Source organism: Amycolatopsis sp. NPDC051071 (assembly GCF_040682875.1).
In the GTDB taxonomy this organism is placed as follows: Bacteria; Actinomycetota; Actinomycetes; order Mycobacteriales; family Pseudonocardiaceae; genus Amycolatopsis.
The window spans coordinates 1-44,243 of the sequence record NZ_JBFBBY010000061.1; the positions used below are offsets into that span (position 1 = coordinate 1).

The following is a 44,243-nucleotide window of genomic DNA, read 5'->3' on the forward strand; positions in this document are numbered from 1 at the left end:
GACGGCCCAGCTTCCCGCTGGACGTACGGCCGAAAGGTCCGAGTACAACCCGGTACGAGGACCTTCCGGCCGCACGCCCAGCGGAAACCTGGATCCGCCGATACCCACGAAGGACTTCCGAAACCCACCACTAGGACGACGGGACGGCTTCCGGTGGCGGGAAGGCGTAGAAGCGCACCGACAGCTCCTGCACGCCCTCCACCGGACGTCGTCGCCGCCAGGAGAACCGCATGATCAGCTCGCGGTACTCGGCCTCCAGTTCCCGGAATTCGGCCTCGGTCAGCCGTGTCGACGTCCGCTGGGCCGTCGACCACGGGCCGAATTCGTTCCGGTTCGCCGCGGCCCAGGCCAGCAGTTCGACCTCTTTTTCGTACTTCGCGTCGAGGAAGGCGGTGACGCGCTCGCGGTCCGCGCCGTCGTAGTCGGACGGCTTCGGCTCGCGCAGGTCCTGCGGGATCGTGACCCATTCCCCCTTCCGGCCTTGGCGGACGAAACCGTTGTCCGCCAAGGTCTTCAGGCATTCCTTGACCTCTCTCACGGTGAGGTCGGTCTTGCTCACGATGGCCGCGTCCGTGCCGGGAAGCTCGCGGGTCACCTGCTGGTACCGCGGGTCGTCCCGCATCTCGATGTGGCGCAAGGTCACCGTCCGAGGCCGGATGGCACCGGCCAGCAGCCGTCGCGCGGCGAGGGCGAGCACCACGGCGATCGGCACCTCGACGAAGGCGGCGAGCGCGATACTGGTCCACCGTTCCGCCGACGTCCAGCCGAGCATGACGTCGAACCACGCGTCACAGCACAACAACGCCGCCGTGGCCGACAGAAGCGGGACGGCCGCCCTGCGCCGTCGCAAGCCGAGCCAGGCGCCTGCCGCGAAACAGAGCAGCAAGGCGATGTCGAAGCCGACCCAGGCCGTGCGCCACTGGCCGGTGTCGTATCGGTCGGGAAGGGTGTGCGCGAGATAGACGGTCCAGGGCACGAGGCAGACCGCCGCCCCGGCGAGCAGGGTCAGCAGTATCCGGCGGATCATGATCACGACGTTAGAACCCCGGCGGCGTCGAGGACATCCGGGCTTTTCCCTTGTCCTGTCTCAGGGTCAGCCGAGAGAACCGTCTTTACCGCTCAGGAGACTTGAGTCTCCACCCACTGGAGCCTTTACCGTCCACACTCATGACGATCAAGGTTCTGAACACCTACCCGGCGATGCGCGAGATCCTGCGCGCACCGCGTGCGGACCGCTCCGTGCTGCTCAAGGCGATGGCCGAGCCCGCCGCCGGGATGTACCGGTACTTCCCCGGTGAGGTCGACCTCGCCGCGATGCACGCGATGAGCTCGGGTTTCCCGCTCGACCGCGACGAAGAGCGCTGCCTCGAAGCGCTGGAGGCCCTGCATGACGCTGACGCGTGGAACCGCGTCCAGCACGCGCTCGACGACGCTCTTGCGGTGCAGATCGCGGCGACGCCCGGGCTCACGGTGCCGGAAATCATTGTCCTCATGGTCCTTGGCGACCCCGGTGACGCGCATTTCATGGGCCCGAACCTGGGGCTCTCGGCGAACGGCAGCGTGTCCGGCTACATCTACCTCAACTTCTGGCCCTACCCGGAGAACCTGGCGCGGCTGGAGGCGACGGCCGTCCACGAGCTGAACCACAACCTCCGGTACAGCCCCGGCGGAGTGATCTGGGACCCGGCAACGGTCACCGTCGGCGAGCAGATCTTGTCCGAAGGGCTGGCCGACGCGTTCGCCCGTCAGCTGTACGGCGACGAGCTCGGTCACACCCGGGTCGGAGTGCCGCATCTGCACGACGACGCGGTGTTCGCGAAGGTCGTCTCCGGCCTGGAGATCACCGGCATGCGGAACTTCGCGTCCTGGGTGCACGGCGACGAGACCGCCGCCCGCTACGGCGGCACACCCGTCGGCCTTCCGACCGGCGCTGGTTACGCCGTAGGCAACCGGCTCGTCGACGCCTACCTGGCCGCGACGGGCCGCACCGCCGCGGAAGCCCTGCTCGCGGATCGGCGCGAGGTCATCGACACCGCGCTCGACCGCCTCTCCTAGGACTCGCGGCGCCTCGACCGGATGGTGAGTGCGACCAGTGCGCCACCGAGGAGCAGCAGGAACAAGCCGGCGGTCAGCAGGCCACGAAGCTCGCTGCCGGTCGAGGCCAGCGGGCCGTTGTCGTTCGGACCGCCGCCGGGTGTGGTCGCACCCGGCTGTCCCGGCGTGGTGCCGGTGGTGACACCGGGCCCCGGTGTCGTACTCGACGTGCGGCTGCTCGATGTCGGCGAAGTACTGCTGCTGGACGACGTACTACTCGAAGGCGCCGTGCTGCTGGACGACGTACTGCTCGAAGGCACGCTGCTCGAAGTGGTACTGCTCGAACTCGTACTGCTGGTGGTCGTACTGCTTGAAGTGGTGCTCGACGAGGTGGTGCTCGACGACGTGGTGCTGCTGGAGGTCGTGCTCGTCGGCTCGCTGCTCGAAGTGGTGGTGCTGCTCGTCGGGCTAGACGAGGTCGTCGTGGTCGAGGTGCTCGTCGGTGAACTGGTCGTCGTGGTCAAGCTGGTTGAGGTGGACGAAGACGAAGTCGAGGTGGACGGCGTCGTCGTGATCGGCGCGCCGCAGTCGGGCAGGTCGCCGTCGAACGGGTAGTTGTGGAACTCCTGCCCGCCGCCACCGGCCTGCTCCGAGGAGTGCACCAGCGTGCCGGTGGTGAAGAAACGGCCGTTCATCCCGGCCGCGGTGATCGTCGCGGTGCTCCCCGGATCGCCGATCAGCACGCTGCCCTGGAACTGGGCGCCGCCGCCGATCTTCACCTTGGTGGCGTCCGGGAAGTTCCACAGGAGGCGCTCCCGCAGCTTGTTCAGCGGATCCTGGTCGTTCAGGTCGCCGGTGAAGGTGTTGATCGTCCGGGCCGCCCCCACCATGTTGACCAGGATCGTCGCCCCCGCCGGGATCCCCGCGAACTCGATGCCCTGCATGCCGCCGTTGGCCGAGGTCAGATCGAAGTCCACGGTGAACACCTGCAGCGCGGATTTCCCGTCCCCGGTGAAGAGGGTGCGGTATCCCTCGTTGCGCGCGGTGCCGGTGGCGGGCCGCGGCACGGCGTTGTCCCGGGCGTAGCACTGGCTCGCCACCCGCAGCTCGTCGCGAAGGCCGAGATAGGGCTTCGCCGCGTCCGCGTCCTTCACGAGTGTTCCGTTGACCGTCCCGGTGGCGGTGCCCGCGTGCCGGACGACTCCGTCCTCGGCGAGCAGCCGCTGGCCACTGGCGATGCTCACGTTCCCGCCGGAGGTGAGGAAATCCGCGCCGTCCGGTGGCGGGACCCGGGAACCGACGCCGGCGACGCCGACGTTGTAGACAGCGGAAACACCCTGGCGTTTGGCCATGTCGAAATCGCCGAGAACGACGACTCGTCCTTCGGCTTCCGCGGCCGCTTCGCGTACTCGGAAATCGCCACCGACATAAACGTTGATGCCATTGTCCCGGCCGGGATAGCCGCCGTTGTTCACCGGCGGGTACTTATCCGGGCAGGCGTCTCCGACGCAGGGGCCCAATCCGCCTGGCAACGGGGCGGCGGCCGCGCCACCGGTGACGACCAGTGCCGCCACGCACACCGCCGCGGCGGCACTGGCGGAAATCGCGGCGAACCGCCTTGCACGCATGGGGCGATTCTTATGCCAATCGACCGGGTGATCATAATCGGAAACCGGAATTACCCCCGACCGGGCGAGGGACGTTGAACCCGTCTGCTTGACTGCTGCCCGTGCCGTCCATTCGTGAAACCTCCGTCGAAGCGGAGTTCCTCGCGGTGGTCGCCCGGTACGCCGGACCGGCGCGAGGGGCCGGTCTGCTGGTGATCAGCGTGTTCGGGGTGCTCGCGACGCCGTCGGACGCGCTCCCCCTCGGCTTCGGGCTGCTCGCGCTGGCGCTGGTCGCCGCGGTGGCCGAGCATCGGACGGGAAGGACGGGCCGGGGCAGGCCGGTGGCGTTCACGCTGACATTGCTGCGTGCGGCGGCGATCTGCGGCACCCAATTCCTGACCGCGTCCGAAGCGGGGGAACTGAACCAGTGGGCACTGAACGTCCTCACCGTCACCGCGATCACCCTGCAATGGGAATGGCCGCCGCGAGTCACCGTGCCAGCCGTCGCCTGCCTGCTGGCGATCGAAGTCGTACCGCTCGGCTTCGACGGCGGCCTCCCGGTGGTGCTCCGGGTGCTCATCGAGGCGGCGCTCGCGCGGGTCGCCTTTCTCCTCCTGCTGCGAACGACACGGCGGGTCGACGACCTCCGCGAGCGGCGGGCCCGGCTGGCGCGCGAGGAATCGCTGGCGCTGGAACGACGTCGTCAGGAGCGGGAGTACCTGGCCGTCCTGCACGACACGGCGGCGGCCACCTTTCTCACCGTGGCGCAGCGCGGGGAAACCGCCGGGCCTGCCGAAGTCGCCGAGTACGCGCGGCGGGATCTGGCGATCCTCACCGGTGAATCCGGCCGAGGCAGTGTGGTCGATCTCGAATCCTCACTGCGCGGGGTGCTCGCGGAGAGCCGGGTGAAGGTCGACGCGCGGTGGGCGCCGCTTCCGCCGATGCCCGCGTCGGCGGCGCTCGCGCTGGTCCGGGCCGTGCGCGAGGCGCTGACGAACGTCGAAAGGCACGCGGGAGTGCGCGAGGCCGAGCTGACGGTCGAGGACGGCGTGCGGGTCACCATCCGGGATGAAGGCCGCGGTTTCGATCCGGCGGCGACCCCGGCGCAGCGGCGGGGTGTCCGTGGCTCGCTGGTCGAGCGCATGGCAGCGGCGGGCGGCCGCGCGAGGGTGACTTCCGCGCCCGGTGCGGGGACCACGGTGGAACTGGTGTGGCCCGATGGGTGAGACGGCGGACCGGGTGCTCGGCGGCTGCCGGATCGCGCTGCTGGTCGTGACCGCGGTGATCCAGGCCGGTCTCAGCCTTCCGGTGGTGACCGGGACAGCGAGCCGGTACGCGTTCGCGGTGCTGGGCGCGGTGCTCGTGGTCGCGGCGTTCTGGGTGCTGCGCGGCAGGCCGGTCCCCTGGCCCGCCGCGGTGACCGGCGGCGCCGTCGTACTGGCGGCGTCGGCGGTGGCGACCTGGTCGGTGCCACCCGGCGAACTGTTCGGCGACCGGCACTGGGTCTTCGGCCTGGCAGGCTGGCATCTGCTGATCCTGCTGCTGGACCGGCCGGGGGCCGCCGTCGTCGCACTCGGCGCGCAACTGGCGCTCACCGTCGTCCGGCTGGTCACCGCCGCGCCGACCGACCGGGCCGAGATCGGCGGGGTGGTGATCGTCGGGCTCAGCGTGATCACCTTCCAGATCGCGACGCTGGCGCTGGTCCGCGTCGTCAACCGCCGGGCAGGCGAGGCCGCGGAGGCGTCGGCCGAACGGGATCGGCTGCTCCATCGCAAAGCACTGGCGGAACAGCAGGAAGCCGACCAGCGGAACCGGTTCGCCGGTCAGCTGGGCGCCACCCTGCCGCTGCTCGCCGGGCTCGCCGACCGCACCCTGGACCCGCGCGACGAGGTGGTCCGGCGGCGGTGCGCGTTCGCGGCCACCCAGCTGCGGCGGCTGTTCGCGGAGAACGACGACGTCCCCGACCCGCTGGTGCACGAGGTCTCGGCGTGCGTCGACCTCGCCGAGCGGCGGGGACTGACGGTGACACTGGCCGTCAGCGGCGAAGCGGTACCCGTGCCGACGGCGGTCCGCCGCGCCCTGACCACCCCGCTGATGACCGCACTGGTGGCCGCCCGGTCACAGGCCAGGGTCAGCGTGCTGCGGACCGGCGACGAGATCCGGGTCGCGGCGATCACCGACGGTGAACCGGAAACCCGGCCGAACGGATCGGGCGCCGTCGACGTCGAATGGCACGCACTGGGAGAACGCTCGTGGATGGAGGCCAAATGGCGTACGGAACCGCGTTGACCGCAGTGGTCGTCGACGATCATCCGGCTGTGCGGGCCGGAGTCGTGCACTGGCTTTCCTCGGGAACCCCGCCGGTCACCGTGGTGGCCGAGGGCGAGGATGTCCGGGCCGCGTGGATCGGCGACGGCGCACAGGCCGACGTCGTCATCCTGGACCTGCATCTGAACAGCACCACCCCGGCGATGGGCGATCTGCGGCGGCTCACCGAGGCGGGCCGCCGCGTCGTCGTCTACTCGATGCGGGCCGACGACGAGACCGTCCTGCAGTGCCTGGAACTCGGCGCGCTGTCCTATCTCACCAAGGCCGAAGGCGCGGAACACCTCCTCGAAGCCGTCCGCGCGGCAGCCGCCGACCGGCCCTACACGCCACCGTCACTGGCGGGCGCGCTCGCCGGGGACCGCTCGGAGCGGCGTCCCGCCCTTTCCGCGCGGGAGACGGAGGTGCTCATCGAGTGGTTCCAGTCGGAGTCGAAGGACTTCGTCGCGCACCGGCTGGGGATCTCGCCGAACACGGTCAACTCGCATCTCGAGCGGATCCGCGTCAAGTACGCGCAGATTGGCAGGGAGGCCCCGACCAAGGCCGCGCTCGTGGCGCGGGCGATCCAGGATGGGCTGATCGGCGTAAGCGATTTGTGATGGCTTGTGGTGCGAACGGCCCACACCGCCGGGTGCCCTCGGCGATTACGGTGCGTGGCGAGAACGCCGGAGCCGATTCGGCGGGGAGTCCGAGGAGATCCATGAAGTCCGACCGCATCGCCCTGTTCGCCACCGGCTGCGCCGCCGTGCTGCTGCTTTCCGCGTGCGGCGGTAAGGAAGAGGCGGGCAGCCCCGTGCCCGCCCCCGCGCCCGCTCCCACCTCCGCTCCCGCGTCTTCGCCCACGACCAGCGGCACCCTCCCCGTCGGAAACCCCGACGCCACCGCCCCCGGCACCGAGCTGAAGGTCGGCGACCGTGCCGTCGTCCCGTTCAAATACGGCAACGACAAGGCAGGCACCATCGCGATCACCGTCAAGACGATCGAGCTCGGCGCCAAGGAGGACCTCGCCGCTTACGGCGACAAGGCCAAGGGCATGACGCCGGTGTACATCCGGATCTCCGTGGAGAACGTCGGCGGCACGGACCTCACCTACAGCTCGGTGCGGCTGCGCGCGGTGGGCCCGGACGGCAAGGGCACCGGCGTGATCATCACCGGCGAAACCCCGAAGTGCCAGTCCGAGTCGGCGAAGAAGGACTTCAAGACCGCCGGCGCGACCTACGAAACCTGCGGACTGCAGGCCGTCAAGGACGGCGACGACGTCGGCGGCGCGACCTACGGCGACGGTGACGGCTACAAGGACAAGCCGGTCATCTGGAAGAAGTAAGGTGGCGTCCGGCCTTACCCCTCGGTCTCAGCGGAACGCGGCGATGGAGCGTGCGGTCCAGTCGGCGAAGGGGCGCGGGGCGCGGCCGAGGACACGCTGGACGTCCGGGCTGACGCGCAGCTCGGCCGGGAGCGGGGCGCCGATGATGTCCAACGTGTCGTCGGCGAGTTCGCCCGGCATGCTCTGGGTCATCGCGGCCTTGGCCTCTTCGCGGGTGAGCTCCTGAAACCGCACCGGCGAGCCCAGCGCGTCGGCGATGACCGCTGTCTGACGGCGGGGCGTGATCACCTCGGGACCGGTCAGTTCGTACACGCCGCCGTTGTGCTGGTCATCCACCAGACAGGCCGCCGCGACTTCGGCGATGTCCGCCGGGTCGATGATCGGCACCCCGACGTCGCCGAAGGGTGCGGCGACGACTCGCTGCGAGCGGACGGATTCGGCCCACCACAGGGCATTGGAGGCGAAACCACCCGGCCGCAGGATGGCCCAGTCCAAACCGGACTCCCGCAGCGTGTCCTCCAGCGCGCGCATCGCGATCCGCGTCGTGCCGAAGGGCCTGGTCACCACGCCCAGTGTGGAAAGCAGGACGACCCGGCGGACCCCGTTGGCCGCGGCTTGCCGGATGACGTCGGCGGGGTTCGCTCCGGCGGCGTGCAGCTCTCCGGACAACAGCAGGAACAACGCTTTCGCCCCGGCCAGCGCGGGTTCGAGGCCGGCCGGGCCGGCCAGATCGGCCGCCACATGGCGGACGCCGTCCGGCATCGCCGCCGCGTGCCGCGACACCGCCGTCACCTGCTCCCCCGCCTCGGCCAGCGCTCGCGTCAGCGGCAGGCCCACATTCCCGGTAGCTCCGGTCACCACGATCATGTTCAGCTCCTTGTCCTCTTGGTCTTCGTGTCCATGACGCTAGGACCCGGGCTAACTTTTGGTAAGGACATACCCTGAGGTAAGCTTATGACATGGCAGGAGGCGCGCAGCTCACACAGGACGGGTCAGAGCGGGGTTATGAGGTGTTTCACACCGACTGCCCCGCACGGGATGTGATCGATCACGTCACCAGCAGATGGGGTGTCTGGGTGCTGATCTCCTTGCGAAACAACGACCTCCGGTTCTTCGAACTGCGCGAGAGCATCCGGGGCATCAGCGAGAAGATGCTCGCGCAGAGCCTGCGTGCGCTGGTGCGGGACGGCCTGGTCTGGCGGAAGGTCGAGCCGACGACACCACCCCAGGTCACCTATGGGCTGACCGAGTTCGGCCGGGAGATCGGCGAGCCGCTGACGGAACTGTTCGACCGGGTCACCCAGCGGCTGGCGCCGCACGGCTCCTGACCAGGACCGCCATTAGAGGACTAATCGCGCGGGTAGGTCCGCCTCGCGAACGTCATAAGGGGTCCCCATAGGACAAATTTCGTCCTATGGGGACCCCTCATGACATCCCGACCACGTCCCGACCACGTCCCGACCACGTCCCGGCCACATCCCGGCCACATCCCGGCGCCGCACCGGTGAAAGTACGGAGCGGACCGCCATTAGAGGACTAATTGCGGCTAGTGGGCGCCCACGGGCCGTGGCGAGCTGATTCGCCGCACCGCGTTCGCGCACGCCAGCGACTCCAGCAGCGGGACAGTGCGTTCCCAGCCGAGGCAGGCGTCCGTGATGCTCAGGTCGGGCCGGGGCCGCTCGGCGCCGACGTCCTGTCTGCCGTCGGACAGGTACGACTCGATCATCACCCCGGCCAGCGCGTCGTTGCCCGCGGAGATCTGGTCCGCCAGATCCGCGACGACGACGGGCTGGCGGTTGTGGTCCTTGCCGCTGTTGCCGTGCGAGGCATCGACGACGAGGCGATGCGGTAGCCCGGCGGCGGTCAGCGCGTCCATGGCGTCGGCGACGGCGTGGGCGTGGTGGTTTGGTTTCGGGCCACCGCGCAGGACGAGGTGGGCGTCCGGATTGCCGGTGCCGCGCAGGATTCGGATGCGCCCGTCCGCCGCGACGCCCGGGAACACATGCGGCAACCCGGCCGCTCGTACCGCGGCGACCGCGGTGTCCAGTCGGCCGGAGACGCAGTTCTTCATCCCGACCGCCATCGGCAGCCACGACGCCAGATGCCGGTGCGGCTGGCTGGCCACGGTCCGGGCGCCGATCGCGCCCCAGCTGATGGTGTCCGCGAAGTACGGTGCGAGGAACGGGTCGACGAATTCGTACGCCAGCGGTAGCCCGGTCGCCGCCGCGTCGGCGAGGAACCGCCTGCCGATCCGCACCCCGGACGCGAGGTCGCCCTTGCCGTCGAGGGTGGGGTCGGGTGCCAGTCCGGTCCAGCCCGAGACCGTCCGCGGTTTCTCCAGATAGGCACGCAGGACCACGACGAGGTCGTCGGCGAATCTGCGTGCGGCACGGGCGAGCAGGTGCGCGTATTCGACGGCGGCGGCGGGATCGTGCACCGAGCACGGTCCCACCACGACAAGCAGGCGGGTGTCACGCCGGGCGAGTACGTTCGCGACGGTTTCGCGGTGCCGGGCGATCTCGTCCGGTACGACGCCGCTCACGGCCACCTCGGCCGGACTGGGCAGGGTGTCCTGGTCAGGCATTCGCATGACCTTTCTCCTTGTCGGGGGCGGCCACCCCGGCCCGGGGCAGCCGCGTCGCACCGGCGACCGCCACGACGGCGAGGCCGAGAACACACCAGAAAGCGTCGGCGAAGGCCCCGGCGACATCTGGGCCGCGAGCGGCCAGCCGGGCCTGCAGCACCACGGCCAGCACCGCGGTGCCGACCGAGCCGCCGAGTGTGTTGAGCAGGGTGAGCGCCCCGGCCGCGCGGGGCAGCCGCGCGGGTTCGACCCGGCGGTAGACGATCGTCATCACCGGCGCGCCGATCAGCGCCGCGCCGAAACCGCGGAACAGCAGGGAAACCGCGATCACCCAGTCCGGGAGTCCCGGGCCGAGCTGGGTGAAGGGAGCGGTCCCGACGGCGACCAGCCCGATACCGCTCAGCACCAGGGCGCGTGGCGAGATCCGGTCGACGAGCCGGTTCACCAGCACCGACCCGGCGGCGGCGCCGATACCCTGTGGCACCAGCAGCAGCCCGGTGTCCCAAGTGGACAGTCCGGCGCCGCGCTGGAGGTACAGCGGGAGCAGGAACATCGTGCCGAACACCGACGCGCCGAGCAGGACCAGTGCCAGTGCGGCGACCCCGAACGGCGGCCGGGTGAACAGTCGCGGATCGAGCAAGGGTGCTTCCGCGCGCAGACCGTGCCGGACGAACGCCGCGAGCATCACCGCGCCCACCGCGACCGCGGTTCCGGCGACCACCGGCGTCCCCCGCTCGAACCAGGTGAGCCCGAAGACCACTGCCGCGAGCCCCGGCGAAAGCAGCAGCGCGCCCCGGAAGTCGAACCGGTCACCGCGGCCGCCGGGCACCCCGGCCGGGACCCAGCGCGGCGCCAGTACCACGGCCACCACCCCGACCGGCAGGTTTACGTAGAACAGCCACGGCCAGTCGGCGACCGCGAGGATCGAACCGCTCGCCAACGGACCGAGCACCGGCGACAGCAGCGGCACCAGGCCGACGACGCTGATCACGCGGCCGATCCGGTCCGGCCCGGCGGCACGCGCCAGCAACGCCTGACCGGTCGGGGGAAGCAGGCCACCCGCGAGCCCTTGCAGCACGCGGAAGGCGATGAGCGCGGGCAACGTCGGCGCCAGTGCGCACAGCAGCGACGCGATCAGGAACACGACGACCGCGGTGATCCACACCCGCCGTCCGCCGAACCGGTCGGCGAGCCAGCCGGACGCCGGCACCGCGGTGACGACGGCCAGCAGATAAGCCGTGGTCACCCACTGGACACCGGTGACCGGCGCGCCGAACTCGTCGGCGAGGGTGTCGACGCCGACCGAGACGATCGTGCTGTCCAGCGTCGCCATGAACGTGCCCAGCACCAGCACGGCCGCCGTGCGCCACAGCGTGGCGTCGACCGGACGCGCGCTCACCGCTCTCCCAGGAACTCGACGGCGTCGCCGTCCAGCCAGGACGGCAGCTCCCGCAGGAACCGGACCAGGTCGTCGGCCAGCGGCCGCGGGTCCCGCGCGTACAGGACGCCTTCCCATCCGTTCTCGCCGGGCACGACGGTGACACTCACCGGATGGTGCGTCCGTTCGCGGAACCGGGTGCCGGTGACGGCCAGGCCGGGTGCCGGTTCGCGGAGCTTCGCCGGATCCACCGGGTAGTTCTCGAAGACGAGCAGGCTGTCGAACAACCGCTCACGGCCTGCCAGCGCCGCGAGTTCGGGCAGCCCGATCTGGTGGTGCCCGGCCATCGCCTGCTGCCGCGTCTGCAGATCGGCCAGCGCCTCCGCGACCGTGCCGGTGAACCGGGCCCGTACCGGGACACTGTTCGCCAGCAGGCCGATGATCTCTTCGATACCGTCCACTTCGGACGTCCGGTTCGAGGTCATCACCCCGAAACTGACGTCCCGCCGACCGGCCCTTGCCGCCAGGACTGCGGCCCAGGCGCCTTGCAGCAGGGTGTTGGCGGTGAGCCCGCGTGCCGCGCCGAGCCGGGTCAGCACCCGCACGAGCTGACCGTCCACAGTGAACACGACGGGTTCGGCCGGTCCACCGGACTGTGACAGGTGATCGCCTTCGGGGAGCCCGTCGAGTTCGGCCCGCCAGGCCCGGACGTCGGCGGCGTGGTCGCGGGCGGTGAGCAGCCGGGTGTACCGGGCCAGCGGGATCGGCTCCGGCAGCGGCGTCCCCGCGTAGAGCGCGAACAACTCACCGAGGACGCGTGGGGCGGACCAGCCGTCGGACAGCAGGTGGTGGCTGGTCAGCACGAGCCGGTGACGGCCGGGCCCGTGCCGCAGCACGGTGACCCGCCACAGTGGACCGTTCGCCAGGTCGAAGCGTTCGGCGAGGTCCTCGTCCAGCACCCGCTCGGCGTCCTCTTCGGACACTTCACAAACCCGGAACCCTCCTTCCGGAGCCGCCGGGACGACCTGGACCTCGTGTGACGGCGGGAAGAGCGCGCCAAGGTGAGGATGCCGTCGCACCAGCGCGGACGCCGCCGCACGCAATGCCTCGACGTCGAGGTCACCGGACAGTGCGAACGCGGCCTGCACCGGGTAGGGATCTTCGCTCGCGGCACGGGACTCACGCAGGATCACCTCCTGCAACGGCGTCAGCGGCAAAACCTCGCCTGGTCCCGGTGGGTCGGCGGCGAGTTCCTCCAGCGCCCGGCGGAAATGCTCGCCCAGCGCGGTGATCTCGTCGCCGGTGAACAACGCGGACGGCCAGGTGAAGCGGACGCCGAGCGTGCCGCCGTCGGGGACCATCGCGTTCACCGTCAGCGCGTGCGGCAGCGGCAGCTCCGCGCCGCCACCCGAGCCGAGCGGATCGGCGTCCGGCGGGCGCTGCCACGGCGTTTCGGCGACCGGTGCCGCCGGGAACCGCCCGAGGTAGTTCCACGCGACTTCGGGCCGAGGCCCCGGGACGCCGAGGATCCCGTGGCCGAGGCCGTCGCCGGCGGCACGCAAGTGGTCGCGCACCGCCCGCAGCGCGTCCGGCAGCGAACCCGGCGGCGGGGTGATCCGCGCCGGATGCACGGCGGTGAACCAGCCGGCGGTCTGCGCGAGGTCGACGGTGCCGGTGAAGTCCGGCGTGTGCCCGGGCCGCCCATGACTCTCGACGGCGACGAGCAGATCGGCTTCGGTCCCGCGCCACGCGGCGATCGCACGGGCGAGCGCGGTCAGCAGCACGCTGTCCGGGCCGGTGCGGTAGGCGGCGGGCAACGCGGTGAGCACGGCGTGGGTCGTCTCCCGGCCGATGTCGATCCGGTGATGCCGCGCGGTCGCCACGGTGTCGCGTGCCGGGTCGAGCGCGGCGCGGCCGAGCCTGGTCGCGGGCGCGGCGGCGATCGCCTGCCAGTACGGCAGTTCGTCCTGCCGGGCCGGTGCGGCGGCCCGCAGCGAACGCGCCCAGCCGAGGAACGACTGCCCGCGCCGGGGCAACGTGTTGCCGTGGAAGGCCTGTTCGACGTCGTCGAGCAGCACACGCCAGGTCACCGCGTCGGCGACGAGGTGGTGTGCCACCAGCAGCAAGCGGCCCGGCCGGTCTTCGCCCGCGTCCACCAGCACCGCTCGCAGCAGTGGACCGGTCCGGGGATCCATCAGCGCCTGGATCCGCTCCGCGTGCCCGTCGAGCAGTTCGCGCAAGCCGGCGTCCTGCGCGGTGACGGCGGTGAGCACCGTCTCGGCGGTCACGGCGCCGACGTCGGGGATCCGCAGCGCGTCCTCGACCAGATGCGCCCGCAGGACGTCGTGCCGCGCGAGGACGGCGTCGAGCACCGAACGCCACCGTGGCACGTCGTCGGCCGAAGGGACGCAGATCTCCACCCACTGGCAGAACCCGTCGGCCGTCTTTCCCGCGCGCAGCAACAGATCACGCATGATCGGGGTGAGCGGCGCGTCGCCGGCCGCGGGAGCTTCCTCGGCCCGTTCGGGTTCACCACAGCGCGCGGCGATCCCGGCGACCGTGCCGCCCTCGAGGACGTCGCGTGCGGTCAGGTGCAGGCCTTCGCGGCGGGCACGGGACACCACCCGCAGCGACGCGATGCTGTCCCCACCCGCTTCCAGGAAGCCGTCGTCCAGGCCGACACCGGGGCCGAGCAGGTCGCGGACCACGCGCAGCAGCACGGTTTCCGCAGGAGTCACCGGTTCGCGGCCGCCCGCCGGACGCGCTTCGGGCGCGGGGAGCGCGGCCCGGTCGAGTTTGCCGCTCGGGCCCAGCGGAAGCCGATCGAGCGGCACGAACGCGGTAGGCACCATGTACGCGGGCAGATCCGCGGCGAGGTACTCACGCAGCGCGGCCGGATCGGGCTCGGCGCCGTCGACAGGTACAAAGTAGGCGATCAGCCGGTCTTCGCGGACGATCACGGCGGAGGCGCGGACGTCATCGTGCGTGGTCAGCGCGGTTTCGATCTCGCCGAGTTCGATCCGGAACCCGCGCAGTTTGACCTGATGGTCGGCACGGCCGAGGAAGACGAGCTGGCCGTCCGGCCGCCAGCGGACCAGGTCGCCGGTGCGGTACATCCTCCCACCCGTCACCCGGCCACCACCCCCCGCGGAGGCGCCGCGCGCCGCAGTGTTTTCGAGCGGGCCGAACGGATCGGCGACGAACCGTTCGGCGGTCAGCGCGGCGCGGCCGACGTACCCCTGTGCCAGCTTCGGCCCGGCCAGGTACAACTCGCCGGTGACGTTCGTCCCGACCGGAAGCAAACTGCCGTCGAGGACGTACGCGCGCACCTCCGGATCCGGGCGGCCGATCGGCAGCGGGCCGGGGTCGGCCGGGTCGTAATGCCAGGTCACCGAGTTGATGGTGACCTCGGTAGGCCCATAGGCGTTGAACAGCGCACGCCGGTTTCCCCAGCGCCGCGCCAATTCGGGGTCGAGGCGTTCGGCGCCGACGACGAAGAACACGTCCGGGTCGACGGTCGCGTCGTCGGGCATCGCCGACAGGAACGACGGCAGCAGGTTGAGCCCGGTGACGCGGTGCTCGGCGGCGTAGGCCAGCAGGTCGTCGCCGGAGACACGCACCTCCTCCGGCGCGATGACCGACGTGCCACCGGACAGCAGCGGCAGCATGAACTGCCAGAACGCGACATCGAAACTCGTCGACGCGAAATGCAGGTACCGCTCGGCGGTCCCGATGCCGACGATGTCCTCCTGCAACGCGATCAGGCTCGGGATTCCCCGGTGCGGAATCGCGACGCCCTTCGGTTTGCCCGTCGTGCCGGAGGTGTAGATGACGTACGCGAGCGAGTCTTCGGTGGTACTCACGCGCGGATTCGTGTCCTCAGCGGACAGTTCGGCCGGGTTCACCACGGGGACACCGTCGACGTCCGAAGTGGACACGACGGCGGCGGGCTTGATGTCGTCGAGCATGTAGGCCAGCCGGTCGGCCGGATAGTCCGGGTCCATCGGCACGTGCACCGCACCCGCCTTGATCACGCCGAACAACGCGACCACGAGGTCGACGTCGCGGCGCAGCAGCACGGCGACCGGATCCTGCGGCTTCACCCCGGCGGCGATCAGCGTGTTGGCGAGCCGGTTGGCGCGCCGGTCGAGTTCCGCGTAGGTCAGGCGGCGGTCGCGGCACACGACGGCTTCGGCGTCCGGCGTCTCGCGGACCCAGCGGCCGAACTCCTCCAGCATGCCGCCGCGTTCACGCCGGGGTTCCGGACCTTCGCCGAAGCGCAGCATCGCGCGTTCTTCTTCGGCGTCGAGCGCGCGCAGCCGGGCGACCGGACGCGCCGGATCGGCGACAATCTCGTGCAGGACCGCGCGCAGCCAGCGGCCGTACGCCTCGGCCTCGTCCCGGGTGAAGGCCTGGGGCTGGTAGCCGAGCCCGACGGTGAACTCGTCGCCGGGCAGCACGATCACGGTGAGCGGGTAGTGCGTGGCGTCGGTGATGTCGACGCCGGTGAGGTCGAGGCCCGGCGCCAAGGTGGTGCGGGCACGGCTGGAGAGCGGGAAGTTCTCCATCACCAGCATCGTGTCGAACAGGTCGCCGACACCCGCCGCGCGCTGGATGTCGGGCAGCCCGGCGTGGTGGTGCTCGGTGAGCCGGACGCTTTCGGTGTGCACACGTTCCAGCACGGTGACCGCGGTGTCGTCCGCGTCGAACCGGACCCGGACGGGGATCGTGCTGCCGAGCTGCCCGATCATCCGCTCGACGCCGGGGACGTCGGCCGGGCGCCCGGACACCGGGCAGCCGAAGACCACGTCGCGACGGCCGGTCAGGCGGGCGAGCAGCACACCCCACGCGGTCTGGAACACCGTCGTCGGTGTGATTCCCCGGCCGCGGGCGAAGGCGCGCAGCCGTTCGCTGAACTCCTCGCCCAGCTCGACGGTGACCCGCTCCGGACGCTCCACAGTGGACTCGACGGAGGCGGGTGCGAGCCGCGTTCCCTCGTCGAGACCGGCGAGGGCCGCACGCCAGGCTTCCAGCGCCGCGTCCGGAGCGCGTTCACCCAGCACCCGGTGGTACTCCGCGAGCGGCGGGGCGACCGGGGCCGCCGGGCCGCCGCCGAGTTCGGCGTAGGTGGCGAGCAGGGTCCGGCCGACCAGCGGCATCGACCAGCCGTCGAGCAACGCGTGATGGTTGGTGAGCACCAGACGGTGCTCGTCCGGGCCGAGCGTCAGCAGCAGGAACCGGATCAACGGCGGGGTCGCCGGATCGAACGGGCGGGCCAGCTCGGCACGGCATTCGTCCGCGACCTGCTCCGGTGACGCGTTCGCCTGCCGCCAGTCGAGCGAGACCGCCTCGGGCACCACCTGGACGACTTCGCCCGCATCGGTGGTGTGCAAGTGGACACGCAGCGCGGGATGCCGCCGCAGGACTTCCGCCGCGGCCTCGCGCATCCGCTCGGCGTCGAGCTCACCGCTGAGCAGGGTCATCGCCTGCACCACGTAGACGTCGGTGTCGTCGACGCCGCGTGCCATGGTGTGGAAGGAAAGCCCGGTCTGCAACGGGGTCGCGGGCAGGACGTCCTCGATCCGGCCCCGGCGCTCCAGCAGGTCGATGTCGGCCTGATCGAGCCCGGCCAGCGGCAGATCCGACGGCGTCAGCCCGCCGCCGTCGGGGCCGATCCGGATGGCGTGCGCGACGAGGGCGTCCAGCGCCCGCGACCACGCTTCCTGAAGTGCCGCAACGCTTTCCGTCGACAGGACCTCGCCGGCGGCGGTCCATTCGACGGCAAGGCGCGGATGTCCGTCCTCGCGGACGAAGCAGTTCAGCGCCAGCACCTGCTCCAGCGATTTGGCCGCCGGTTCGCTGACCGCGAACGGGTCTTCCTCCGGCAACCGCCAGCCGGTACCGGGCAGCGCGGCGAACCGGCCGAGGTAGTTCAGGACGACGTCCGGTGGCGGGACGGCGGCGAGTTCGTCCCTGGCCAGCGGGTCGAGGTAACGCAGGACGCCGAAGCCGACACCGTTGTCCGGCACCGCGCGTTTGGCTTCCTTGGCGGCCCGCAGGAGCTTCCCGAGCGCGTCGCCGCCCGCGAGCGCGCTGTCGAAGTCCGCGGTCGCGGCGACCGCGGTGGCCGGCACCCGCAGCGGATGCTCGGCGGTGAACCAGCCGACGGTGCGGGACAGGTCCAGTCCATGCTGATCACGGCCGTGCCCTTCGAGTGACACGGTTTCCGCCTCGGCCGGGGTCTCGCGCCACGACCGCAGTACCAGCACGAGCGCGGCGAGCAGGACGTCGTCCGGACCGGCGCGGTAGGCCGTGGTCAGGCCGGTGAGCACCGCCTCGGTCTGCTCCGGCGACGCGACGGTGACCGATCGCCGCGCCGTCGCGACCGTGTCGGTGCTCCGGTCGAGGGGCCGGTGCCCCAGCCGCGGACCGTCCAGAGCCCCGCGCCAGTGGTCGAGTTCGCCGCGCCGGGCACCCGAGCTGCCCTGTTCGGCGAGCCGCAGCGCGTGCTGCCGCCACGACGTCCCAGCCGGTTCGAGCACTTCGCCCGCGCAGGCGGCACGCAGATCCGGTAGGAGGATCCGCCAGGAGACGCCGTCGATCGCCAGGTGGTGGAGCACGATGACGAGGTGGCCGGGCAGCAACGCGACCCGGAGCACCCCGGTTTGGAGGTCAAGGGTGGCGGCGAGTTCCCCGGCGACTTCCGCCGGGTCCCCGGCCGCTTCCGTGACGACGTTCTCGGCCCGCACGGAACCCCGTTCGCGGACGCGCAATTCGCCTGCCAGTCGCAGGCGGAGGGTGTCGTGGTGATCCAGAACCGTTTGCACACCGGCGATCAGCCGGTCGAGCGGCAGGTCCTCGTCGAGCCGCAGCGCCGTCCATTGCGTGTAACCGGCGACGACCGTGGTGTCGGGATGCGGGCCGAGCAGGGCGCGGACGATCGGCGGCGCGGGCACCACGCCGACGGGTTCGTCCGGAGTGTCCGCACCGCCGCCGAGTTCGCGGCTCGCCGCCGCCAGCGCCTCGAAACTCCGTCGCGCCAGCAGATCCCGCGGTCGCAGGTCAAGGCCGTGTGCACGCAGCCTGCTGCTGACGCTGATCGCGGTGATGCTGTCGCCGCCCAGTGCGAAGAAGTCGTCGTCGACGGCGACCTTGTCGACGCCGATGACCTCGGCGATGGTCGCGCACAGTACGCGTTCGCGTTCGGTGGCGGCGGTCCGCCCGGCGGCCGCACGCGGGGCGGGCAGCGCGGCGCGGTCGATCTTTCCGTTGGAGGTCAAAGGCAGTGTGTCGAGGACGACGACAGCGGCGGGGACGAGATGCTCCGGCACCCGCATCGCGAGTTCCGTGCGGACGTCGTCCGGGACGACGTCGCCGACGACGTATCCGATGAGCCTCGGCCCGCGCACCGCGGCCGCCGCCGCGCGCACACCGGGCAGTGCGGCCAGCGCGGCTTCGACCTCGCCGAGTTCGACGCGGTGGCCGCGCACCTTCACCTGTCCGTCGCGGCGGCCGAGGTACTCCAGCCCGCGGCCGGGCACCCAGCGAGCGAGGTCACCGGTGCGGTACATCCGGTCGCCGGGCGCACCGAACGGGTCCGCGAGGAACCGCTCCGCGGTCGCGCCGGGACGGCCGAGATAACCACGCGCCAGATGCGGCCCGGCTAGATACAACTCGCCGGGCGTCCCCACCGGCACTGGGCGCAGGGCGGCGTCCAGCACCCGGACGGCGGTGCCGGGGACGGCGGCCCCGATCGTCGGTTCGCCGTCGTCCAGCCAGGATCCGGCACCGTCCACAGTGGCCTCGGTGGGCCCGTACATGTTGCGGGCGCGGACACCCGACTCCGCGACACGGCGCCACAGTGCGGGTGGAGTCGCCTCGCCGCCGAGCACGAGCAGGGCGGGCGCGTGCTCACCGTCGAGCAGCCCGGCGTCGATCAGCGGGGCGGCCATCGACGGCGTGGTGTCGACGACGTCGATCCGGTCGCGCCGGTAGGCGGCCAGCAGGTCGTCGGCATCGCGGGCGACGTCGGTGCCGTAGACGTGGAGTTCGTGGCCGAACAGCAGCCACATCAGCTGGTCGAGCGCGGAGTCGAAGGCGAACGAGTAGGTGTGCGCGACCCGCAGCCGCCGCCCGGCGGCCCGCTCGGTCTCGGCGACCGTGGTCGCGCGGTGATGGCGCAACAACGTCGCCAGCCCACCGACGCGACCGAGTACGCCCTTGGGACGGCCGGTCGAACCGGAGGTGAAGATGACGTACGCCAGGTGCTCCGGATGACGCGGTATCGACAAGGGCGATGAGTCCAGTGTGGACAGATCGGTTTCGCCGAGCAGCAGGTATGGTCCGGGCACGATGTCCGCGTCGTCGGCGATCGTGAGCACGGCACCGGCTTCGGCGGCGAGCTCCCGAAGCCGTTCGACCGGATGGGCGAGATCCAGCGGCAGGAACGCGGCACCGGCGTCGAGCACCGCCAGCAACGCGACGACGAGATCCGCGGAACGCGGCAGGGCCAGTGCCACGACGTCGTCGGGCCCGATACCGCGAGCCCGCAAGGCCCGCGCGAGCCGGTGGACCCGCGCGACGAGTTCTCCGGCGGTCAGCCGTTCGTCACCGTAGACCAGAGCGACCTGTTCGGGCTCGAGTTCGGCGAGCAATTCCGGTACACCAACGAGTTCACCGTCCGGGGCGGGCGTCGACCACGCCTTCAGCAGGGCGTCCCGCTCCCCCGCCGGAACCAGATCGACACCGCCGACCACCGGGCCGTCCGGTTCGGTCAGCGCGGTGATCAGGCAACGCAACGCGGTCAGCTTGGCATCGACGGCGGTCTGGTCGTGGGTACGCGCGTCGACCTCGAAGCCGAGCAGCAGCCCGCCTTCCGAGGTGGGCAGCACGCTGAGCCCCATCTCTTCGGGCGGCCCGCCCGCGACGTTGCGCATGGTGCCGTGAGCGCCCGCGAAATCGAGTTTCAGGTCGAACGCCTTGAGGTTGATACCCCGGCCGTGCAGCAGCGCTCCCGCGCCAGGGACAGCCAGCTCCTGCGGCAGGTCCTCACCGCGATACCGCTGGTGGGTCCGCATCTCCTTCAAAGAACCGGTCACCCTCGCCACCAGCTCGGCAGGCTGGTCCCGCGGGTTCACCGTCACCCGCAGCGGCAGCACGTTGACCGCCATCGCCGGAGTCCGCAACGCGGCACCTTCACGGCACATCAACGGCATCGCGAACACGACGTCGGTCCAGCCGAGCACGCGATGCAGGAACGCGGCGTAGCAAGCGATCAGTGCGTCGCCCCAGGTCGTCCCGGCCCGTTTTCCCAGTTCCCGCAGACGAGCCACGTCCGAAGCGGGCAGGACCGACCGCGCGGTCACCGTGCTTTCGGGCGGGCCCGGCGCGCTCCCGCCGTCGTCGAGGTCCGGCAACGGCGTGAACCGTGAGCGCCAGTACTCACGGTCGCGCTCGAACCGTTCGCTCTCCCGGTAGGCGTGGTCGGCCTCGACGAGGTCCGCGAACCGCGCGAACGTCGAAGCCGGCACATCTTTCCCTGTAACCACAGCGGTGTAGCGGGCCGCGGTGCGGCGCGCGAGCATCGCCGCGGTGTAGCCGTCGAACACGAGATGGTGCCCGAGCTGGGTGAACCACACGTGCGACTCCGAGAGCCGCAGCACGAGATGCGCGAAGAGCGGCCGGTCCACCATTTCGCGGCAGGTTTCGGCGACCCGGCGGCGTTCGGCCTCGACGCGTTCGTGCGCCGCGGCCACCGGATCGGCCTCACCACACAAATCCACCACGTCCGGAAGCGGCACCGGTCCGGCATCCACGCGCTGCCGCGGCCCGTCCGGTGTCTCGAAGACCCGCAGCCGCAGGCTGTCGGCCTCCTCGACGGTCGCCCGGATCGCCTCCGCCAGCACACCGACATCGACCGGACGGTCGCCGGTAACTTCCACGACGTCGCCGACGACGTAGTAGGGCGAATCGGGTTCCAGTCGCTGCGCGGTCCAGATGCCCAGCTGGGCACCGGTGAGGCCGAGGGCGTTGTTCATCTCGTGACTCCAGGAATCGAGGGGTCGCGCTCAGAGCGAGGGCACGACCATCGGGGTACCGGTCACCGGGTCGGGCACGACGACACTGGGGAGATCGAAGACCTCCTTGATCAGCTCGGCGTCGACGATCTCGGCGGGCGCGCCTTCGGCGATGATCCGGCCGTCCCGCAAGGCGACGAGGTGGTCGGCGTAACGGCAGGCCTGGTTGATGTCGTGCAGGACGGCGATCACCGTGCGGCCCTCGTCGCGCAGCCGCCCCAGCAACTCCAGCAGCTGGTACTGGTGCGCGATGTCGAGGAACGACGTCGGTTCGTCCAGCAGCAGATACGGCGTCCGCTGCGCCAGCACCAGCGCCACCCACACGCGCTGACGCTGGCCACCGGACAGCTCCTGCACCGGCCGGTCGGCGAGCCCTGCCACCCCGGCCGCGGTCATCGCGTCGATCACCGCGCGTTCGTCCGCTTCGGACCACGACGCGAACAGCGACTGATGCGGGAACCGGCCGCGAGCGACCAGTTGCCGGACGCGGACGTCCTCCGGGGCGACCGGATCCTGCGGCAGGAAACCGAGTTCCCGCGCCAAACCCTTGCGGGGGAGGGAACCGACCTCTTCGCCGTCCAGCAGGACCTGCCCCTCGGCCGGGCGGAGCAGCCGGACGAACGCACGCAGCAAGGTCGACTTGCCGCAGGCGTTCGGTCCGACGACGGCGGTGAACGCCGCGTCGGGCACGTCGAGACTCAGCCGGGTCGAAACGACCCGGTCGCCATAGCGCAGGGTGAGGTCTCGCGCGGTCAAACGGGCACTCATCTGCGCCGAACCTCCTTGGTGAGCAGCCAGATCAGGTAGCCGCCGCCGATCACGGTGCTGACCACACCGACCGGCAGCGCTTCCGGCGCGAGCAGCATCTGGGCGGCCAGGTCGGCGGCGGTCAGCAGGACGGCACCGGTGAGTGCCGCGGGCAGCAGGCCGATACCGGGGGTGCGGGCGAGCCGCCGTCCGATCTGCGGCGCCGCCAGCGCGATGAACGCGATCGGCCCGGCGACGGCGGTGACCGTGGCCGTGCAGCCGACGCCGATCAGCACCAGCACCAGCCGCAGCCGGTCCCAGCGGACGCCGGTGGTGATCGCCAGTTCGCCGCCGAGCCCGGCCTGGTGCAGTGCCGGAGCCTTGGTGAACAACACGACGAACAGCACCGCGAGCACCCCGAACGGGATGGCGACGTCATCCCAGCCGACGCCGTTGAGTGAACCGGCGTTCCAGCCGACGGCCGCGATCGCGATCTCCAGTTCCGCACGCAGCACGATCCACGAGTTGAGCGCGGTCAGCATCGCGTTGATCGCGATGCCGATGACGATTAGCCGCAGCCCGGAAAGCCCGCCGCCGAGCGACAACGCGTACACGATGGCCGCGGTGATCACCCCACCCAGCACCGATCCGATCGTCAGCTGCGTCGAACTACCCGACAGCACGGTGATCGCGAACAGCGCGCCGGTGTAGGCACCGGCGTCGAGGCCGATGACGTCGGGGCTGCCGAGCGGGTTGCGGGTGATGTTCTGGAAGATCGCCCCGGCGAGGCCGAGCGCGGCACCGAACACCAGCCCGGCCAGTACACGCGGCAACCGCCATTCGCGGATGACGACGCCCGGTCCGCCACCGGCGCCGCCGAGCGCGGCGAACACGCGGGCCGGACTCGCCCACGCCGCGCCGTAGCAGAGCCCGAGCAAGGTGAGACCGGCGACGAGCACGATCATCACCGCGAGGAAGACGAGGGTGCGGCGTTCCAGCCGGGCGGAGAACCGCCCGCGCCGCAGGACGAGTGCGGTGCTCACAGTTGTTGTATTCACAGCGGCGCCGCCCCGTATTTGCGGACGGCCCAGATCAGCACCGGGCCGCCGAGGAACGCGGTCACGATGGCGACCGGCACCTCACCGGTCGGCAGCAGCACCCGGGATCCGACGTCGGCGGCCAGTATCAGCACCGGGCCGAGCAACGCGGCGAACGCGATCAGCCACGGGATCGACGCACCGGCCACCCGCCGCACCAGATGCGGCACGATCAGCCCGACGAACAGGATCGGCCCGGCCAGCGCGGTGGCCGCACCCGCCATCAGCGTGATCAGCAGCAGGGTGATCGTCCGGATCCGCGCGACGTTGGCGCCGAGCGTATGGGCGACCGTCTCGCCGAGCGCGATCGCGTTGAGCTGACGGCTCACCGCGAACGCGCCCAGCAGCGACAGGCCGATGACGATCAGCGGCACCGTCGTCGGGGCCTGCTCCCGGCCTGCCAGCGAGCCCACCGACCAGAACCGGTAGACGTCGAAGGTGTCCGGGAACAGCAGCCGCAAACCGAGGGTGAGGCCCAGCAGCACGGCACTCAACGCGGTCCCGGCGAGTACCAGCCGCAACGGCGACCGGCTGCCGACCGCGTACACCAGCGTCGAGGCACCGACAGCACCCACCACCGCCAGTCCGAGTTCGGCCGGCGCCGACGCGGCGAGGCCGAACGCCGAACCCACCGCGATCGCGAACCCGGCGCCCGCGGTCACGCCGAGTACCCCGGGTTCGGCCAAAGCGTTGCGCGACAAGGCCTGCACGAGCACTCCCCCGACGGCCAACGCCGCGCCGACACCGACCGCGAGCACGGCTCTCGGCAGCCGGATGTCCAGGACCACCGCCCGGTCACTCGGATTCCCCTCGCCCAGCAGGGCGCGCACGACCTCGCCGGGGGCGATGGCGTGCGCGCCGATGCCGACGCTCAGCACGGCGACCACGAGGAGCCCGAGCAGTGCGGCGCCGAGAAGCGCGGACCGCCCGGTCGTGGTCACTGCTTGAGCAGCGGCGCGAACGCCTGGTCGATGGCGTCCAAAGTGGACGTCGCGGCCCGGTAGGTCGCGGCCTCGGTGTACCGGAACGCGTAGATCTTGCCCGCCTTCACCGCGGGGAGTTCCTTCCACAGCGGCGAGTCGAGGACGTACTTGACCGGCGCGGGCACGGCACCGTCGGGGCCGACCGAGTAGGTGATCGCGTCGGCCTCGGCGAACGCCGTCGAGAGCTCCTCGATCGACGGGTACTCGCTGACGTCCTTGGAACCGCCGCCCTTGACCTTCACCTGGCCGTAGTAGGTCGCGCCGAGGTCCTGTGCGGTGTTGGTACCCCAGGAACCGTTGAACTCGCGCTGGAAGTTGCCCTTCGCGACCTCGCCGTACGCGCCGACGTGGCCCAGCTTCAGCTGCGGCAGCACGGACTTGTACTTCTCGGCCAGGCCCTTGGCCTTGGTCTCGTACGTGGTCTTGACGGCGTCGAACCCGGCGGCCGCCCCCGCGGCGTCGGCCTGCTTGCGGGACAGCTCACGCCACATCGACGGCACCGACGGGCCGATGGCCACGACCGGCGCGATCGCTTCGAGGCGTTTGAGGTCGATGTCGGCGAGCACCGGCTTCGGCACGCCGATGACGATGAGATCCGGATCCGCCTGCGCGATCGCCTCGTAGTTCGTCTCCGCCGCCGACTCGCCCGCGACCTTCGCCAGCTCGTCGTACTTCTTGCGCTCGGCCTCGTTGAACAGCGGGATGCCGCGCTTCCAGCTGGAGACGCCGACCAGCGGCGCGCCCGCTTCGAGCAGCGCGGGCACGGCGTAGCCGGTGGCGATGACCCGCTTCGGCGAGACCGGGATGGTGATCTGGCCGTTGTCGGCGGCGAACACCCGGGTCTGGCCGCTGTCCGCCGCCTGTCCGGCGTCGCCGGAACCGCAGGCGGTGGCCGCGGTGACGACCGTCAAGGCGAGGGCGACCGCTCCGGTGAGGCGGCGGGTTCTGGTGGTGCGCATGTATTTCCTCGTTGTTTCAGTGGGTGGGGATCAGTGGTCGTGCTCGTCGTCGAAGTCGGCGACGCCGCGCTTCCAGTAACCGGTGACGTCCTGGTCGGCCTTGCCGAGGCCGAGGTCTTGCTTGAGCCAGCGGCGCAGCGGTTTGATCTGGCCCGCTTCCCCGGCGACCCAGGCGTAAAGCCGTTGGCCTTCCGGGACTTCGATCGTCCGTACCGCGCGGGCGAGCAGGTCGGAGGCACCCGGCGCCGCGTCGCCGCGATGCAGCCAGTGCACCTCGACGTCCTCGGGCGCGGACAGCTCGATCTCCTCGCTCGCGTCGACGACCTCGATGAACGCCCAGCCCGCCGCGGTACGCGGCAGTTCCTCCAGCCAGCGCGCGATCGCGGGCAGCGCGGTGATGTCACCGGCGAGCAGATAGCGGTCGTAGTCGTGCGGCACGATCAGCCCGCCGGGCGGACCGGCGACGTGCACCGGTGTGCCCGGTGTGACGGCCTTGGCCCAGTCCGAACCGAGTCCGCCGTCGTGCAACGCGACGTCGAGATCGAGTTCGCCGGTGACCGGGTCGTAGCGGCGGACCGTGTACTCGCGCGACGTCGGCGAAGGCTTGGGCCAGCGCAGCATGTCGCCGTCCTGTACCGGAAGGCGCGGCTCCGGGTCCAGTTCGGGGAAGAGCAACTTCACGTGTTCGTCGGGCGAATGCGCCTCGAACCCGGCCGTGCCCGGCCCGCCGAGAGTGACGCGAAGCAGTCCTGAACCGATCATCTCGGTGCGCACCACTTCGGCCTGCCGCACACGGATCGGGTACGGCACCTTCTCCGCTTCCCGGCCGGCGCGGACCTCGGCGATGCGTTCCAGATGCCGGTGGCGGTGGTCGGCGCGGCTCACGCGGGGTTCCCGGCGACGATCTTGGTCCAGTGGCCCAGATTCGGCTGCTCGGCGAGATCGGCGAACTCCAGCGTGTCCGCGCCGTCGGAACGCCACTGCTCGACCAGGCCCATGATCCGCATCGAATCGAGGCCGAGGTCGGTCAAGTCGGTCTCGGCGGTCAGCTCCGCCGGGTCGCAGCCGAGGAGTTCGGCGACGTCGGCGTGGATCTTCTCGGCGGTCAGGCTCATCGGGGTGCTCCGGCGGTCATCGGGGCCAGCGCGGCGAGCGCGGCGGCGGTGGTGGTCAGTGCGCCGCAGCGCTGGGCGATGTAGTCACACGCCTGGTCGTGGCGTTCACGGGAAAAGTCCGCGACCGCGTCCCCGACCAGGAACGGCTGGACGTCACGCATGAACGCCTCGACGGCGGTGGCCTGGCAGCCGATATGCGCGTAGACGCCGGTGATCAGCAGCTGATCGCGGCCGGCTTCGACGAGCTGTTCTTGTAACGTGCTGCGCTGGAAGGCGCTGTAGCGCCACTTCGTCAGCACGATGTCGCCCGGCTGGGGAGCGAGTTCGTCGACGACGTCGGCGGCATCCGGGTCCTTGTCGATGACCGCGCCGATGCCGTCACCCCAGAACTCGGTCAGCAGCCCGCGGTCTTCGGCGGCCTGGTGCCCGGGCTGCGCGGTGTAGAACACCGGTACCCCGGCCGCGCGGGCGGCGGCGGCCAGCGCGGCGATGTTCGCGACCATCTCGGGGATCGGGGATCCCTCGTACGGCGCCAGGAAGTACCGCTGGGCGTCGTGCACCAGCAGCGCGGCACGGGTGGCGTCGGGTTTCCAGCCGACCCGCCCGGCGGGCAGCTCGGCCTCCACCGGCAACGAGTAGGGCCGGATCTTGGGCAGTGACACGACTTCATCCCTCCTTCGCCAGGACGGCCAGTGCCGCCCGCAGCTCACGCTTGCTCGTCTTGCCGACGCCGGTGACCGGGAACTCCGGCACCACCTGGACCAGATCGGGCACTTTGAACGCCGCCACCCCGCGTTCGCGGACGAACCGGCGCAGCTCCGCCGCGGTGGGCTCGGCACCGGCCGCAGGGACGACGTAGGCGCAGGTGCGTTCGCCGAGATACGGATCCGGCACCGCGACGACGGCCGCGTCGAGCACGCCGGGGTGGGCCATCAGGTGGTTCTCGACCTCTTCCGCGGCCACTTTCTCGCCGCCGCGATTGATTTGTTCCTTGGCCCGGCCGACCACTTCGAGATGTCCAGAAGGGTTCTGCCGCACCAGATCACCGGTCCGGTAGAAGCCGTCCTCGGTGAACGCGGTCTTGTTGTGCTCGGTGGCGCGGTAGTAGCCGCGGATCGTGTACGGGCCACGGGTCAGCAGCGCGCCGATCTCACCCGGCACGACGACGTCGTCCGAAGTGGACAGTGGGTCGTCCGGGTTCACCACACGGACCTCGTCGTCCGGCGAGATCGGCCGTCCCTGCGTGGCGAGGACGTACTCGTCCGGGTCGTCGAGGCGGGTGTAGCAGACCAGTCCCTCGGCCATGCCGAACACCTGCTGCAGACGGCAGCCCAGCGCGGGCCCGATCTTCTCGGCCAGTTCGCGGGCACATTTGGCACCACCGACCAGCAGAACGTCCAAAGAGGACAGATCGCGGGTGGCGCGGGCGGCGGCCTGCGTCCACGCGGCGGCCAGCGGCGGCACGAGCCCGGAGATGGTCACGCCCTCGGCCTCGATCAGCCGGAACGCGGTGTCGGCGTCGGGTCGCGGCGCGAACACCGTCGCCGCACCCGCGTGCAAAGCGCCGAGCAGACCGGGTGAGCTGAGCGGGAAGTTGTGCGCGACCGGCAACGCGGCCAGATACACACTTTCCGGGCGCAGACCACAGATCCGGGCGCTTTCGCGGACGCTGTAGAGGTAGTCGTCGTGTGTGCGCGGGATCAGCTTGGGCAGGCCGGTGCTGCCACCGGACAACTGCAGGAACGCCACCCCGGCGGGATCCGGGTCCGGCAGCGCACGCGGCGTCGCCGCCTCCAGCGCGGCGAATTCCCCGGTACCGACGACGAAGACGTCGCGGACGGACGGGACTTCGGCCGCGACCGCACGCGCCATGGCCGCGTGGTCGAAGCGTTCGTGCTCGCCGACGGTCAGGATCGCCGCGGCCTCGCTCTGTTCGGCGAAATGCCGCAGTTCGCTGGCCCGGTGCGCGGGCAGCGCGAAGACGGGCAGCGCGCCCACTCGCCACAGGCCGAAGACGACGGACGCGAACTCGGGCACGTTCGGCAGTTGCACGACGACCCGGTCACCCGCCTGTATCCCGGCTCCGGCGAAGCCCGCGGCCAGCCGGTGTGCCCGTTCGTCCAGTTCCGCGAACGTCCAGCGCGCGGTCTCGCCGATCACGGCGGGGCGTTCGGCGTAGGCCTCGGCGAGACTCGTCAACAGGGCGCCGAAAGTCTGGCCGCGCCAGTATCCCGACGCCCGGTAACGCGCGGCGGTCTCCGGCGGCCACGGCACGTGGTCGGGGTTCACGCCGCCCCCTCCAGTCCGAGCGCCCGCAGCAGAGTGCCGAATTTCGCGCCGGTCTCGGCGAGTTCGGCAGCCGGGTCGGAACCCGCCACGACCCCGGCACCGGCGAACAACCGCACCGTCCGGTCGCGGACCTCGGCGCAGCGGATCGTGACGACCCATTCGCCATCGCCGTCCGTGCCGGTCCAGCCGACCAGACCCGCGTAGTAGCCGCGATCCTCGGGTTCGAGCGCGGCGATGGTGTCGCGGGCGAGCACGGTCGGGACACCGCAGACGGCGGGTGTCGGATGCAACGCTTCGGCCAGCGCGAGTGCGGACGAACCGGCGTCGGCGGGATCGGCGAGCCGCCCGCTGATCCTGGTCGAGAGGTGCCACATCGTGGGCGTGCCAATTACTTCGGGTTCGGCGGGGACGTCGAGGCCGACGCAGAACCGGCCCAGCACTTCGGCCACCTGCGCGGCGACGTGGGCGTGTTCGGCACGGTCCTTTTCGGACGCCAGCAGATCGCTGATCCGGCGGGCGTTCTCGGCCTCGTCGGCGACGCGGGGCCGGGATCCGGCCAGCGGATTCGCCGTCACGACACCGCCACGACGGGAGACCAGCAGTTCCGGGCTGGCCCCGGTCAGCGTGCGCGGCGCGGGATCCCCTGGCGCGCTGACGTCGACGGCGAACGCGTGGGCCGCCGGGTCGGCGTGCACGAGCCGGGCCAGCAGCCGCGGTACGGCAATGGGATCACCACCGGTGACGTCGAGGCAGCGGGCCAGCACGACCTTGCGCAGGTCGCCGTCGCGGATCTCCTGCAATGCCTTGACGACGGCACCGGTATAGACCTCTGGTTCGGGTCGCGGCGTCACCGACCAGGCGCCGCCGCCGATCGGCGCGACCGGGCGGCCGGCTCCCGGCGCTCCCGCCCGGCGGACGACGGCGGGGACCACCAGGCTGCTCGGGGCCTCGGGCCGGAATCCGATCGCGCCGGCCACCACGGGCTCGACCACCCCCGCCACGAGTGCGGCGTCGAGGACTTCGGCGGCGGCGCGGGCGCGTTCACCCGGTGCCGCGTGCACCGGGGCGTACACACCGTCCCCCAGCAGGGATCCCCGCGCGGACGAGTAGTAGAACGAACCCGGCAGATACGCCGCGAGCAAATCGGCCGCCTGGTGGATCGGCCTCGGCCGGACCGGTGCGGGTGAGGACACGACGGGGTTCCCTTTCGCGAATACGGACACGCTATTTGGTTAGCCTAACCTAATCATACGGGCCCGAACAGTCTTTGTTGCACCACTGAGATCACGCCCGCAACGTCGCCCCGCCGTCGACGTAGAGATTCTGCATCGTGATATGCCGCGCGTGGTCCGACGCCAAAAACAGGACGGCGTCAGCGATATCGGCGGGATCGGCTATCCGGCCCAGTGGTATGCCGACCCGGTATTGCTCCGGATTTCCCGCGATGACACGGTCCGCGCCGTTTTCGTCTGTCCACAGTAGACGCTGCATATCGGTGTCCGTCGAGCCGGGCGACACGACGTTGCACCGGATCCCGGAGCCCGCCAGTTCCAGCCCGAGACAGCGGGTCAGCATGGTCGCCGCGGCCTTGGAAGCCGCGTAGGCGGCCATCCCGGTCCTCGGCACACCCGCCGCGTTCGACCCGACCGTCACCAGCACGCCGCTCCGGCGCGGCACCATCCGGCGGGAGATCTCCCGCAGCACCGTGAACACACCGGTCGAGTTGACCGCGAACGTCGCCGCCCAGTCCTCGTCGCTGGTCTCGCATACCGACCCCGGCTTCAGCACACCCGCGACGGACGCCCCGATGCCGATCGGCCCGAGATCGCGTTCGACCTCGCCGACCACCCGCGCCACGGCCGCGGGATCCCCGACATCCGCGACGTACGAGGTCACCCCACTCCGCGCGGGTCCCTCCGTCAGGTCGACCGCCGCCACGATCGCACCGGCGCCGGCCAGTCCGTCGACGACGGCCGCGCCGATCCCACGCGCACCCCCGGTCACGAGCGCGACCTTGCCCTCGATCCCCTTCACGCCTCAACCACCCCACGTCCGATTTGCTTAGCCTTGCCTAAGTTAGCGGGCAAAACCGGACAAAGCGAGGGGCCGACACCGGTGATTCAGGCCACGTCGGGCCGCGGACCTGCCAGACACGCCCTAACCAGGCAAGGGACAGGATTGCGGGCCGCGTTCGTTTCCGCCGCCCCGCAAGGTGATCCGTGCCCTGGCGCTCAGGGAGTCCCTGGCGGTGCACACGATCTGGTCGACGGCCCGCGGCGTCAACGCGGCGACGTCGGCGGAGAGGGTCAGGGTGACGCCGTCCGGTCCCGTGCCCTGATCGAGGACTGCGGTGCCGGAAGGGACTTCGCTCGTGTACCGCTGTTCCCGCTCGTTTTCGTCCGGTCCGGCGGCGAGCAGGTCGATCGTCTTCGCGGTGGACAATTCTTCGGTGACCGGGTGCAGCACCCGCACCAGCTCGCCGCCGGACACGAAGTAGAGCACCGCGCCGTTGGCCGGACCCACCGGTGCGGGTGCCCCGGAGATCACCGCGCTCGGCCGGACGCCGCAGCCTGCCACGGCCAGTACCAGCAGCGGCGCGAGCCAGGATTTTCTCATACCGTCTCCTCCCGCCGGGGCAGGCGCAAGGTGAACACCGCGCCGCCGTCCGGACCGTTCGCCGCACCGAGGGTCCCGCCGTGCAGACGCGCGTTCTCCCAGGCGATCGCGAGACCGAGCCCGCTGCCACCGGAGCGTGCCCTGGCCGTGTCCGCCTTGTAGAACCGTTCGAACACTTGCGGCAGCACCTCGGGTGCCAGCCCCGGCCCGCGATCCGCGACCTCCAGCGTGATCCAGTCCCCCGCCCCGGTGAGCCGGAGCGAGACCGGTTTTCCCCCGTGCCGCACCGCGTTCCCGACCAGATTAGCCACGACGACGTCCAGCCGTCGCGGGTCGAGCCGGGCGAACACCCCGTCGGGCAGATCGCCTTCCACGTCGTCGGACCAGCCTCGGATGCGTAAGCTCGCCTTCACCACCTCGGCGACGTCGACCTCCTCCAACGCGAGCGCCGCGGCACCGGCGTCGAACCGGGACACCTCGATGAGGTCGTTCACCAGCCGGGTCAGATTATGCGTCTCGTCGATGGTCATCCGCGCCGCGAGGCCCGCGTCCCCGGACAGCTTCTCCTGTTCCAGCACGTCCGCGACCGCGGTCATCGCGGCCAGCGGGGTCCGCAGTTCGTGGGAGACGTCGGCGACGAACCGGCGCGCGTCTGCCTCCATCCGTTCCAGCTCACGGACATGACGTTGCAACGCTTCGGCCGTCTCGTTGAAGGTTTGTGCGACGCCTGCCAGTTCGTCGGAGCCACGGACGTCGATCCTGGTCCGCAGGTCGCCCTCCCCCAGCCGTCGCGCGGCGTCGCCGAGTTCGCGCACCGGCCGCAGCACGCCCCGCGCGGCCAGCAGCGCCAGCCCGATCGCGAAGACCAGGGCCACCCCGCCGATCAGCCAGGCTCGGGTGGCCAGTTCGTCGATGAACAGTGCCTCCGGCACCATGTCGCGGGCGACGTAGGCCTCGATGCCCGAGGCCTGCCGTTGCCCACCCGGAAGTTCGACGGTGAGCCTGGTGCCCACCACCAGCATTGGCGTGTCGCCGACGAGAACACGTTGCCAGGCAACGTCTCCCGACCGGACCCGGTCACGCAGATCGGCCGAGATCAGTGAGCGCAGCTGCTCGTTGCCGATCGCCTTGTCCTGGTACAGCACCAGGGAACCGAGGTCGCGGTCGGTCAGTTCACCGCTGATCCGGCTCAGCGCCCCGTCGCTCGGCGGCAACTTGCCGAGCGGGTACAGCGCGCCGACCTTGTCGACCAGGACACGTGCGGTGGCGTCCTGCGACTGCTGGAGGATCATGGTGCGGGACTGCACGTAGGTGCCGCCCGCGACGGTGGCCGCGGTGATCACGACGAGCAGGCTGAACGCCAGCAGGAGCCGGGTACGCAGTCCCCCGAGCTTCACAGCGGCCCGAACCGGTAGCCGAACCCGCGGACGGTCTGCACGTACACCGGCGAGGAGGAGTCGTCCTCGATTTTCGCCCGCAGGCGCTGCACACAGGCGTCGACGACCCGGGAGTCGCCGAAGTAACCGTGCTCCCACACGCTTTCCAGCAGATACTGGCGGCTGAGCACCCGGCCGGGGACGTGGGACAGTTCCAGCAGCAACCGCAGTTCGGTCGGCGCGAGCCCGACGGGCCTGCCACCCTTGGTCACCACCAGGCCGGCTCGATCGATGACGACGTCACCGTGCTGCTCGATCCCGGGTGGCGCCGTCACTTTGTTGCTGCGCCGCAGCACCGCGCGGATCCGCGCCTCGATCACCTGCGCCCTTGCCGGTTTGACCACGTAGTCGTCGGCACCGGCGGCGAGCCCGGCCACCACGTCGATGTCGTCGCTGCGTGCGGTGAGCATGATGATCGGCAGGTCACCGGCGGCCCGGATGCGGCGGCAGACCTCGAAGCCGTCGAGACCGGGCAGCATCAGGTCGAGCACGACGACGTCCGGCGGCCGCGACGCCAGCCGCGCCAGGCCTTCCTCGCCGGTGGCCACCGCGTCGACCGCGTGGCCCCGGCCGCCCAGCGCCATGCTGAGCCCGTCGCGAACGGCCTGGTCGTCTTCGATGAGCAGCACCTTGGGCATGCCGACGACTATCGCAGCGCCGGACGGGATCCGCTCGTCCATGACACCCCAGCGTGCCCGGCCCGCTTCCGCGGAACGTCCGCGTCATGTCTTCGTTCTGTCACAGCGTGGTCCGTGCGAAACGGTGACAATTCCGTCGGCGTCCGTTGACCTGGCGAGGATCGGCGTGGGACAAGCGGCGGCGACTGTGGACGCCATGAACGAACGACGGGTTTTCGCGAGGGTCACCCGCCTTCTCGCGATACTGCTGCTGATCCCGGCGTGGCTGTGCTCCCCCGGCCAGGCCCGGCGGATCGCCTGCGGCTGGGCGTTGTCGCTGCGCTTCCCGGCCGAGGACCTTTCCGGGCTGACCGCCGGCACCCTTGCCGCGTTCACCGCCGCCAGGACGACGGCGTTCTGGCGGGACCGCGTGCTGATCGGGCTCACCTCGGGCCATCGGGACGCCGCCGAACAGCATCGCCTGTTCCTCGCCGAGGTCCTCGCGACCGGTTCCGAGCAGGCCGCGCGGCAACGGGTCCTGCCTGCCGCCGATTCGGTCCACGTGCGGGGTATCGCGCTGGACATCCGGCCGCGCGAGGGCGCTCAGTGGCTGGAGGAGCACGGCGCCCACTTCGCGCTGTACAGGACCTATGACAACGAATGGTGGCATTTCGAGCACCGTCCCGGCGAGGTCGCACCCGCGCGTCTACCGCACCCCGGCTGGGCGGTGACCGACACGCGAGCCCGCAATTAGTCCGTGTCGCCTCAAGCAAGCTTTTCGACGGTCACGTGCGGGGCCAAAGCCGTCAGGAAGCTGTCCGCGTCGAACATCTTCCCCGCGGAAACCACCCCGCTCGCCTTCACCCGCCCGTCGAGCACCCGCTCGACGGCCTCCACCACCAGCGGTGCCGTGACCGCGTAGATGTCCTGCCCACGCGCGACGATCCGTCGCTCTTCTCCACCGGAGCGCACGACGACGTCGACCACGAAGGTCTGCGAAGACCGGCCGGTCTCGTCCACCGCCGCGGGTGTCGGCGTGTCCGGGCCGACGACCTCCCGCGCCGCGTCCACGGTCATGTACGTGACCACCTCGGGAATGTCGAGGTGACTCGGGACGGTGACGACGTCGGCCATGGTGAACTCGCCCAGCACCGCCTTCTTTCCCAGCGGAGCTGGAAAATCCCAGTCGAGGGACGGCAGCGCGTCGTCCCGGCGCTCGATCCGGCCGCCGGAGAACCGGAGCCGCTGCCCGCCACGCCGATCCCGCGAGACCTGCCCGGCCGCCCTGGTCCCGGTCGTCGGATGCCAATTGCTCAGCGCGTAGGCGATGTGCGCCTCGTCGGCCGACGTCCAGTCCGCCATCGCGGCGGTGACCAGCAGGTCGCCGAGGCCGCCGAAGAAGGCCATCGCCGGGATCACCGTCATGCCTGCGGCACGGTCGGCGAAATCGGCGAAGGTGTCGATGTTCGCTTCGAGTTCGGCCGCCACGTCCAGGTACGGGATCCCCGCCCGCAACGCCGCCTCGACCACCGGAGCGCCGGTTTCGGCGAAGGGACCCGCGGCGTTGATGACCGCGTCGGCGCCTTCCAGCGCACGGTTAAGGGAGGCCGCGACGCCGATCGTGGCTTGCCGCAGCTCGATTTCCGGCCCGGCGACGTCACGCAGTTTGACCTCGTCGCGTCCCACGGCGAGCACTTCGAAGCCGCGCTCGCGCAGTTCCGCCACCACGAACCGCCCGGTATGCCCGTAAGCACCGAACACCGCGACCTTGTACCCCGTACCCATCGGTTCTCCTACCCTTGGCTGATCCACTGTGGACCATCCTGCCGACGGATTCGCCCCGCCGACAGTGTCTGGAACGCCATCATGCGTACACTTTCGGACATGACCACGGTCGCCCTCGCCGCCACGGACGGGATGCTGCATTTCGAGCTCGCCATCGCCTCCGAAGTCTTCGGCAACGGCCTGCCCGGTTACGGCCCCTGGTACGACCTCGCCGTCTGTGGTTCGGCGGCGGTACGCGTCGGCCGGTTCACCCTCGAACCCGAGCACGGGCTCGACCACCTCGCCCGCGCGGATACGGTGATCGTCCCCGGCTGGGCCGACATCGACGTCGACCCGCCCGCCGACCTCGTCGAGGCGGTCCGCGCCGCCCACGAGGCGGGCGCCAGGGTGGCGTCCTTGTGCACCGGTGCCTTCGTACTGGCCGCCGCCGGTCTGCTGGACGGCCGCCGCGCGACGACGCATTGGGCGCATACCGACGAGTTGTCCACCCGCTATCCCCTGGTCGAGGTCGACCCGGACGTCCTCTACGTCGACAACGGCCGTGTGCTCACCTCCGCGGGCAAGGCCGCGGCGCTGGATCTATGCCTGCACCTGGTCCGGTCCGATCACGGTTCGGCGATCGCGAACACCGTCGCACGCCGTCTGGTCGTCCCGCCGCATCGCGCGGGCGGCCAGGCCCAGTTCGTCACCACGCCGGTCCCCGACCAGGACGATCATCCGCTCGGCGGGCTGCTGCCCTGGGTGACCGAACGGCTGGACCGGCCGCTGACCGTCGAGGACCTCGCGCGCCAGGCGAGTATGAGTTCACGCAATCTGGCGCGGCATTTCCGGACGGCGACCGGGACCACGCCACTGCGCTGGCTGCTGGTCCAGCGGATCCGCCGCGCACAGGAACTGCTGGAGCGGACGGACGACAGCGTCGACGCCATCGCGGAGGCCACCGGGATGGGCACCGCCGCGACACTGCGCCGTCACTTCAACCGCACGGTCGGCGTGCCGCCGGACAGCTACCGGCGTACTTTCCGGGCTCGGATCAGCCCGGCGGCGTACTGACGAGGTCGATCGCGGCCGGTCCGGCGATGCCGTCGACGACGCCGAGGGCGAGCAGCTCTTCGGGCCGGAGCTTCAGATCACCGGCGAGGGCGGGCACGTCCGCCGGCTCCCGTTTGAGGATCCCGGCCGCGAGTTCCGGTGCGATTACGGAGAAGTAAGCGTCCGGAGTGAGCCAGATCCGATCCGCCGAACACAACGCGAGTGCTCCGCCCGAGCCTCCTTCGCCGATCACCAGGGTCGTGATCGGTACGACGGCGGCGGCGACCGTGCCGAAGAGTTCGGCGATCGCGTGCCCGGCTCCCGCCGTCTCCGCGGCCGGACCGGCGTCCGCGCCCGGCGTGTCGACGAGGGTCAGCACCGGCAGGCCCAGCCGGTCGGCGAGCCGGATCAGCCGGGTCGCCGACCGGAAACCGGCGGGCGTGGTCGCCGTGCCCGTCTGCGCCGCGAAAGCGATCGACCGGCCGCCACGGGTGCCGATTCCACAGAGGACACCGTCTTCGGTCCCACCACGAAGGGTGCCGCGAAGGTCGAAGTAGTCGTCGAGGTAGACGCCGGCACGTGGCCGGTCGGCCGACCGCGCACGGAGAACCGCCTGCCAGCCGTCCGGCGCCGGTTCGAGCGCGCCGAGTGCCCTGGGCACCTCGGCGGGCAGGTTCCCGCCGCCGGTCAGAAGGCCGAGCCAACCCTCCAGCCGAGCGGCGAGCACGTCCTCCGTCACCAATTCGTCGACATACCCGGCCGTGTACTGGCTTTCCGCCGTATACGCGGGATCGTCGGCGAACCGTTCCGGCCGCACCCGGCGGCCCGCGAACCCGACCTGCGCGCCCGGCACCCCGAGGACGACATCGGCGTCGGCCCCGAGGGACGCCCACACCCCGCCGGTGGTCGGCTGCCGCGCGACGGTGATGTGCGGCAGCCTCGCTTCGCGCAGCAGCACCAGACCTCGCGCGATGCGCTGAAGCTGTCTCAAGGCGGGAACGCCTTCCTGCATCCGCGTGCCACCGGTGGAAAGCAGTGACACGACGGGCAGACCGAGTGATCGCGCTTCCGCCAGCGCCCGCTCGATCCGCGCGCCGGTCCCGGTGCCGACCGAGCCGCCGAGGAAGCCGAACTCGAAGCGGATCACCATGGCCTCGTGGCCGCCGAACTTCTCGCGTCCGCAGACGACCGACTCGTCCGTGCCCGTCCGTTCCCTGGCGCGAGCCAGCGAGGCGCCGTAGCCGCCCCAGCCGAGCGGGTCAGTCATGGAGTGCCCGCTTGAGGACCTTGCCCATCTCGTTGCGCGGCAACGCCTCCAGATAGCGGACCACCCGAGGCCGCTTATGCGGTGACAGCAGTCTGGCGACGTGGTCGGCGAGTTCGCCCGCCGTCGGCCTGGCTTCGACGGGGACGATCCAGGCGACGATCCGCTCGCCGAGATCCTCGTCCGGTTCGCCGGTGACGGCCGCCTCGGCCACCCCCGGATGCTCCAGGAGCGCGTTCTCGATCTCGCCCGCGCCGATCTTGTAGCCGCCGCTCTTGATGAGGTCGGTGGCGCGGCGGCCCACGATCCGCACGTAGCCGTCCGGATCACGCACCGCCATGTCGCCGGTGCGGAACCAGCCGTCGTGCAGCGCGGCTTCCGTGGCGTCCGGCCGGTTCAGGTACTCCAGGAACAAGTTCGGGCCGCGCACCTCGATCTCCCCGACCGTCTCGCCGTCGAGAGCGTCGAACGGGATACCGGAGTCGTCGACCAGCCGCAGGTCGACACCGGGAACCGGCAGTCCGACGGAGCCGGGACGCCGGTCACCCGACGCCCGGACACCGCAGTTCATCAGGGTCTCGGTCATGCCGTAGCGCTCGACGACCCGTTGCCCGGTCGCCGCGGTGATCCGCTCGTGATCGGTCGCCGGGAGCGCCGCGGATCCCGAAACCAGCAGTCGTGCCGCGCCGATCCCGGCCGCGAGCGACGGATCCGTTTCGCAGTCGGCCGCCAGCCGGTGGTACATCGTCGGGACGCCGAACAGCATGGTGCCCTCCCCCGCGAGTTCGTTCGCGACGGCCGCGCTGTCGAAGCGCCCGAGGTGGTGCAGCGAACCGCCTCGCCGCAGCGGACCGACGACGCCGAGGATCAGGCCGTGCACGTGGAAGAGCGGGAGTGCGTGCACGAGGACGTCGGCGGCGGTCCACGCCCAGATCTCCGCGAGCGCGTCGAGGTTCGACGCCACCGCCCGGCGCGGGAGCACGACGCCCTTCGGCGGGCCGGTGGTCCCGGAGGTGTAGACGACGAACGCGGGGGTCTCCGGGTCCGGCTCGTCGCCCTTCCACGGCGTACCCGAGGCGTTCAGTTCGACCGCGATCCGCGGCAGGGCTTCGAGTTCGGCCGGCAACGCGGCGTCCGGTGCGGCCAGCACCAGCTCGGGTGCGCTGTCGGCGACGATATGCGCCAGTTCACGCGATCCGGCCTTCGGGTTGACCGGTACCACCGGGACACCGGCGGTCAGCGCGGCGACGACGGCGACACAGGTGTGGATGGTCGGCGTCGCCCATACCGCCACCCGCGTGCGCCCGGCGAGCCCGGCGGCAAGCGATCCGGCGACGGACGCGAGTTCGCCGTAGGTCAAGATTTCGGCGCCGAAACGCAGGGCGACACGGTCGTTCCCGGCGTCCGGCACAGGCAGCAAACGCGACGTCATGATTCTCCTCCTCAGCCCCAGCCGGGCACGACAGTCGTGAGTGATTTGGGCCGTTAGAACGACCCAAATCACTCACGAGGACTTGACCTCCCCGAACACGTGCCGCCGCACGAACGGGCTCCGGAACTTGCCGCCGGGATCCAGCTCGGTGGCCAGTGCGCGGAAATCGGCCAGCCGCGGATAGTCCGCGGCCCGGTGGAAGAGCTTTCCCCAATGCGGCCGGACGTCGAAAGGCGCCAGGCGTTCCTCCATCACCGGCAGCAGTGCGCGGACCTCGTCCCGCTCCGGCCGCCAGGTGAAATGCAGTGCCATCCGGTCGCCGCCGTGGAACGGGCTGAGCCACAGCTCGTCCGCCGCGACCGTGCGGATCTCGGAGGTGAGCAGCACCGGTGCCAGCAGGTGCCCGATCCCCCGCATCGCCTCCATCGCCGCGATCGCGTGCCGGATCGGGACGAAGTACTCGGACTGCAGTTCGTCTCCGACGCTGGGCGTGAAGCCGAGCCGGAAATGCGGGATCCGTTCATGCCACGGCCCCGGCACCCCGAGCTGCCGGGTGCAGTTGCCTCCCGGAATGCCGGCGGCGTGGGCGGGATGGCGCGGCCCGTCCGCCGCCTTGGCACCGAAGAAGTCCTCGCCCGGCTGACCAGCGCCCTTGACCCAGACCTGGTCGATCGTGTCGCGGGCCCAGTTCGTGAACATGCTGACGCTGTAGCCCGCGTCCTGGATCTCCTCGAACCGCGTGTACGCGGATTCCCATGGCAGGCCGTCGAACACGTCTTGCCGGAGCTCGAAAGCGGGCACCAGGTCGAGGGTCAGCCGGGTCACCACGCCCAGCGCGCCGAGGCCGACGACCACGCCGTCATGGTGTGAGTACGTCTTCAGCTCGCCGTCCGCGGTCACCAGGTCCAAACCGGACACGGCCGACGCGAGGCTCTGGTTGCGCCGTCCGGAACCGTGGGTCGCCGTCGCGACGGTGCCCGCCACCGTGCAGTGGGGCAACGACGCGAGGTTCGCCAGCGCGAACCCGGCCGCGTGCACTTGACCGGCGATGTCGCCGTAGCGGGCCGCCGCCGGAACCGTGATCGTCGCGGCGTCCGCGTCGAGTCCCGCCGCCGATTCGAGTCCGGAAAGGTCGATCTGGACGCCGTCCGGGCAGTCCGCGATGTCGTTGAAGCAGTGCCTGCTGCCGAGTGCCTTGACCGCCGGTGCCGCGGCGACGGCTTCCTGGACCTGCTCGACCGTCCGCGGGCGAAGGATCCGTTCCGCGGTGAAGAGCTGATTTCCCGCCCAGTTCGTCTCGCCCACCAGGCCTCTTTCCCCTATGACATCCGGACCGCCAGCCTACCCAGGCTAGATTGCCGGTCAGGAGTTCACGCGGAGGAGGTTCGCACTGACTGGCGTCATTGGCGAGATCGTGTCGATCGCGCTGTTGCTGGTCGTCCTGGCCTTCGCGGTGATACGGCCTCGCGGTCTGCCGGAGGCGGTGGCCGCCGTCCCCGCCGCCGGGATCGTCCTGCTGGCGGGGGTGATCTCGATCCCCGACGCCGTCGATGAGGTGGCCAGGCTTGCCCCGGTCGTCGGGTTCCTCGCCGCGGTGCTCGTACTGGCCAAGCTATGCGACGACGAAGGGCTGTTCGACGCGGCCGGAACGTTGATGGCCCGGTTCGGCCGCGGGCAGCCTCGGCGGCTGCTGCCCGCGGTGTTCGCCGTCGCCGCGGCGGTCACCGTGGTGCTCAGCCTCGACGCGACCGTCGTGCTGCTGACCCCGGTCGTGTTCGCCACCGCCGCACGGATGGGCGCGCGGGCCAAACCGCACGCCTACGCCTGCACGCATCTGGCGAACTCCGCCTCATTGCTGCTGCCGGTGTCCAATCTGACCAACCTGCTGGCCGTCGCCGCGACCGGCATCTCGTTCCTGCGGTTCACCGCGTTGATGACCTTGCCGTGGCTGGCCGCCGTGCTCACGGAGTACCTGGTGTTCCGCCGCTTCTTCGCCGCCGACCTCGACGCCGCACCTCGCGGCGGGAAGACGGTTCCGGCGCAGAAGGTCCCCACGTTCGTCCTCGTCGTACTCGGCCTGACCTTGGCCGGGTTCGTGGTCACCTCGCTGCTGGACCTCAGTCCCGCGTGGGCCGCGTTCGCCGGCGCCGCCGTCCTGGCCTGCCGCTCCCTCGCGCGGCGCCGGGCCTCCCCCGCCGCGATCGTGCGGTCGGCGAGCATTCCCTTCCTGGCGTTCGTGCTCGCGCTCGCGATCGTGGTCCGCGCCGTCGTCGGCAACGGACTGGACGACGCGCTCAGCCACCTGGTGCCGACGTCGAGCACGTTCCCCGCGCTGCTCGCCGCCGCCGCGGTCGCCGCCGTGCTGGCCAACCTGATCAACAACCTGCCCGCCGTGCTCGTCCTGCTCCCGCCGGCCGCCGCCGTCGGAACGCCGGTGGTGCTTGCCGTGCTGATCGGGGTCAATCTCGGTCCGAACCTGACCTACGTCGGCTCGCTGGCGACGTTGTTGTGGCGCCGGATCCTGCATCGGCACGACACCCGGCCCGACCTGGGTGAGTTCACCCGGCTCGGGCTGCTCACCGTGCCCGCGTCCCTCGTGCTCGCCGTCGCCGGGCTGTGGGCCGGGCTCGCCCTGATGCCCTGAGCTCAGTCCGCGTACTTGCCGAGAACGGCGCGGTATTCGGCCGTACCGGGCTCGGTGTGGATGCGATCGGTGCTGTGCTTGGTGAAGGTCATCGAGGGGCACTGGGGTTCGCTGCTTCCGCTGATCCGCTCGGTGCCGATCTCCTTACCGGTCTTGGCCTCGTACAGGGTCACGTCGTAGACGCCGCGGTAGGGCTTGAGCGTGTCCGACTCGAACGTGCATTCGGTGAGATACTCGCCGTCCTCGGGCTCGTCGAGGCACGCGATGACCTGAACTGTCCGCGCGGCCAGCTGGACGCTGTTCCAGTGCGCGGGCACGTCGAGATCCATCGCCTCCATGGTGGTGAAACCGGCGTCGCCGGTCCGGAACACGGCGATCGGACGCGGGCCCGTGCCGGTGTAGGCGTCGTTCCCCGGGTAGTACTTGCCGGGGCTCGCGCACGCCGGCTCGAGGTCGGACACCCGCGCCGGCACGTCGCTGCTGGCCTTCGACGCGAAGAAGAGCCAGTAGCCGCCGAAACCGAGCGCCGCGACCACGGCCACCGCGATCAGTCTCAAAGCGAGTGTTCCGCCGTTGCGAGTCATCGAGCTTGCCTTTCGAGTACCTGAATGTCAGCCACACGGACATTAGGGAGGGCGTGATGACATTTCGATGACAGGCATCGACTTCCACTCAGTGAGAGAATGGCCGGATGTCCGGGAACCTCTCCACGCCGGGAGCGAGCGTCACGTCGAGGGTGTTCGGCCTTCTCGGCGCCTTCGACGCCGACAATCGCGCGCTGTCACTGACGGAACTGGCCGCCCGCGCCGGACTGCCGCTGCCCACGGCACATCGGCTCGCCCGCGAACTGGTCGCACTCGGCGCGCTGGAGCGGCGGGAAGACCGCTACACCGTCGGAAGGCGGCTCTGGGACCTCGGCCTGCTCGCCCCCGTGCAGTACGAACTGCGGCAGGTCGCCGCCCCGTTCCTGCAGGATCTCTACGGCGCGACCGGCGCCACCGTGCACCTCGCCGAACGGGACGGCACACAAGTGCTCTATCTCGACCGGTTGTCGGGAAACGCGTCGGTGCCGGTGGTCAGCCGGATCGGCGGGCGGCTGCCGCTGCATGCCACCGGCGTCGGGAAGGTGCTGCTGGCCTGGGCGCCGGAGGACGTCCAGCGGCAGGTGCTCGCTTCGCTGACCCGGGTCACGCCGTACACCGTCACGCAGCCAGGGCGGATGCGCGAGCAGCTGCGGCGTATCCGCCGTGAGGGTTACGCACAGACCATCGAGGAGATGAGCCAGGGCGCCTGCTCGGTCGCCGTCCCGATCCGGCCGTCCGCCACCGGCGACGTCGTCGCGGCCCTCGGCCTGGTCGTCGCGGATCTCGGCCGTGGCCGCGCGCGGCTCATCGCCGGGCTTCAGGTCGCGGCCGCCGGGATCGGCCGAAGTCTGTGGGTTTCACTGAGTGAAAGTGAACGCTAGGCGATCTATCGCCGGCCGCGCAGACTCCGGCCATGCGAACCCCAGTCGCCATCGTCGGCGCCGGCCCCGCCGGACTGCTCCTGTCGCATCTTCTCGAACTGGCGGGCGTCGAATCGGTGATCGTGGAGACCCGCTCGCGGGAGTACGTCGAAGCGCGGATCCGGGCGGGCATCCTCGAACAGTCCACAGTGGACCTTCTCCGCGAAGCAGGCCTCGCCGACCGGCTCGACCGCGAGGGCGACGAACATCGCGGCATCTACCTGCAGTGGCCCGAGGAGCGGCATCACCTCGACTTCGTGGACCTGGTCGGGCGCAGTGTCACGGTGTACGGGCAGACCGAGGTGACCAAGGATCTCGGCAAGGCGCGAGCGGCGGCCGGTCAGCGGATCCGGTACGACGTCAGGGACACCGCCGTACACGACCTGGAAACCGACCGCCCCTACGTCAACTTCACCGGCCCGGACGGCGCCTCGGAACGTCTCGACGCGGACGTCGTCGTCGGCTGCGACGGCTCCTTCGGACCGTGCCGCACCGCCGTCCCCGACGCCGCGAAGCAGACCTGGGAACGCACCTATCCCTACTCGTGGCTGGGAGTGCTCGCCGGCGTCGCCCCGTCGACCGACGAGCTCATCTACGCCTGGCACCCCGACGGTTTCGCCATGCACTCGATGCGCTCGGCCACCGTCAGCCGTCTCTACCTGCAAGTGCCCAACGGAACCGACATCGCCGCCTGGTCCGACGAGCGGATCTGGGACGCCCTCGCGGCACGGCTCGGCCACGGCCAGAACGGCTGGACACTCACGCCGGGCCCGATCACCGACAAGAGCGTGCTGCCCATGCGTAGTTTCGTCCAGCAGCCTCTGCGGCACGGCAGGCTGTTCCTGGCGGGCGACGCCGCCCACATCGTGCCACCCACCGGCGCCAAGGGCCTCAACCTCGCCGTCGCCGACGTCGCCCTCCTCGCACCCGCGCTGGCGGCTTTGGTGCGGGACAAGGATTCCAGGCTCGCCGACGCCTACTCGGACACCGCGTTGCGCCGGGTTTGGCGGTGTACGCATTTCTCCTGGTGGATGACGACGATGTTGCACCAGTCGGGTGATCCGTTCGATCGGGAGCTGCAACTTTCGCAGCTGCGCTGGCTCGCGCGGAGTGAGGCGGGCCGGGCCGGGTTGGCGGAGAATTACGCGGGACTGCCGATCGGATTCTGAGCCTACTGCCACGTAGCGTAAGTTGATCGACCTCTTGGCCTGGGTTTCTTGTCGGCAACGACAGCCGGCGCGACACCCGGGCACCTACGTCCATTATGGACAGTGACAGGTGTGGCGACAGGGGTACAGGTGGCGTCGGCCGCGTGGGTCGTGAGTGATTTGGGTCGTTATTTATACACACAAAACAAACGACACAATTTATGTGAGTTTTGAAAAAAAATACGCG

The 44,243-nt window shown here is 70.7% G+C and carries 35 protein-coding genes; 11 read left to right on the forward strand and 24 right to left on the reverse strand.

What is annotated here, in order from left to right:
- Positions 1-130: 130 nt before the first annotated feature.
- Complete coding sequence (locus AB0M65_RS20560; protein WP_364029518.1) at positions 131-1,027, reverse strand: hypothetical protein; 897 nt, start codon at positions 1,025-1,027, stop codon at positions 131-133.
- A gap of 140 nt (positions 1,028-1,167) precedes the next feature.
- Here AB0M65_RS20560 and AB0M65_RS20565 point away from each other — a divergent pair, with 140 nt between their 5' ends.
- Complete coding sequence (locus AB0M65_RS20565) at positions 1,168-2,055, forward strand: DUF2268 domain-containing putative Zn-dependent protease (protein ID WP_364029520.1); 888 nt, start codon at positions 1,168-1,170, stop codon at positions 2,053-2,055.
- On the opposite strand, the gene AB0M65_RS20570 is transcribed toward AB0M65_RS20565, so the two are convergent.
- The gene (locus tag AB0M65_RS20570) at positions 2,052-3,662 is read right to left on the reverse strand and encodes a choice-of-anchor A family protein (RefSeq protein WP_364029522.1); all 1,611 of its coding nucleotides are present in this window, start codon (positions 3,660-3,662) and stop codon (positions 2,052-2,054) included. The genes AB0M65_RS20565 and AB0M65_RS20570 overlap by 4 nt on opposite strands.
- Positions 3,663-3,763: 101 nt before the next feature.
- Between AB0M65_RS20570 and AB0M65_RS20575 the strand changes: the two genes are divergently transcribed.
- The 4 genes from AB0M65_RS20575 (at position 3,764) to AB0M65_RS20590 (ending at position 7,290) form a co-directional block, all read left to right on the forward strand.
- Complete coding sequence (locus tag AB0M65_RS20575; protein WP_364029524.1) at positions 3,764-4,867, forward strand: ATP-binding protein; 1,104 nt, start codon at positions 3,764-3,766, stop codon at positions 4,865-4,867.
- Positions 4,860-5,930 carry a histidine kinase gene (locus AB0M65_RS20580; RefSeq protein WP_364029526.1) on the forward strand — a complete coding sequence of 357 codons (1,071 nt, stop codon included), beginning with the start codon at positions 4,860-4,862 and terminating at the stop codon, positions 5,928-5,930. Before AB0M65_RS20575 ends, AB0M65_RS20580 begins: the two co-directional genes overlap by 8 nt.
- The gene (locus tag AB0M65_RS20585) at positions 5,909-6,565 is read left to right on the forward strand and encodes a response regulator transcription factor (protein WP_364029528.1); all 657 of its coding nucleotides are present in this window, start codon (positions 5,909-5,911) and stop codon (positions 6,563-6,565) included. The genes AB0M65_RS20580 and AB0M65_RS20585 overlap by 22 nt, the downstream gene beginning before the upstream one ends.
- Positions 6,566-6,666: 101 nt before the next feature.
- Positions 6,667-7,290: a hypothetical protein gene (locus AB0M65_RS20590; protein ID WP_364029530.1), complete on the forward strand. Its 624-nt coding sequence runs from the start codon at positions 6,667-6,669 to the stop codon at positions 7,288-7,290.
- A gap of 27 nt (positions 7,291-7,317) precedes the next feature.
- Here AB0M65_RS20590 and AB0M65_RS20595 read toward each other — a convergent pair whose 3' ends face one another.
- Complete coding sequence (locus AB0M65_RS20595; RefSeq protein WP_364029532.1) at positions 7,318-8,157, reverse strand: NAD(P)H-binding protein; 840 nt, start codon at positions 8,155-8,157, stop codon at positions 7,318-7,320.
- A 92-nt stretch (positions 8,158-8,249) separates the two neighbouring features.
- On the opposite strand from AB0M65_RS20595, the gene AB0M65_RS20600 reads away from it, so the two are divergent.
- Complete coding sequence (locus AB0M65_RS20600; protein WP_364029534.1) at positions 8,250-8,618, forward strand: helix-turn-helix domain-containing protein; 369 nt, start codon at positions 8,250-8,252, stop codon at positions 8,616-8,618.
- A 218-nt stretch (positions 8,619-8,836) separates the two neighbouring features.
- On the opposite strand, the gene AB0M65_RS20605 is transcribed toward AB0M65_RS20600, so the two are convergent.
- The 16 genes from AB0M65_RS20605 to AB0M65_RS20680 all read right to left on the reverse strand — a co-directional run bounded on the left by AB0M65_RS20605 (position 8,837) and on the right by AB0M65_RS20680 (position 33,250).
- Positions 8,837-9,880 carry a 3-deoxy-7-phosphoheptulonate synthase gene (locus AB0M65_RS20605; RefSeq protein WP_364029536.1) on the reverse strand — a complete coding sequence of 348 codons (1,044 nt, stop codon included), beginning with the start codon at positions 9,878-9,880 and terminating at the stop codon, positions 8,837-8,839.
- Entirely contained in the window at positions 9,867-11,273 is a 1,407-nt protein-coding gene (locus AB0M65_RS20610; protein ID WP_364029538.1) for a DHA2 family efflux MFS transporter permease subunit, read from the reverse strand. Before AB0M65_RS20610 ends, AB0M65_RS20605 begins: the two co-directional genes overlap by 14 nt.
- On the reverse strand, positions 11,270-21,289 hold the full coding sequence (locus tag AB0M65_RS20615) for an amino acid adenylation domain-containing protein (RefSeq protein WP_364029540.1): 10,020 nt from the start codon (positions 21,287-21,289) through the stop codon (positions 11,270-11,272). Before AB0M65_RS20615 ends, AB0M65_RS20610 begins: the two co-directional genes overlap by 4 nt.
- A gap of 30 nt (positions 21,290-21,319) precedes the next feature.
- Entirely contained in the window at positions 21,320-22,096 is a 777-nt protein-coding gene (locus AB0M65_RS20620; protein WP_364029542.1) for an ABC transporter ATP-binding protein, read from the reverse strand.
- On the reverse strand, positions 22,093-23,133 hold the full coding sequence (locus AB0M65_RS20625; RefSeq protein ID WP_364029544.1) for an iron chelate uptake ABC transporter family permease subunit: 1,041 nt from the start codon (positions 23,131-23,133) through the stop codon (positions 22,093-22,095). Before AB0M65_RS20625 ends, AB0M65_RS20620 begins: the two co-directional genes overlap by 4 nt.
- Positions 23,130-24,113, reverse strand: a complete 984-nt coding sequence (locus AB0M65_RS20630; protein WP_364029546.1) for an iron ABC transporter permease — start codon at positions 24,111-24,113, stop codon at positions 23,130-23,132. Before AB0M65_RS20630 ends, AB0M65_RS20625 begins: the two co-directional genes overlap by 4 nt.
- Positions 24,110-25,114 (reverse strand): ABC transporter substrate-binding protein, encoded by a 1,005-nt coding sequence (locus AB0M65_RS20635; RefSeq protein ID WP_364029548.1) that lies wholly within the window; start codon positions 25,112-25,114, stop codon positions 24,110-24,112. Before AB0M65_RS20635 ends, AB0M65_RS20630 begins: the two co-directional genes overlap by 4 nt.
- Positions 25,115-25,144: 30 nt before the next feature.
- Positions 25,145-25,999, reverse strand: a complete 855-nt coding sequence (locus AB0M65_RS20640; RefSeq protein ID WP_364029550.1) for a siderophore-interacting protein — start codon at positions 25,997-25,999, stop codon at positions 25,145-25,147.
- Positions 25,996-26,229 (reverse strand): phosphopantetheine-binding protein, encoded by a 234-nt coding sequence (locus AB0M65_RS20645; RefSeq protein ID WP_364029552.1) that lies wholly within the window; start codon positions 26,227-26,229, stop codon positions 25,996-25,998. The genes AB0M65_RS20640 and AB0M65_RS20645 overlap by 4 nt, the downstream gene beginning before the upstream one ends.
- Entirely contained in the window at positions 26,226-26,891 is a 666-nt protein-coding gene (locus AB0M65_RS20650) for an isochorismatase family protein (RefSeq protein WP_364029554.1), read from the reverse strand. The genes AB0M65_RS20645 and AB0M65_RS20650 overlap by 4 nt, the downstream gene beginning before the upstream one ends.
- A gap of 4 nt (positions 26,892-26,895) precedes the next feature.
- Entirely contained in the window at positions 26,896-28,518 is a 1,623-nt protein-coding gene (locus tag AB0M65_RS20655; protein ID WP_364029556.1) for an AMP-binding protein, read from the reverse strand.
- Entirely contained in the window at positions 28,515-29,711 is a 1,197-nt protein-coding gene (locus AB0M65_RS20660) for an isochorismate synthase (protein ID WP_364029558.1), read from the reverse strand. Before AB0M65_RS20660 ends, AB0M65_RS20655 begins: the two co-directional genes overlap by 4 nt.
- Positions 29,712-29,802: 91 nt before the next feature.
- Positions 29,803-30,552, reverse strand: coding sequence for a 2,3-dihydro-2,3-dihydroxybenzoate dehydrogenase (dhbA, locus tag AB0M65_RS20665; protein ID WP_364029560.1), 750 nt, complete (start codon positions 30,550-30,552; stop codon positions 29,803-29,805).
- A gap of 123 nt (positions 30,553-30,675) precedes the next feature.
- On the reverse strand, positions 30,676-31,134 hold the full coding sequence (locus tag AB0M65_RS20670; RefSeq protein ID WP_364029562.1) for a GerMN domain-containing protein: 459 nt from the start codon (positions 31,132-31,134) through the stop codon (positions 30,676-30,678).
- Positions 31,131-32,531: a HAMP domain-containing sensor histidine kinase gene (locus AB0M65_RS20675; protein WP_364029564.1), complete on the reverse strand. Its 1,401-nt coding sequence runs from the start codon at positions 32,529-32,531 to the stop codon at positions 31,131-31,133. The genes AB0M65_RS20670 and AB0M65_RS20675 overlap by 4 nt, the downstream gene beginning before the upstream one ends.
- The gene (locus AB0M65_RS20680; RefSeq protein WP_364029566.1) at positions 32,528-33,250 is read right to left on the reverse strand and encodes a response regulator transcription factor; all 723 of its coding nucleotides are present in this window, start codon (positions 33,248-33,250) and stop codon (positions 32,528-32,530) included. Before AB0M65_RS20680 ends, AB0M65_RS20675 begins: the two co-directional genes overlap by 4 nt.
- Before the next feature lie 154 nt (positions 33,251-33,404).
- Between AB0M65_RS20680 and AB0M65_RS20685 the strand changes: the two genes are divergently transcribed.
- The gene (locus AB0M65_RS20685; protein WP_364029568.1) at positions 33,405-33,941 is read left to right on the forward strand and encodes a D-alanyl-D-alanine carboxypeptidase; all 537 of its coding nucleotides are present in this window, start codon (positions 33,405-33,407) and stop codon (positions 33,939-33,941) included.
- An 11-nt stretch (positions 33,942-33,952) separates the two neighbouring features.
- Here AB0M65_RS20685 and AB0M65_RS20690 read toward each other — a convergent pair whose 3' ends face one another.
- A complete protein-coding gene (locus tag AB0M65_RS20690; protein WP_364029570.1) occupies positions 33,953-34,972 on the reverse strand; it encodes a saccharopine dehydrogenase NADP-binding domain-containing protein in 1,020 nt (339 codons plus the stop codon).
- A 99-nt stretch (positions 34,973-35,071) separates the two neighbouring features.
- Here AB0M65_RS20690 and AB0M65_RS20695 point away from each other — a divergent pair, with 99 nt between their 5' ends.
- Positions 35,072-36,025 (forward strand): helix-turn-helix domain-containing protein, encoded by a 954-nt coding sequence (locus tag AB0M65_RS20695; protein ID WP_364029572.1) that lies wholly within the window; start codon positions 35,072-35,074, stop codon positions 36,023-36,025.
- Here the strand turns inward: AB0M65_RS20695 and AB0M65_RS20700 are convergent.
- The 3 genes from AB0M65_RS20700 to AB0M65_RS20710 all read right to left on the reverse strand — a co-directional run bounded on the left by AB0M65_RS20700 (position 36,006) and on the right by AB0M65_RS20710 (position 40,005).
- Complete coding sequence (locus AB0M65_RS20700) at positions 36,006-37,271, reverse strand: carboxyl transferase domain-containing protein (RefSeq protein ID WP_364029574.1); 1,266 nt, start codon at positions 37,269-37,271, stop codon at positions 36,006-36,008. The genes AB0M65_RS20695 and AB0M65_RS20700 overlap by 20 nt on opposite strands.
- Positions 37,264-38,700 (reverse strand): acyl-CoA synthetase, encoded by a 1,437-nt coding sequence (locus tag AB0M65_RS20705; protein WP_364029576.1) that lies wholly within the window; start codon positions 38,698-38,700, stop codon positions 37,264-37,266. The genes AB0M65_RS20700 and AB0M65_RS20705 overlap by 8 nt, the downstream gene beginning before the upstream one ends.
- 72 nt (positions 38,701-38,772) lie before the next feature.
- Positions 38,773-40,005: an FAD-binding protein gene (locus AB0M65_RS20710; protein ID WP_364029578.1), complete on the reverse strand. Its 1,233-nt coding sequence runs from the start codon at positions 40,003-40,005 to the stop codon at positions 38,773-38,775.
- Between the two features lie 106 nt (positions 40,006-40,111).
- Between AB0M65_RS20710 and AB0M65_RS20715 the strand changes: the two genes are divergently transcribed.
- Positions 40,112-41,344, forward strand: a complete 1,233-nt coding sequence (locus tag AB0M65_RS20715; RefSeq protein ID WP_364029586.1) for an SLC13 family permease — start codon at positions 40,112-40,114, stop codon at positions 41,342-41,344.
- A 2-nt stretch (positions 41,345-41,346) separates the two neighbouring features.
- On the opposite strand, the gene AB0M65_RS20720 is transcribed toward AB0M65_RS20715, so the two are convergent.
- Positions 41,347-41,928 (reverse strand): hypothetical protein, encoded by a 582-nt coding sequence (locus AB0M65_RS20720; protein ID WP_364029580.1) that lies wholly within the window; start codon positions 41,926-41,928, stop codon positions 41,347-41,349.
- 107 nt (positions 41,929-42,035) lie between these two features.
- Between AB0M65_RS20720 and AB0M65_RS20725 the strand changes: the two genes are divergently transcribed.
- Both AB0M65_RS20725 and AB0M65_RS20730 read left to right on the forward strand, forming a co-directional pair.
- Positions 42,036-42,809, forward strand: coding sequence for an IclR family transcriptional regulator (locus AB0M65_RS20725; protein WP_364029582.1), 774 nt, complete (start codon positions 42,036-42,038; stop codon positions 42,807-42,809).
- Between the two features lie 32 nt (positions 42,810-42,841).
- Positions 42,842-44,017: a 4-hydroxybenzoate 3-monooxygenase gene (locus AB0M65_RS20730; RefSeq protein WP_364029584.1), complete on the forward strand. Its 1,176-nt coding sequence runs from the start codon at positions 42,842-42,844 to the stop codon at positions 44,015-44,017.
- Positions 44,018-44,243 lie beyond the last annotated feature (226 nt).

Excerpts from the sequence above, each read along its gene's own strand:
- AB0M65_RS20680 (WP_364029566.1), bottom strand. The coding sequence starts at position 33,250 with ATGGACGAGCGGATCCCGTCCGGCGCTGCGATAGTCGTCGGCATGCCC.
- AB0M65_RS20620 (WP_364029542.1), bottom strand. The coding sequence starts at position 22,096 with ATGAGTGCCCGTTTGACCGCGCGAGACCTCACCCTGCGCTATGGCGAC.
- AB0M65_RS20720 (WP_364029580.1), bottom strand. The coding sequence starts at position 41,928 with ATGACTCGCAACGGCGGAACACTCGCTTTGAGACTGATCGCGGTGGCC.
- AB0M65_RS20605 (WP_364029536.1), bottom strand. The coding sequence starts at position 9,880 with ATGCGAATGCCTGACCAGGACACCCTGCCCAGTCCGGCCGAGGTGGCC.
- AB0M65_RS20725 (WP_364029582.1), top strand. The coding sequence starts at position 42,036 with ATGTCCGGGAACCTCTCCACGCCGGGAGCGAGCGTCACGTCGAGGGTG.
- AB0M65_RS20645 (WP_364029552.1), bottom strand. The coding sequence starts at position 26,229 with ATGAGCCTGACCGCCGAGAAGATCCACGCCGACGTCGCCGAACTCCTC.
- AB0M65_RS20585 (WP_364029528.1), top strand. The coding sequence starts at position 5,909 with ATGGCGTACGGAACCGCGTTGACCGCAGTGGTCGTCGACGATCATCCG.
- AB0M65_RS20705 (WP_364029576.1), bottom strand. The coding sequence starts at position 38,700 with ATGACGTCGCGTTTGCTGCCTGTGCCGGACGCCGGGAACGACCGTGTC.
- AB0M65_RS20570 (WP_364029522.1), bottom strand. The coding sequence starts at position 3,662 with ATGCGTGCAAGGCGGTTCGCCGCGATTTCCGCCAGTGCCGCCGCGGCG.
- AB0M65_RS20595 (WP_364029532.1), bottom strand. The coding sequence starts at position 8,157 with ATGATCGTGGTGACCGGAGCTACCGGGAATGTGGGCCTGCCGCTGACG.
- AB0M65_RS20565 (WP_364029520.1), top strand. The coding sequence starts at position 1,168 with ATGACGATCAAGGTTCTGAACACCTACCCGGCGATGCGCGAGATCCTG.
- AB0M65_RS20670 (WP_364029562.1), bottom strand. The coding sequence starts at position 31,134 with ATGAGAAAATCCTGGCTCGCGCCGCTGCTGGTACTGGCCGTGGCAGGC.
- AB0M65_RS20690 (WP_364029570.1), bottom strand. The coding sequence starts at position 34,972 with ATGGGTACGGGGTACAAGGTCGCGGTGTTCGGTGCTTACGGGCATACC.
- AB0M65_RS20600 (WP_364029534.1), top strand. The coding sequence starts at position 8,250 with ATGGCAGGAGGCGCGCAGCTCACACAGGACGGGTCAGAGCGGGGTTAT.
- AB0M65_RS20590 (WP_364029530.1), top strand. The coding sequence starts at position 6,667 with ATGAAGTCCGACCGCATCGCCCTGTTCGCCACCGGCTGCGCCGCCGTG.
- AB0M65_RS20730 (WP_364029584.1), top strand. The coding sequence starts at position 42,842 with ATGCGAACCCCAGTCGCCATCGTCGGCGCCGGCCCCGCCGGACTGCTC.
- AB0M65_RS20685 (WP_364029568.1), top strand. The coding sequence starts at position 33,405 with ATGAACGAACGACGGGTTTTCGCGAGGGTCACCCGCCTTCTCGCGATA.
- AB0M65_RS20580 (WP_364029526.1), top strand. The coding sequence starts at position 4,860 with ATGGGTGAGACGGCGGACCGGGTGCTCGGCGGCTGCCGGATCGCGCTG.
- AB0M65_RS20635 (WP_364029548.1), bottom strand. The coding sequence starts at position 25,114 with ATGCGCACCACCAGAACCCGCCGCCTCACCGGAGCGGTCGCCCTCGCC.
- AB0M65_RS20700 (WP_364029574.1), bottom strand. The coding sequence starts at position 37,271 with ATGACTGACCCGCTCGGCTGGGGCGGCTACGGCGCCTCGCTGGCTCGC.
- AB0M65_RS20615 (WP_364029540.1), bottom strand. The coding sequence starts at position 21,289 with ATGAACAACGCCCTCGGCCTCACCGGTGCCCAGCTGGGCATCTGGACC.
- AB0M65_RS20560 (WP_364029518.1), bottom strand. The coding sequence starts at position 1,027 with ATGATCCGCCGGATACTGCTGACCCTGCTCGCCGGGGCGGCGGTCTGC.
- AB0M65_RS20695 (WP_364029572.1), top strand. The coding sequence starts at position 35,072 with ATGACCACGGTCGCCCTCGCCGCCACGGACGGGATGCTGCATTTCGAG.